General features: G+C 38.3%; 47 protein-coding genes and 1 tRNA gene (2 of these 48 running past the window's edge). 32 read left to right on the forward strand and 16 right to left on the reverse strand.

What is annotated here, in order from left to right:
• Nucleotides 1–482: the end of an aminotransferase class V-fold PLP-dependent enzyme gene (locus I215_RS05160; protein WP_008990905.1), read on the forward strand. It extends 613 nt beyond the left edge of the window; the window shows 482 of its 1,095 coding nt (coding positions 614–1,095); the start codon falls outside the window, past its left edge; it ends in the stop codon at nucleotides 480–482.
• A gap of 10 nt (nucleotides 483–492) precedes the next feature.
• Here I215_RS05160 and egtB read toward each other — a convergent pair whose 3' ends face one another.
• From egtB to I215_RS05190, 6 genes are all read right to left on the reverse strand, one after another.
• Entirely contained in the window at nucleotides 493–1,656 is a 1,164-nt protein-coding gene (gene egtB / locus I215_RS05165; protein ID WP_008990906.1) for an ergothioneine biosynthesis protein EgtB, read from the reverse strand.
• A 112-nt stretch (nucleotides 1,657–1,768) separates the two neighbouring features.
• Nucleotides 1,769–2,593 (reverse strand): thymidylate synthase, encoded by an 825-nt coding sequence (locus tag I215_RS05170; RefSeq protein WP_008990907.1) that lies wholly within the window; start codon nucleotides 2,591–2,593, stop codon nucleotides 1,769–1,771.
• Between the two features lie 118 nt (nucleotides 2,594–2,711).
• Nucleotides 2,712–4,373 carry a NupC/NupG family nucleoside CNT transporter gene (locus I215_RS05175; RefSeq protein ID WP_008990908.1) on the reverse strand — a complete coding sequence of 554 codons (1,662 nt, stop codon included), beginning with the start codon at nucleotides 4,371–4,373 and terminating at the stop codon, nucleotides 2,712–2,714.
• Between the two features lie 113 nt (nucleotides 4,374–4,486).
• Nucleotides 4,487–5,110, reverse strand: coding sequence for a bifunctional nuclease family protein (locus I215_RS05180; protein WP_008990909.1), 624 nt, complete (start codon nucleotides 5,108–5,110; stop codon nucleotides 4,487–4,489).
• Between the two features lie 88 nt (nucleotides 5,111–5,198).
• A complete protein-coding gene (locus I215_RS05185; RefSeq protein WP_008990910.1) occupies nucleotides 5,199–6,167 on the reverse strand; it encodes an electron transfer flavoprotein subunit alpha/FixB family protein in 969 nt (322 codons plus the stop codon).
• Between the two features lie 90 nt (nucleotides 6,168–6,257).
• Nucleotides 6,258–6,998 (reverse strand): electron transfer flavoprotein subunit beta/FixA family protein, encoded by a 741-nt coding sequence (locus I215_RS05190; protein ID WP_008990911.1) that lies wholly within the window; start codon nucleotides 6,996–6,998, stop codon nucleotides 6,258–6,260.
• 176 nt (nucleotides 6,999–7,174) lie between these two features.
• On the opposite strand from I215_RS05190, the gene I215_RS05195 reads away from it, so the two are divergent.
• From I215_RS05195 to I215_RS05210, 4 genes are all read left to right on the forward strand, one after another.
• Nucleotides 7,175–8,152, forward strand: a complete 978-nt coding sequence (locus tag I215_RS05195; RefSeq protein WP_008990912.1) for a pyruvate dehydrogenase complex E1 component subunit beta — start codon at nucleotides 7,175–7,177, stop codon at nucleotides 8,150–8,152.
• 62 nt (nucleotides 8,153–8,214) lie between these two features.
• Complete coding sequence (locus I215_RS05200; protein ID WP_008990913.1) at nucleotides 8,215–10,707, forward strand: DUF5686 and carboxypeptidase-like regulatory domain-containing protein; 2,493 nt, start codon at nucleotides 8,215–8,217, stop codon at nucleotides 10,705–10,707.
• Nucleotides 10,708–10,859: 152 nt separating this feature from the next.
• Nucleotides 10,860–11,387, forward strand: a complete 528-nt coding sequence (locus I215_RS05205; RefSeq protein WP_008990914.1) for an inorganic diphosphatase — start codon at nucleotides 10,860–10,862, stop codon at nucleotides 11,385–11,387.
• Nucleotides 11,388–11,496: 109 nt separating this feature from the next.
• Nucleotides 11,497–13,857: a sodium-translocating pyrophosphatase gene (locus I215_RS05210; protein WP_008990915.1), complete on the forward strand. Its 2,361-nt coding sequence runs from the start codon at nucleotides 11,497–11,499 to the stop codon at nucleotides 13,855–13,857.
• Nucleotides 13,858–14,148: 291 nt separating this feature from the next.
• On the opposite strand, the gene I215_RS05215 is transcribed toward I215_RS05210, so the two are convergent.
• On the reverse strand, nucleotides 14,149–15,681 hold the full coding sequence (locus I215_RS05215) for a SulP family inorganic anion transporter (RefSeq protein WP_008990916.1): 1,533 nt from the start codon (nucleotides 15,679–15,681) through the stop codon (nucleotides 14,149–14,151).
• A 332-nt stretch (nucleotides 15,682–16,013) separates the two neighbouring features.
• On the opposite strand from I215_RS05215, the gene I215_RS05220 reads away from it, so the two are divergent.
• A complete protein-coding gene (locus I215_RS05220) occupies nucleotides 16,014–16,808 on the forward strand; it encodes a hypothetical protein (protein WP_156800202.1) in 795 nt (264 codons plus the stop codon).
• A gap of 273 nt (nucleotides 16,809–17,081) precedes the next feature.
• Here I215_RS05220 and I215_RS05225 read toward each other — a convergent pair whose 3' ends face one another.
• Nucleotides 17,082–17,711: a response regulator gene (locus I215_RS05225; protein ID WP_008990918.1), complete on the reverse strand. Its 630-nt coding sequence runs from the start codon at nucleotides 17,709–17,711 to the stop codon at nucleotides 17,082–17,084.
• Between the two features lie 166 nt (nucleotides 17,712–17,877).
• A complete protein-coding gene (nadE, locus tag I215_RS05230) occupies nucleotides 17,878–18,666 on the reverse strand; it encodes an NAD(+) synthase (RefSeq protein WP_008990919.1) in 789 nt (262 codons plus the stop codon).
• Between the two features lie 173 nt (nucleotides 18,667–18,839).
• On the opposite strand from nadE, the gene gldB reads away from it, so the two are divergent.
• Nucleotides 18,840–19,796 carry a gliding motility lipoprotein GldB gene (gldB, locus tag I215_RS05235; protein WP_040459877.1) on the forward strand — a complete coding sequence of 319 codons (957 nt, stop codon included), beginning with the start codon at nucleotides 18,840–18,842 and terminating at the stop codon, nucleotides 19,794–19,796.
• A complete protein-coding gene (gene gldC / locus I215_RS05240) occupies nucleotides 19,796–20,137 on the forward strand; it encodes a gliding motility protein GldC (RefSeq protein ID WP_008990921.1) in 342 nt (113 codons plus the stop codon). Before gldB ends, gldC begins: the two co-directional genes overlap by 1 nt.
• A 15-nt stretch (nucleotides 20,138–20,152) precedes the next feature.
• Here gldC and yihA read toward each other — a convergent pair whose 3' ends face one another.
• Entirely contained in the window at nucleotides 20,153–20,758 is a 606-nt protein-coding gene (yihA, locus tag I215_RS05245; RefSeq protein WP_008990922.1) for a ribosome biogenesis GTP-binding protein YihA/YsxC, read from the reverse strand.
• Nucleotides 20,759–20,767: 9 nt separating this feature from the next.
• Nucleotides 20,768–21,532 (reverse strand): alpha/beta fold hydrolase, encoded by a 765-nt coding sequence (locus I215_RS05250; RefSeq protein WP_008990923.1) that lies wholly within the window; start codon nucleotides 21,530–21,532, stop codon nucleotides 20,768–20,770.
• 279 nt (nucleotides 21,533–21,811) lie between these two features.
• Between I215_RS05250 and mraZ the strand changes: the two genes are divergently transcribed.
• From mraZ to I215_RS05330, 16 genes are all read left to right on the forward strand, one after another.
• Nucleotides 21,812–22,294, forward strand: a complete 483-nt coding sequence (gene mraZ / locus I215_RS05255) for a division/cell wall cluster transcriptional repressor MraZ (RefSeq protein WP_040459878.1) — start codon at nucleotides 21,812–21,814, stop codon at nucleotides 22,292–22,294.
• A complete protein-coding gene (gene rsmH, locus I215_RS05260; RefSeq protein ID WP_008990925.1) occupies nucleotides 22,281–23,177 on the forward strand; it encodes a 16S rRNA (cytosine(1402)-N(4))-methyltransferase RsmH in 897 nt (298 codons plus the stop codon). Before mraZ ends, rsmH begins: the two co-directional genes overlap by 14 nt.
• 4 nt (nucleotides 23,178–23,181) lie before the next feature.
• Nucleotides 23,182–23,502: an FtsL-like putative cell division protein gene (locus tag I215_RS05265; RefSeq protein WP_008990926.1), complete on the forward strand. Its 321-nt coding sequence runs from the start codon at nucleotides 23,182–23,184 to the stop codon at nucleotides 23,500–23,502.
• Nucleotides 23,503–23,504: 2 nt separating this feature from the next.
• Nucleotides 23,505–25,502: a penicillin-binding protein gene (locus I215_RS05270; protein ID WP_008990927.1), complete on the forward strand. Its 1,998-nt coding sequence runs from the start codon at nucleotides 23,505–23,507 to the stop codon at nucleotides 25,500–25,502.
• Entirely contained in the window at nucleotides 25,499–26,980 is a 1,482-nt protein-coding gene (locus I215_RS05275; protein ID WP_008990928.1) for a UDP-N-acetylmuramoyl-L-alanyl-D-glutamate--2,6-diaminopimelate ligase, read from the forward strand. The genes I215_RS05270 and I215_RS05275 overlap by 4 nt, the downstream gene beginning before the upstream one ends.
• A gap of 29 nt (nucleotides 26,981–27,009) precedes the next feature.
• Nucleotides 27,010–28,239, forward strand: coding sequence for a phospho-N-acetylmuramoyl-pentapeptide-transferase (gene mraY, locus I215_RS05280; RefSeq protein WP_008990929.1), 1,230 nt, complete (start codon nucleotides 27,010–27,012; stop codon nucleotides 28,237–28,239).
• Nucleotides 28,240–29,571, forward strand: a complete 1,332-nt coding sequence (gene murD / locus I215_RS05285; RefSeq protein ID WP_008990930.1) for a UDP-N-acetylmuramoyl-L-alanine--D-glutamate ligase — start codon at nucleotides 28,240–28,242, stop codon at nucleotides 29,569–29,571. It abuts the gene before it with no gap.
• Between the two features lie 10 nt (nucleotides 29,572–29,581).
• A complete protein-coding gene (locus tag I215_RS05290) occupies nucleotides 29,582–30,784 on the forward strand; it encodes an FtsW/RodA/SpoVE family cell cycle protein (protein ID WP_008990931.1) in 1,203 nt (400 codons plus the stop codon).
• Complete coding sequence (murG, locus tag I215_RS05295; protein ID WP_008990932.1) at nucleotides 30,771–31,877, forward strand: undecaprenyldiphospho-muramoylpentapeptide beta-N-acetylglucosaminyltransferase; 1,107 nt, start codon at nucleotides 30,771–30,773, stop codon at nucleotides 31,875–31,877. Before I215_RS05290 ends, murG begins: the two co-directional genes overlap by 14 nt.
• A 5-nt stretch (nucleotides 31,878–31,882) precedes the next feature.
• Nucleotides 31,883–33,235, forward strand: a complete 1,353-nt coding sequence (gene murC / locus I215_RS05300) for a UDP-N-acetylmuramate--L-alanine ligase (protein ID WP_008990933.1) — start codon at nucleotides 31,883–31,885, stop codon at nucleotides 33,233–33,235.
• On the forward strand, nucleotides 33,219–33,938 hold the full coding sequence (locus I215_RS05305; RefSeq protein WP_008990934.1) for a cell division protein FtsQ/DivIB: 720 nt from the start codon (nucleotides 33,219–33,221) through the stop codon (nucleotides 33,936–33,938). Before murC ends, I215_RS05305 begins: the two co-directional genes overlap by 17 nt.
• Nucleotides 33,939–33,941: 3 nt before the next feature.
• Entirely contained in the window at nucleotides 33,942–35,306 is a 1,365-nt protein-coding gene (gene ftsA / locus I215_RS05310) for a cell division protein FtsA (RefSeq protein WP_008990935.1), read from the forward strand.
• Nucleotides 35,307–35,372: 66 nt separating this feature from the next.
• Nucleotides 35,373–37,307 (forward strand): cell division protein FtsZ, encoded by a 1,935-nt coding sequence (ftsZ, locus tag I215_RS05315; RefSeq protein ID WP_008990936.1) that lies wholly within the window; start codon nucleotides 35,373–35,375, stop codon nucleotides 37,305–37,307.
• A 101-nt stretch (nucleotides 37,308–37,408) separates the two neighbouring features.
• Nucleotides 37,409–37,858: a GatB/YqeY domain-containing protein gene (locus I215_RS05320; RefSeq protein ID WP_008990937.1), complete on the forward strand. Its 450-nt coding sequence runs from the start codon at nucleotides 37,409–37,411 to the stop codon at nucleotides 37,856–37,858.
• 24 nt (nucleotides 37,859–37,882) lie between these two features.
• Nucleotides 37,883–37,956, forward strand: a tRNA-Arg gene (locus I215_RS05325).
• Nucleotides 37,957–38,486: 530 nt separating this feature from the next.
• Nucleotides 38,487–38,885: a GlcG/HbpS family heme-binding protein gene (locus I215_RS05330; protein ID WP_008990939.1), complete on the forward strand. Its 399-nt coding sequence runs from the start codon at nucleotides 38,487–38,489 to the stop codon at nucleotides 38,883–38,885.
• Nucleotides 38,886–38,949: 64 nt separating this feature from the next.
• Here I215_RS05330 and I215_RS05335 read toward each other — a convergent pair whose 3' ends face one another.
• Complete coding sequence (locus I215_RS05335; protein WP_008990940.1) at nucleotides 38,950–39,837, reverse strand: AraC family transcriptional regulator; 888 nt, start codon at nucleotides 39,835–39,837, stop codon at nucleotides 38,950–38,952.
• A gap of 266 nt (nucleotides 39,838–40,103) precedes the next feature.
• On the opposite strand from I215_RS05335, the gene I215_RS16115 reads away from it, so the two are divergent.
• From I215_RS16115 to I215_RS05345, 3 genes are all read left to right on the forward strand, one after another.
• Complete coding sequence (locus tag I215_RS16115) at nucleotides 40,104–40,253, forward strand: hypothetical protein (RefSeq protein WP_008990941.1); 150 nt, start codon at nucleotides 40,104–40,106, stop codon at nucleotides 40,251–40,253.
• A 239-nt stretch (nucleotides 40,254–40,492) separates the two neighbouring features.
• A complete protein-coding gene (locus I215_RS05340) occupies nucleotides 40,493–40,954 on the forward strand; it encodes a cold-shock protein (RefSeq protein ID WP_008990942.1) in 462 nt (153 codons plus the stop codon).
• A 210-nt stretch (nucleotides 40,955–41,164) separates the two neighbouring features.
• Nucleotides 41,165–42,163 (forward strand): metal-dependent hydrolase, encoded by a 999-nt coding sequence (locus I215_RS05345; RefSeq protein WP_008990943.1) that lies wholly within the window; start codon nucleotides 41,165–41,167, stop codon nucleotides 42,161–42,163.
• An 84-nt stretch (nucleotides 42,164–42,247) separates the two neighbouring features.
• On the opposite strand, the gene I215_RS05350 is transcribed toward I215_RS05345, so the two are convergent.
• The gene (locus I215_RS05350; RefSeq protein ID WP_008990944.1) at nucleotides 42,248–43,048 is read right to left on the reverse strand and encodes a GIY-YIG nuclease family protein; all 801 of its coding nucleotides are present in this window, start codon (nucleotides 43,046–43,048) and stop codon (nucleotides 42,248–42,250) included.
• 634 nt (nucleotides 43,049–43,682) lie between these two features.
• Between I215_RS05350 and I215_RS05355 the strand changes: the two genes are divergently transcribed.
• From I215_RS05355 to I215_RS15670, 3 genes are read left to right on the forward strand one after another with little or no spacing between them, the layout of a single operon-like run.
• Nucleotides 43,683–44,219, forward strand: a complete 537-nt coding sequence (locus tag I215_RS05355; RefSeq protein ID WP_008990945.1) for a phage tail protein — start codon at nucleotides 43,683–43,685, stop codon at nucleotides 44,217–44,219.
• A gap of 10 nt (nucleotides 44,220–44,229) precedes the next feature.
• Nucleotides 44,230–48,726, forward strand: coding sequence for an MBG domain-containing protein (locus tag I215_RS05360; RefSeq protein ID WP_162131556.1), 4,497 nt, complete (start codon nucleotides 44,230–44,232; stop codon nucleotides 48,724–48,726).
• 29 nt (nucleotides 48,727–48,755) lie between these two features.
• Nucleotides 48,756–50,072: an OmpA family protein gene (locus I215_RS15670; RefSeq protein ID WP_162131557.1), complete on the forward strand. Its 1,317-nt coding sequence runs from the start codon at nucleotides 48,756–48,758 to the stop codon at nucleotides 50,070–50,072.
• 55 nt (nucleotides 50,073–50,127) lie between these two features.
• Here the strand turns inward: I215_RS15670 and I215_RS05370 are convergent, their stop codons facing one another.
• The 3 genes from I215_RS05370 to I215_RS05380 form a co-directional block, all read right to left on the reverse strand.
• Nucleotides 50,128–50,973 (reverse strand): phosphatase PAP2 family protein, encoded by an 846-nt coding sequence (locus I215_RS05370; RefSeq protein ID WP_008990948.1) that lies wholly within the window; start codon nucleotides 50,971–50,973, stop codon nucleotides 50,128–50,130.
• 162 nt (nucleotides 50,974–51,135) lie between these two features.
• The gene (locus I215_RS05375) at nucleotides 51,136–53,049 is read right to left on the reverse strand and encodes a sialate O-acetylesterase (RefSeq protein ID WP_051009167.1); all 1,914 of its coding nucleotides are present in this window, start codon (nucleotides 53,047–53,049) and stop codon (nucleotides 51,136–51,138) included.
• 63 nt (nucleotides 53,050–53,112) lie between these two features.
• The gene (locus I215_RS05380; protein ID WP_008990950.1) at nucleotides 53,113–54,234 is read right to left on the reverse strand and encodes a glycoside hydrolase family 43 protein; all 1,122 of its coding nucleotides are present in this window, start codon (nucleotides 54,232–54,234) and stop codon (nucleotides 53,113–53,115) included.
• A gap of 290 nt (nucleotides 54,235–54,524) precedes the next feature.
• Here I215_RS05380 and I215_RS05385 point away from each other — a divergent pair, with 290 nt between their 5' ends.
• Together I215_RS05385 and I215_RS05390 are read left to right on the forward strand one after the other, a co-directional pair.
• A complete protein-coding gene (locus I215_RS05385) occupies nucleotides 54,525–57,608 on the forward strand; it encodes a SusC/RagA family TonB-linked outer membrane protein (protein ID WP_008990951.1) in 3,084 nt (1,027 codons plus the stop codon).
• Between the two features lie 14 nt (nucleotides 57,609–57,622).
• A protein-coding gene (locus I215_RS05390) for a RagB/SusD family nutrient uptake outer membrane protein (protein WP_008990952.1) crosses the window boundary here: on the forward strand, nucleotides 57,623–57,671 show its 5' portion. The gene runs 1,904 nt beyond the window's last position; 49 of the gene's 1,953 nt are visible here — the first part of the coding sequence; its start codon is at nucleotides 57,623–57,625; its stop codon lies off the right edge, out of view.

Here is a 57,671-nt window from a genome sequence, read left to right on the forward strand (position 1 = left end):
TACTTTCAGGCTATGGCAATGCTTATTTATTGGTTAAAGAAGAATTTCAAGAGAAATTTTATAGCAATACCTTGGATTTAGAGCCTTTGGAGCAACCTTTTTTACAATCCAAAAGTCACTTACAACTTCATTTGGAGGCGGGTCATTTGGATACCTTAAATTTTGGAAGTTTAGGGTTTAGCCTAAGGCAATTTACTGCCATTGGGCAGGAGGTTATCCAAAATCATATTGCGCAGGTTTCTGCCTATGCAAAAGAGCAATTCCTTTCTTTAGGGCTTTTAGATGGTACCATTGTAAAACGAACCGCTAAACACTCGAATATATTTAACCTTCAAATTTCTGATAAGCAGGCGCAGTTACTTAGTGAGCGTAACATTGTGTTTTCCAAAAGAGGGACAGGCGTTCGATTAAGTTTCCATCTCTACAACACTAAAAAGGATGTGGATAAGGTGGTCAAAGTACTTCGCAGTAGTCAGAAATAAGGGTGCTTGTTTACCCTTTGGCTAGACGAATACCGCTAAACTGCCATCTTAAGGATGGGTGATAGAAGTTTCTATAGGTATAACGCGTGTGATTTTTAGAGGTCACAACAGAACCTCCACGGAGTACCTTTTTATTGACCATAAAGTTTTGGTTGTATTCCCAAATAAATTCGGTTCGTTTTTTGAACTTTGGATATGGTTGGTAGGCACTCTCGGTCCATTCCCAGCGTTTGCCCCAATCGAAATAGTCTTGGGCGACTTCCCATTCAAACTCCGTGGGTAGACGTAATTCCCGCCAATTGGCGTATGCGAATGCTTCATAATAGGATACGTGGGTTACAGGGGCTTCAAGATCCAATACACGAATTCCTTTAAGGGTGTATTGTTGCCACTGCCCATCGACAAAATGCCAATACATCGGCGATTTTATCTGATTTCTTTTTAGCCATTGCCAACCTTCTGCATGCCACAGATGATCATTCTCATAACCACCGTCTAGGATGAATTCTAAATATTCGCCATTGGTGATGAGTTTGTTGGATATTTTACAATTATTGAGATATACTTTATGTTTTCCGAGTTCATTGTCAAAGCAAAAGTCAGTAGTTGCATGACCTATTTCATAAAGTCCTTCTTTAACTTTGATCCACTTGCTTTTTTGTTTTTCGATAATGTTCTCTTCATAGGTTTCTGAGTATCGAGGACGCAGTGGGTTACTCCCTAAGAGGTATTTAATATCATTAAACAGCAATTCCTGATGCTGTTTTTCATGTTGTATCCCTAGGGTTAAAAGAAACGATATTTCTTGATCCGGATGGTCATCTAAAAACTCTGCCAAATAATTGGTGATATGATCGCGATATTCATAAACTTCTTCAACCGAAGGTCTGGAAAGATTGCCTCTGCTTGATCTTAGATAGCGGTCTTCAATATGCTGGTAAGCGCTGTTGAAGATGTGTTTGAATTCCGGATTAAATTCCTGATAGTTCTCGTCAAGCTTTTTAAGAATATAATCCTCAAAGAACCAGCTGGTGTGGCCCAAATGCCATTTAGGCGGGGACATATAATTGCGAAGTTGAATTACGTAATCCTCCTGGGTTAAAGGCGCGCAAATCTCTTCGGTCGTTTGCCTGGTTTGTATGAATTCACCAATGATTTGGTCGGAGATTAACATGTAATATACATTTACACTTATTTTATGTCCTAAAATTAGTGATTTTAAAACAATTCAAATAGGGTAAAGGCGTTAAAGTTGTTTTAAAGCCGAGTAGCGATCATACTGGTGCTTATACGGCTACACGTCCTTTGATATGTGGGTGTGGGTCGTAATTCTCAAGACTAAAATCATCAAATTTAAAATCGAATATGGATTTTATGTCTGGATTTAGCCGCATCATTGGCAAGGGCTTAGGTTCTCTAGAGAGTTGCAATTCTAATTGCTCTACGTGATTGTTGTAAATATGCGCATCACCAAAGGTGTGAATAAAGTCTCCTGCCTCATATCCACAAACTTGAGCCATCATCATGGTAAATAAGGCGTATGATGCGATGTTAAAAGGGACCCCTAAAAAGATGTCGGCACTTCTTTGATACAACTGACAGGACAATTTTCCCTGAGCAACATAAAATTGGAAAAAGGCGTGGCAGGGTGGAAGCGCTGCTTTTCCATTGGCTACATTCTCCTGGAAACTTAAACCGTTATCTGGAAGGACACTCGGGTTCCAAGCGCTAACAAGCATGCGCCGAGAATTTGGATTGTTTTTTAAAGTATGAATAACATCGGTTATTTGGTCGATTTCTTCACTATTCCAGTTACGCCATTGATGTCCATAAACAGGGCCTAAATCTCCCTTATCATCGGCCCATTCATTCCAGATTCGTACGCCATTTTCTTGTAGGTATTCGATATTGGTGTCTCCTTTTATAAACCACAACAATTCATAAATGATTGATTTTAGGTGTAACTTTTTAGTGGTTACCATCGGAAAGCCTTCACTGAGATCAAAACGCATTTGATGTCCGAAAACACTTTTTGTACCGGTGCCTGTCCGGTCCCCTTTCTCATGTCCATTTTCAAGTACGTGTTTAACCAAATCGTGATATTGCTTCATCTTCTGCTTGTTTAAAATTGTTGTAATGGTCCCTTCAAATCTAAGGTTTTTCACCTAATCTCAAAACACTAAGGTCTTTAAATCCATAAATATTCAAAGGTAACAAATTAAGGGTAAATTACCCTAGAATCATTCCTGCGATAGTGGCCGATAAAAGGGAAGCTAGTGATCCTCCTAATACAGCCTTTAGCCCTAATTCAGAAAGCGTTTTACGCTGCCCTGGAGCTAGTGATCCGATACCACCAATTTGAATACCTATAGAGGCGAAATTGGCAAAGCCACATAGCATATAGGTAGCCATAATTACGGATTTGTTATAAGTGAAATGAGTGCCACTTGCAATATCTTTTAATTCTGCTAACTGAATGTAACCCACAAATTCACTTGCAGCTAATTTTATTCCGAGCAATTGCCCCATGAGCATCATGTCCTCTTTTGCTACACCGATAAGCCACATAAGGGGTGCGAAAGCAATCCCTAAAATGGATTCTAGTGAGAAAGATTCATATGGCGTATTGTTGGCTAAAAGAGTGTTTAGGCTTGTGATATCCCCGATCCAACCCAGGCCATAATTGAGCATGGCAATAAAGGCGATAAAGACTAAAAGCATGGCAGCTACATTAGCAGCTAGTTTAAGTCCTTCAGTAGTACCATTAGCAATAGCGTCTAAAAGATTAGAGCCAATCTTATCGGCCGTAACCTCTAGGTTGGCATTGATTTTTTCTTGTTGAGGGTAGAGCATTTTTGAAATCACAATGGCTCCTGGTGCGGCCATGACTGAGGCGGCTAATAAGTGTTTAGCAAAAACCAATCGTAACTCTGGATCATCACCGCCTAGAAAACCAATATATGCGGCAAGAACACCACCTGCTACAGTGGACATTCCACCGACCATAACTAGAAGAATCTCTGATTTATTCATGCGCTCCAAATAAGCCTTGATCATCAAAGGTGCTTCGGTTTGACCTAGGAAAATATTTCCAGCAACCGAGAGACTCTCTGCCCCAGATATTCCTAATAATTTGGTCAGCACCCATGCCATTCCTTTGACGACAATCTGTATGACTCCAAGATAAAACAGTACAGAGGTCAGTGCAGAAAAGAAAATAATAGTTGGCAACACCTGAAATAAAAAGATGTAACCAAAACTTTCAGTATTCATAAGCCCGCCAAGTAAAAATTCACTTCCAGCAGCGGTAAAATCTAATACCAATATAAAAAGATTTCCAAACCACTCAAAGGTATTTTGAACAAAGGAGACCTCTAGCACTCCTATGGCTAATACTAACTGAGCGGCAAGACCTAATCCTACAGTTTTCCAATTGATTGCTGATCGGTTATGACTAAAGATAAAGGCGATAAATAGCAGTACTAGCATTCCTAATGCTCCACGCCATAAGCTTGTAAAGCTAAAACCTTGATTAGGAATAATGGTGCCTTGACCTTGGAGAGTTTGTGAAGTGGAACTCGTGGTAAAGCCAAAGGTTTCATCTTGATTTTGTAATATGAGGTTTTGATCTGTTAGTTCACTTACCGTAAAATATTCTACCCGCTCTGGGTGACCCTTATAAGTTAAGCGGAGTAGATCACCGCTGTGAGTGTAGCTTCCCTGAAGGGTTTCTTGGGCTGAGGTGATGTTGAAAGTTCCGTTATCAAAACTAATTTCGGTGATGGATGTGGGTGATTTGGGCTCGGTTATATTCCATTCTTTTTCGATACTTTGCCCCAAGGCTATCATTGAAAAAAGGATGCTGAATAATAAGGCTATACGTTTCTTCATCAGTTGTTAGGTATGTCTTTTTAAAAGTCAATGTAGCGGTGGGCTGGTCCTTTTAGAATTTTCTACATCTAGGGATGGTATGTTTGGATAATGTTAAACTATAATATGATTTGCTATTTGCTTTTTGGTTCTCTTCTTGAGATTTCATCTCGTATTTTAGCCGCCTTTTCGTAATCCTCATTGCGTACTGCTCCATCTAAAAGTTCGTGTAGTTCCTGTAGAGAGTGTGAGCGATAAGAACTGTCATCCGAAGACGGTTTGTCTTCTTTGCTGATCACCTCTTCTACAATTATACTATCCTTCTCTTTTTCATCCTTTGGAGAGAATTTTAAATAAATTCCAGCTTTGTCTAAAATGTTTTTATAGGTAAATATAGGAGCATCAAATCTTAAAGCGAGTGCGATAGCGTCACTGGTTCTTGCATCGATGATTTCCTCAATTTTATCCCTCTCACAAATAATACTAGAATAAAATACTCCATCGACTAATTTATGAATTATCACCTGCTTAACGACAATCTCGAATCGGTCGGCAAAATTTTTAAACAGGTCATGGGTAAGTGGTCTTGGTGGTTTGATTTCTTTTTCCAGTGCAATGGCAATAGACTGCGCTTCAAAGGCGCCAATGACAATAGGGAGTTTCCTTTCACCATCTACCTCATTGAGAATTAGGGCGTAAGCCCCATTCTGGGTTTGGCTATAGGAAATTCCTTTTATGTTCAATTTTACTAAACTCATACATCATCAAAATAATAAAGGCTGCCTAAATAATGGGGACGTATCCCTATAATTTAGACAGCCCTCTGCGGGCACAATTTAGCAAAAATTATGCGTTATTTGCTTTAAATTCTTTCAATTTTTCGATTAGTTCAGGCACTACCGTAAAGGCATCCCCGACTACGCCGTAATCTGCAGCTTTAAAAAATGGTGCTTCAGGGTCGTTGTTGATGACTAATTTAACCTTTGAAGCATTCACTCCTGCTAAGTGCTGAATAGCTCCAGAAATACCTACCGCTACATATAAATTGGATGCTACCGGCTTTCCAGTTTGCCCAACGTGTTCGCTGTGTGGTCTCCAGCCCATATCCGATACTGGTTTTGAACAGGCTGTGGCTGCTCCCAGCACCTCTGCAAGGTCCTCGATTAGGTGCCAGTTTTCAGGGCCTTTTAATCCGCGACCTCCAGAGACTACGATATCAGCATCTGCGATAGCGATTTTTCCAGTGGTTTTATCGACTGAACTTACTTTGATTTCAAAATCTTTTTCATCTAGTGTGGGCTCAAATGATTCTGCATTTGCGCTAGAGCTACTCTCCTTAAGGCCATACGCATTGTTTGCAAGACCTACAATCTTCACTTGGGTGCTGATTTCCGTAAAATTAAAAGCTTTGTTGGTAAAAGCAGTTCTTTTAACTCTAAATGGTTCAGTGCTATCTGGCAATGAAACTACATTAGAAGCATACCCTGCTTTTAGTCCTGCTGATAATAGAGGAGCAAGGTATTTAGAATTAGCACTTGAACTTACCACAATAACTTTACTTGAGTTTTTCTCAGCTGCTTGTTGCAATACATCGGCATAAGCCTTGGCGTTGAAGTTGTCGAGTTTGGAATTGTTTACTTGAAGGACCTTATCCGCTCCGTAATTAGCTAATGCGCTAGTATCATCCACATTCACAGCTACCGCGATTACCTGGGTGTTTAGCTGATCTGCAAGACCTTTGGCATAGGAGGTGACCTCCAAAGCACTCTTTTTGAATTTTCCGTTTTCTGATTCGGTATATACTAATATTGACATGTTTGTTTCTTTATCGTTTTATATAATAATGCTGGATTATTTTTTAATTAAAAAACAATTCACAACATAAATGATGTTCAAGGCGTATTGTTAAATAACTTTCGCCTCGTTGTGTAATAAATCGATTAAGGCATCAAGGTTATCAGCCTCAACTAATTTGACGGTTCCTTTAGCAGCAGGTTTTTCAAAAGAGACAGCTTTTGTCAAGGTCTCGCTCTGAACCGGTTCTTGCACTGTTAATGTTTTTTTTCTAGCCATCATGATTCCGCGTGCATTTGGAATTTTTAGATCTTTTTCCTCTACTATACCTTTTTGGCCACCAATCACTAATGGAAGTGTAGTTTGAAGGGATTCTTTACCTCCGTCTATTTCACGGGTCACCGTTGCGGTACTTCCATCGACTTCGAGTCCAATACAGCTGTTAATAAAATTAAATCCAGTGAGCTCAGCAAGTATTCCAGGAACCATTCCACCATTGTAATCAATGGATTCTTTACCAGCGATTACAAGGTCGTAATCCTTGGCAACCTCTGCAAGTTGAACTGCGGTATAGTAGCCGTCAGTAGGGGCTGCGTTGATGCGAATCGCATTGTCTGCTCCAATAGCAAGTGCCTTTCTAAGGGTAGGCTCAGTGCTGCTTTCTCCAACATTGACAACAGTTACTTCAGCCCCTTGTTTTTCCTTAAACCACATTGCACGGGTTAGACCAAATTCATCATTAGGGTTAATGATAAATTGTACCCCAGAGGTGTCAAACTTACTGTCGCCATCCGTAAAATTAATTTTAGAAGTGGTGTCAGGAACATGACTTATGCAAACTAATATTTTCATTTTTGAAGATGTTTTTTATGATGTAATTATATTGTGTAACGAAGATACTGATTAATTTCACAATATACTATGCATGCATAATATTTTTTTATCAAAATCTTATGGAGATAGTTGTGTTAGAATTACTATTTTTGCTAAGCTTTAAAAATAGATGTCAATACTATCAAATAATATAAATGAGAACAATTCAGTTTAGAGAGGCAGTTTGTGAGGCCATGAGCGAAGAGATGCGCAAAGATGAAACCGTTTATTTAATGGGTGAAGAAGTTGCGGAGTATAATGGCGCCTACAAGGCATCAAAAGGGATGCTTGATGAATTTGGCCCAGATAGGGTAATCGACACCCCTATATCTGAGCTTGGTTTTGCTGGGATCGCTGTTGGTTCAGCTATGAATGGTAACAAGCCTATTGTGGAGTTTATGACTTTTAACTTCGCCCTAGTAGGGATTGATCAAATCATCAACAATGCGGCTAAAATTCGTCAAATGTCTGGAGGTCAGTTCAACTGTCCAATTGTTTTTAGAGGTCCTACGGCTTCTGCTGGTCAATTAGCAGCAACACACTCTCAGGCTTTCGAAAGCTGGTATGCAAATACTCCTGGATTAAAGGTTATTGTACCTTCAAATCCATATGATGCTAAGGGCTTGTTGAAGTCAGCCATCCAGGATCCTGACCCTGTGATTTTTATGGAATCTGAACAAATGTATGGGGATAAGGGAGAAGTTCCTGAAGGAGAGTATACTATTCCAATCGGAGTTGCTGAAATTAAAAGAGAAGGTAAGGATGTAACCATCGTTTCTTTTGGGAAAATTATCAAAGAAGCCTACGCCGCTGCTGAAGAGTTAGAAAAGGAAGGAATTAGTTGTGAGATTATCGATCTAAGAACAGTTCGTCCGATGGATCATGATACCATATTAAAGTCTGTAAAGAAAACCAATAGGTTAGTGATCTTAGAGGAGGCTTGGCCTTTTGGAAATGTCGCTACAGAGATCACTTATCAGGTGCAATCACAGGCATTTGATTATTTAGATGCACCTATCGTTAAGATCAATACTGCGGATACACCTGCACCGTATTCTCCAGTGTTATTTAAAGAATGGTTGCCAAATCACAATGATGTGATCAAAGCAGTAAAAAAAGTATTATACAAATAATGATTTTATTACGTTAATTAACTTCACTGGCTTTATTTAAGTTCAGTGAAGTTTTTTTGTTTATGAGGAGTAAAATAGTATTAATAGCAATGTTGTTTTCTGTGGCTTTGGCCGCGCAAACTAAGGTCAGTGGAGTGGTTGTCGACGATCAAGGTGAAGCGATCCCTTACGCCAATGTGATGTTTCCAAATTCTACTGAGGGAACTATTACTAATGAAGACGGCCGTTTTTACTTAGAATCCGATAATACTTACCCGGTGTTGAGCATTTCGCTTCTAGGATATACTTCTCAGGAGGTAGAACTTCAAAAGAAAGTGAACTACGATTTAGAAGTAGTTCTAAGTGAAGGGGAGGTTCTGGACGAGGTAGTTGTCTATGTTGGAAAACAACCAAAAAAAGGTAATCCTGCCATTGCGATACTTCGTAAAATTTGGGAGAAGAAACGCCAAAACGGTATTCACCTCTTCGAGCAGTACAAGTATGATAAGTACGAAAAAATTGAATTTGACTTCAATACCATTGATAGCAGTTTTATCAATAAGAAGATATTTAAGGGTATGGAGTTTATTTTTGACCAAGTAGATACCTCCAGTATTACTGGAAAGACTTACCTGCCCATTTTTATCAACGAATCCTACTCAGAGGTTTACGGAGATAACAACTTAAACACAAATATTGAAAAATTACTCGGAAATAAAAATTCCGGTTTTAGTAACAACCAGAGTATTGTCATGTACGTGAAGGATCTCTATGCAGACTATAATATCTATGACAATTATATAAGGCTATTTAATAAAAGTTTTGTCAGTCCGCTTTCTCGTACCGGTGTGGATGTATATAATTATGTCTTATCAGATAGCGCCTATATTGGTGACAAATGGTGTTACAATATTATCTATTACCCAAGAAGGTCAAACGAATTGACTTTTAAAGGTAATTTCTGGGTGAATGACACCACCTTTGCCGTTAAAAAAATTAATATGCAAGCCTCCAAGAGCGCCAACTTAAACTGGGTTAAGGAGTTGTATATAGAACAGGAATTTGACGTGCTAAACGATACAGTATTCTTATTAAAACGAGATTATTTGTTAAGTGATTTTAGTCTTCGCCAAAAAGAAGAATCTAAGGGTGTTTACGGAAAACGAACCACTATTTATGATCATTATGAGTTTGATGATGAGAAGCCAAAAAGCTTTTACATCAAACGTGTTGATCCTTATAACGAATTAGTATACAATAGGGATAGTGTTTTTTGGGAACAGAATCGAATGGAGGCGCTAAACAATGATGAGAAGGGAGTGTATAAGATGTTGGATACTTTAAAAACTGTTCCAAAATTCAAGCGACTCTATGATCTTGCTACTATTTTGGTCTCAGGTTATGTGGAGTTGAGTGATTTTAATCTTGACTATGGGCCAATCTACTCTACCTTTGGTTTTAATGATGCTGAAGGGGTGAGACTCCGAGCCGGGGGAAGAACTTATTTTGGGCCAAATGATTCGTGGCGTCTAGAAGGATATACAGCATATGGTTTTAAGGATAAAAAATTCAAATACGGATTCTCCGCCAAATGGTTGTTAGATCGTAAAAACCGATTGATTGTTTCTGCAGGGACCCGTAGAGATATTGAACAATTAGGAGTTAGTTTAACTGCCACCAACGATGTTCTTGGACGAAGCTTTGCTTCCTCAGCCATTTTTACCTCTGGAAACAATTATACCTTAACGGATATTAATCTGACAACCTTTAGTTTGGGTTATGAGCCTCTTAAAAATCTAACCTTAAGAACCGAACTAACCTATAGAACACTGAAATCCGCTTTGCCAGATCAATTTAATTTAGATTATGTTGATATGGACGAGCCCACAGGAGTTGCAAGTCAAGTTAAACAATTTGATATTAAAGCTGAGATCGAATACACCCCAGGTAAAAAGACCATTGGCTATGGGGTAGATAGAGGAGTGGTAAGTAATGACTATGCGCGTATACATCTTTTATATACTGCAGGATTTGAAGGATTCTTGGAAAGTGACTTTGATTATCGAAGGCTTCAATTTTACTATCGTCAACCCTTTCATTTAGGAGGTTTGGGACGAAGTATTACCACCATTGAAGCAGGGAAGACATTTAGCGAAGTACCACTTAGTCTTCTGAGTCCAATTCCTGGGAACCAGACTTATTTTTCGATTTATAATACATTTCCGAATCTTAACTTCTACGAATTTGTTACCGACACTTATGTCTCTGGACAGCTTGAACACAACTTTAATGGTAAGATATTTTCAAGGATTCCTCTGCTCAAGAAATTGAATCTTAGAGAAATTGTTGGTATTCGTGGAGTTTGGGGAGATATATCGGATGAGAATATCGCACTTAATGCCCCTTCTGGAAATTTATTGATTGCACCTTCAGACCAGGTGTATTATGAATATTCTTTTGGAATTGGGAACATATTTAAACTCCTGCGAATCGACTTTAACTTTCGGGGGAATTATCTTGATCTACCTGAGGCTCGAAACTTTTCGGTTACAGGGAATTTGCAATTTTCTTTTTAAGTGTTTTTGCTGTCTTAAATTTGTGACAAATTATGCACTTTACATTGCTAATAAAGAAGCTTTTCACTACTTTTGCACCCCGATAAATAAGAGTTATAACGGCTTTTGTCATGACCTAATGAGGGTAGACAAGGCTTTAAATATATAAATAAATGAGCGCAGATCAGATTTCTTCATTCGATGTACTTATCGAAATCCCTAAGGGAAGTAGAAATAAATATGAGTATGATTTTAAACTAAAGAAAGTCAGATACGATCGTATGATTTTCTCTTCTATGATGTATCCAGCTGATTACGGATTTGTTCCAGAAACATTAGCCTTAGACGGAGATGCATTAGATGTGTTGGTTTTAGTTACCGAACCTACCTTCCCTGGATGTGTGATGGAGGTGAAGCCTATTGGTGTATTCCATATGGAAGATGAAAAGGGTCCAGATGAAAAGATCATTTGTGTGCCTGTTTCTGATCCAGTATGGAACCGTGTGGGTGACTTATCTGAACTCAATCCTCATTTAATTAAAGAAATTGAACACTTTTTCCAAGTTTACAAAGACTTAGAAAAGAAAAAAGTATCTATTGGAGGCTGGGGTGACCACCAAGAAGCGAAGGAAATTGTCGCTTTATGTGTTAACCGATTCCAAGATAGCGATGTGCCTCGTGATGAAGTTTGCATCGATTAAGGATTAAAAACGATCATAATATTTTAAACAGTAACTCAAAAGGTTGCTGTTTTTTATTTCTATTGGTTTTAGTACATTTAACAATAATTGTATTAACTAACATATATTTATGGAAACCAATATTATTTATCTGCCTATTATCATGGCCATTATCGGCCTTATATTTATGGTCGTTAAAGCTGGATGGGTTAAAAAACAACCAGCTGGAAGCGATAAAATGCAATCAATCTCAAAGAGTATAAAGGAAGGAGCGCTCGCTTTTCTTAATGCAGAGTATCGATTGCTGTTTATTTTTGTAATTATTGCCTCGGTAGCTTTATTTGGGATATCAGTACTTGTCCCTACAACTAGTTGGATGATTGTACCTGCCTTTATCTTTGGTGCTTTTTTTTCTGCTTTGGCTGGAAATATCGGGATGCGCATTGCCACAGAGGCCAATGCTAGAACCTCGGAAGCGGCCAAAACTAGTCTCCCTCAAGCTTTAAAAGTATCCTTTTCAGGAGGAACGGTAATGGGACTGGGTGTTGCAGGTCTTGCTGTACTAGGACTCAGTTTATGGTTCTTATTTTTCATTGGACAATTTGTTGGCTCAAGTGCAGATTTCTACAGCGATATGACCATTGTTCTAGAGGCTCTGGCCGGATTTTCTTTAGGAGCTGAATCTATAGCATTGTTTGCTAGAGTAGGTGGAGGGATCTACACCAAGGCAGCAGATGTGGGTGCGGATTTAGTAGGAAAAGTAGAAGCTGGAATTCCTGAAGATGACCCACGAAACCCCGCGACCATTGCTGATAATGTTGGTGATAATGTTGGAGACGTGGCAGGTATGGGAGCTGATTTATTTGGCTCTTATGTGGCTACAGTGCTCGCGGCCATGGTACTTGGGAATTATATCATCAGAGATATGAGTGTTGACACTCCATTTGTGGATGCCTTTAATAATATGGGACCTATTTTACTTCCTCTGGTGATTGCTGGAGTAGGTATATTGGCCTCCATTATAGGAACCTTTCTTGTGCGTATATCTAGTAATGATGCCCGAGAAGCGCAGGTTCAAAGAGCTTTGGATACAGGAAATTGGGTGGCTATTGGACTTACCTTACTCTCTAGTTATTTTTTGATTCAGTATATGCTTCCAGAGATGATGTATATGAATTTATTTGGTAGGAGTGAAGCTGTTGCTGTTCCCTCTATCAACGTGTTTTGGGCGGCTTGTATTGGACTCGCTGTTGGTGCATTAATTTCGTATGTAACTGCTTATTATACAAGTTTAGGTAAAAAACCAGTGATGGATATTGTACAGAACAGTTCTACGGGAGCTGCTACTAATATTATTGCTGGATTGGCTGTTGGTATGAAATCAACCTTTTGGTCGGTATTGTTATTTGCCGTGGCTATTTATGGATCTTATGAATTGGCTGGATTCTACGGTGTTGCGTTGGCTGCATCTGCAATGATGGCAACCACCGCTATGCAGTTAGCAATCGATGCCTTTGGGCCTATTGCAGATAATGCAGGAGGTGTGGCTGAGATGAGTGAATTGGAGCCTCAGGTTCGTGAGCGTACAGATATTTTGGATTCTGTGGGTAATACCACTGCTGCTGTAGGTAAAGGATTTGCGATAGCCTCTGCTGCATTAACTGCTTTGGCCTTGTTTGCAGCCTATGTGACCTTTACTGGTATCGATGGGATTAATATTTTTAAAGCCGATGTGTTAGCGACGCTTTTTGTGGGTGCTATGATCCCAGTAGTGTTCTCCGCCTTAGCTATGAAGTCTGTCGGTAAAGCAGCTATGGAAATGGTTCAGGAGGTGCGCAGACAGTTTAGAGAAATTCCAGGTATATTAGAAGGTACGGGAACCCCAGAGTATGGAAAATGCGTGGAAATATCCACCAAAGCAGCTTTAAAAGAAATGCTTCTACCTGGCTTGTTAACTATAATTACCCCCATAATCATCGGATTGCTTTTAGGGGCTGAACCACTCGGTGGCTATATGGCTGGAGTTTGTGTATCAGGAGTTATGTGGGCGATATTTCAGAACAATGCTGGTGGTGCATGGGATAATGCAAAAAAATCCTTTGAAGCTGGAGTGGAAATCGATGGGGAAATGACCTATAAAGGTTCTCCTGCACATAAGGCAGCCGTTACAGGTGATACCGTTGGGGATCCATTTAAGGATACCTCTGGGCCTTCTATGAATATTTTGATCAAACTCACCTGTTTAGTAGGACTGGTAATTGCTCCTATTCTTGGCGGACACCACAATGATTCTGCTGAGGTGGTGGATCATAATCAACAACAAAAAGTTATTAGTGTGACTCTTGCCTCAGAAAAAGATGGTCAAACCACAGCTACAATTAAAACCCTAGAAGTTCAAAGTGGTAAAGAAATCGCAAGTGAATCTATCATAGGTGGAACATCTGAAGAAATACAACAAACGATAGAGAAAGTAAAAGGGACTATCGAATAATTTCAGTCAAAGACCTTTTGGAGAAATCCCAAAAATAATTAAAGTCAATTGACTCCAAATAAAAAGCCTCTCGATATAAAAACGAGAGGCTTTTTCCCTAAACTAATACCTACTACTATGTAATGATTACTTTATATACGCTGCAATTTTAGATTTGGATTTCGAAAAAGTAATTATTTTCAATTTATTTTTTGTTTTATTTTAATATACTCTATAACTGTCTGATAGTAAATATCTTGTGGATCGATAAAAAATTAAACTTTTTTTTGATTTTAAATGATTCTCGCTCCTTTAACGTGGCATAACTTTATAAGTTGGGTCTTCAATGATATTGACATCAATGACTGATTCGGCATTTTTAATTAACCGTCGGCAATCTGAGCTTAAGTGACGCAAATGAATGGTCTTTCCTTCTTTTTTATATTTCTCTGTAAGTTTATTTAGCGCATCAATGGCTGACATATCCACGACCTTACTTTCTTTAAAATCTATTACGACTTCTTCTGGGTCATTAAGCACATCAAATTTATCCATAAACACTGTGGTGGATCCAAAAAATAGTGGCCCGAAAATCTCATAATGCTTTACGCCTTGATCATCGATGTGTTTTCTTGCTCTAATGCGTTTGGCGCTTTCCCAAGCAAAGACTAGCGCAGAAAGCACTACACCAATTAAAACAGCTAATGCTAGATTGTGTAATACAACAGTAATTACAGCCACTAACATTCCGATTAATATATCATGTCGAGGCATTTTGTTTATAATTCTAAAACTCGCCCATTCGAAGGTTCCTATGGCTACCATCATCATCACTCCTACAAGTGCAGCCATGGGGATTTGCTCTATGACTGGACCTCCAATTAGGATGATAAATAAAATAGTCAAAGCTCCTATAATAGCAGAAATCCTTGTTCTTGCGCCTGCTCCTACATTGACCAGTGTTTGCGCTACCATGGCACATCCACCCATACCTGAGAAAAAGCCATTGGTGATATTGGCTAAGCCTTGGGCAGTAGCTTCTCGGTTAGATGAGCCCTTGGTGTTGGTGATTTCATCTACCATATTAAGGGTAAGGAGTGTTTCTATTAAACCCACTCCAGCCATTACTAGGGCATAGGGGAAAATTACCTTTAGCGTTTCGAGGCTAAAGGGTACCTGTGGTATATTAAACGGAGGGAACGTACCTTGTACTGAAGCAATATCGATTACTCTTTTAGTGTCAATATTCAAAAAGTAAACTAGTGCGAAAACAACCAAAATCGCTACCAATGAAGCGGGTATTGTTTTTGTGAATTTTGGAAGTACCAGAACAATGGCGATGGTTAGCAAAGTCAGACCTATCATGATGAACAATTCGTTTCCTTGCATCCAATGTTCTATCCCGTTTTCTTTGAATTTAAACTGAGCCACCTGGGACATAAATATAATTACTGCTAAACCATTTAAAAATCCGTACATGACTGGTTGAGGGATGAGTCTTACAAATTTCCCCAATTTAAAAAGTCCTACAAGCATTTGAAATATTCCAGCTAAAATAACTGCAGCAAATAAATATTCAACCCCGTGAGAGGCTGCTAAGGCCATTAATACCACAACAGTGGCGCCAGCTCCACCAGATACCATAGCGGGTCTTCCTCCAAAGATCGCGGTTACAAGCCCCATTAAAAAGGCAGCATAAAGACCAGTTAGTGGTGAGAGCCCTGCTAAAATAGCGAAGGACAAAGATTCTGGGATCATGGTCATGGCAACCGTTAACCCAGCCAATAATTCGTTTTTAAAATTCACTTTTTGATTAAGGTCAAAAAAGTGTAGAACTTTTTGCATTTTTTGTTAAAATTTAAGGCGCAAAAGTAGCGTTTTATACTTAGAACTCCTTGAGTAAAGGATATAATTCCAAGTAATACATGGTCTTTTTGTTACGATAAAGCTTGGGATTTTAGGTTATTAATTGCTCCTGATGAGGTTGTGATTTGAGAAGCGTAATTTAAGTAAGTGCTTTCTTAGTGTAAAATGTAAGAATTATGATTATTTTTCGTTTCTGTAAAGATGTTGTGCCAAAGGATTTATTTAACCCTTGGTATATTAAAACCCAAAACGATACACTTCTAAAACTAAACAATTGGAATTAGTAGAATTAAATTAAATAACAAATGACCATGAAAATTATTAAAGCTATTCCCTTATGCATGTTATTGCTTTTTATTGCCGCCTGTTCTAGCAGCGATGATTCTCAGCCAATTGCTGAAACTTCGGATATAAAAGCCAATGTTTATCCTATTGGAGTTGGATTAGAGCGAAAAAGTGAAACCAAAATTTTCCTTAGTGAACTTCCTTATGAATCTTACCAGAGTTTTCAGCCGCTCACCTCAGTTGAAGTGCCAGAGGATATCACTGTAGTGGATCCAGTTACCATAGATGTGGCAGAATACAAGGGAAAAACACTTTACTTTGTCGCCTTGAGAAAATATCTGTTCTCGGATGATTATTACAGTGTTACTTCGACAACTTCAGGGCCGTTGTCAGATTACAGCGCAACTATACAGGAGGTGGATTCAGTGTATGAAGTGTCTCTAGTGTTAAGTGAGCCTTCCTCGACTGATTACTGGGATACTTCTAAGTTGACCTTAACTGTTGAGCGTGGTGGAGCAGTTGTTCCTAATATGGAAGTGTACTGGTTTGGAGAAAGTTCTCTGTGGACACAGGAGCTCAAAGAAAATATTGAAACTCGTTATATGGTCGATGGAAGTGTCGCCTACTCTTCAATGACTCAAACCAATGCTGATGGATCCCTGGTTATTAATGTTCCTGTAAATGAAGCAGGAGAAGTTCAACAGGGGGGAACAACTAGAAATTATAATAGTCACGTTTTTTTCGTTATTGACAACAATGTTGTTCAGCCTACAACTGTTGATATCACCGGACTTGAAGTAGAGCATACCTTAAGTTACTAAATCATATGGTTTCTTAAGATGCAGCGGGGTCTTATCCCTTTGTATTAGATGAAAAAAAATAGCCCTTTCTTGACGGAAAGGGCATTTTGAATATATATAGACGCTTGGAGCGGTATGTTTTAATTATATACGCCCCAGTCGTCTATTTTGGATGACTTGTTTGTGTTAAAAAAATACAAATTTTTAACAACGGTTTACCTTTCGAGCCTAGTTTAATCTAGAAGATTTTGCTTGCTCTTTTGGGATTAATGTTTAAAAAGCCACGGCTTAGTATTAATATAATTCAAGCGCTTTGGCTTGTTGAAGCATATCAACCATGTTGTCCACATTGAGCTTTTTCATAAGTCTAGCCTTATAGGTGCTGACTGTTTTTTCATTGAGCCCTAATTCTTCTGCTACTTGTTTATTCCTGCGTCCTCGAGCAAGAAGTTTTAGCACTTCGATCTCTCTAGAAGATAATTTTCTGAAAAATTTCCTAGGTTTATTAGAACTCTCATCAAAAGCAATTCGTTGTGCGAGTTCATTGGTAATGAACATGCCGCCTTGTGCTACTTTTAAAATAGCTGTAGTGATGGTGTCTAAACTAGCTGTTTTTGAAATATAACCAGATGCACCTGCTTTTATGGTGCTCAAAGCATACACCTCTTCAGGTTGAGAACTGAAAATTACAATTTTAATATCAGGAAAATCTCTTTTAATCCTTCGTAGAGCGGTTATACCATTAACCTCTGGTATATCCATTTCAAGAATAATGACATCAGGTTGTCTACCAACTAAAAATCCAAATAATTCTGAGGTGGTACTCACATTTCCAATAATCTCAATTACTTCACTATCTTGAAGTACATTTTTAAGGCCTATCCTAACTATAGGATGGTTATCAGCCACTAGAACTTTAATCATACATTTGACCGTTTTAAAGTTAAGTTTCGATAAGCCATGTTAAGAGGGTGTATAGAACATCTTCTTTACGGCTTGGGGGGTTTTGTCGCAATAGTAATGGCTAAAGGTAATGAATTTAAATTTTTCAACAAAAAACTACCGTAATTACATGGGAAAATAGATGGTTTTACCTTAATTCACTAGGTATTACGCATACTGGTATGGAAGTCATTTTATGTTGATTTACCCGGTTTAATTTGGTGTATATTTCAAAAACCTCGCGTTTTCGACCTGTGAACTCTGTAGAAATTTTTCCTTGTTCGCTCATGCTCATAGCCCATTCTAATTCTGGATAGCTAGCTCCAATTTGATCTTCATCATTTCGTTGATCCCCCCATAAACCATCTGTTGGTGCTGCATTTTGTATTTGTTGGTTTATTCCCATGCCTTTGGCCAAGGCATAGACTTCGGATTTAACTAAATCAGCTATTGGGCTTATGTCTACACCACCATCTCCATATTTGGTGTAGAATCCGACCCCAAAATCCTCAACTTTGTTTCCTGTTCCTGCCACCAAATAGTTCTTTAGTCCTGCAAAGTAATAAAGTGTTGTCATGCGTAGTCGTGCTCTGGTGTTAGCTAGAGCCATCATGCGGTCATTTTCATTATCAACCCTTGGTACGGCTTCTACTAATTGATCAAAAACAGGGGTAAGGTCTGTGGTTAAACTGGAAACATTGGAATAGTTTTCTTTAAGCCATGCAATGTGATTTTGGGCCAGGGTCACTTGATTTGGGTTCTGATGAATGGGCATTTCAACACATAGGAGCTTTAATCCAGTTTTTGCACATAGAGTAGAGGTGACCGCCGAGTCAATTCCTCCAGATATGCCTATAACAAATCCACCTATTTTGGCGTTTTCTGCATAGGTTTTTAGCCAATCGACAATATGGTTGATAACAGCTTCTGTTTGCATGGTCTTTTATGAGTCTATTATAAGTTAATATTTTAAATTTGCCACTTTGGTTATTTTAAATATGTGGGTTTACAGTATGTTCATATATTTAAAGTCTAAAGTACTAAATACAAAAGTAGATGTATCTTAAATTATTGAAAAACAAATTGCCTAAAGTTTTGAAAATACTGCCTATGTGTAAATTTTTTGGGCTATTTATTGCGATCCTTATAATGAGTTGCTCCTCGGATAGTAAATTGGAGGCGGAAATAGCTGAGGTCGATGTTAAAGTGCGCATTGATCGTTTTGATGAAAAGTTTGCTAATGGTTCTGCGCAAGATTTACCAGATTTAAAAAAGAATTATCCGTATTTGTTTCCAACCCAATTTTCTGATAGTGTTTGGATCGATAGAATGCAGGATAGCTTGCATCAGGTGATGGCTAAAGAAATTAATCAAAAGTTCAGCGATTTTAAGCATGATACCATTGCGATACATCAATTGTTTCAGCACGTTAAATATTATTTTCCTGAATTTACACCTGTAAAAATTATTACCGTTAACTCTGATGTGGATTACAGAAATCGGATCATTTACGCCGACACATTAATGTTAGTGGGTCTAGATAATTATCTAGGAGCGGATCATGAGTTTTATAAAGGGATACAGCAATTTATAAGAGCGAATTTTGAAAAAGAGCGGGTGGTTATTGATATGGCTAAAGCGATTTCTCGAAGCACCATTAAAGCTACCCCTTCTAGAGACTTCTTAAGTAAAATAGTGTATTATGGTAAGCTCTATTATGTGATGTCTAATTTTTTACCAAAGGTTGAGGATTCTCAGATTATCGGTTATTCTCAGGATCAGTGGCAGTGGTCTCTAACTAATGAGGAATATATCTGGAGGTATTTTATATCTAATGAACTGTTGTTTTCAACCGACTCTAAACTAGATGACCGGTTTATTGATCCAGCCCCGTTTTCCAAGTTCTATCTTGAGCTGGATAATGAATCTCCTGGAAGACTCGGGCAATTTATAGGATGGAGGATCGTTGATGCGTATATGAAAAATAATGAAGTATCTTTGCATGAGCTGCTAGGGGAATCAGCAGCATCATTATTTAAAAAATCACAATACAAACCAAAGAAGTAATGGCTGTAGTACACAAATCAGAAATAAATTTGAATGTTGAACTCGATGAGAATAAGGTGCCTGAAAAATTGAGTTGGACCGCCAAAGATGGTGGGGTTGAAAATGAAGCAGCTAAGGCTGTATTGCTTTCTGTGTGGAACAGTGAGCAGCAAGAGACTCTTAAGATTGATTTATGGACTAAGGATATGCCAATGGATGAAATGAAAAAGTTTATGCATCAAACTTTGGTTTCTCTTAGTGATACCTTCTACAAGGCTACTCAGGATGAAAAGATGACCGCAACGATGAAGGACTTTTGTGATTATTTTGCAGAAAAACTTGAATTGACAAAAGATAAATAATTATTAGTTGTCTTATTACTTTTGAATTTGTTTGTTGATCTGATCGATGTAATCTAATAACTCCTCTCTGCCAGTTCCATTAGAGGAGGAAGTAACGAAATAGTTAGGTGTTTCTTCCCATAGATCATCAAGCATTGCTTGAAGGTAGGCCTGAATATTTCGCTCGATGGCTTTTGGTTTTAATTTATCCGCTTTAGTAAAGACTATTGAAAAAGGTATTTGATTCTCTCCAAGCCACTGCATGAATTCCATGTCGATAGCCTGAGGACTGTGCCTGATATCGATCAGGATAAAGGCCGACACCAATTGTTTGCGCTGTGAGAAATAAGAGGTGATAAACTTTTGAAATTTACTTTTAGCGGTTTTAGATACCCTTGCATAACCGTATCCTGGCAAATCCACTAAAAACCAATTTCCATTGATTTTAAAATGATTAATCAGCTGTGTTTTTCCAGGTCGCCCAGAGGTCTTTGCAAGGCTCTTTCGCTCTGTAAGCATGTTGATAAGTGAAGATTTCCCCACATTTGACCGGCCAATAAAGGCGTATTCTGGCAAGGGCTCATTAGGGCACCTACTTACATCGGTATTACTTATAACAAATGTTGCTGATTTAATCTGCATGTCGCGGATTTAGAAATTTCGTTCCTTAAGCCATTGGTGTAAAATAGCATTAAATTCATTGGGGTGTTCCATCATCGGTGCATGACCACACTTTTTAATCCAGTAAAGGTCAGAATCCGGTAAAAGCTCATGAAATTCCTCGGCCACATTTGGAGGAGTTACATTATCGTTCTCACCCCAGATAATACAAGTAGGAGTATGCATATGTGGAAGGTCTTTCGACATATTGTGTCGGATAGCACTCTTAGCAATAGCAAGAGTTTTGATAAGTTTACTACGATCATTGACCGTTGCATAAACTTCATCTATTATTTCTTTAGTAGCTACCTTTGGATCGTAAAAAACTTCCTCGGCCTTTTTCTTCATAAACTCATAATCGCCACGTTTGGGGTATCCATCACCCATAGCGCTTTCATATAATCCCGAGCTTCCAGTGATTACTAGTGCTTTTACTTTAGTAGGGAATAGCTTCGTATGTAGTAGGCCAATATGTCCTCCAAGAGAATTTCCTAACAAAATGACTTCTTCAAGTCCTTTGTGTGTTATAAACTTTTCAAGATTGGTTGCAAAGCTCTTCACATTAGTCTTTAGCAACGGCATAGTGTATATTGGAAGTTCAGGGATTAATACTTTGTAACCTTTAGAGGAAAAATAAGCTGCTACACCATCAAAATTACTGAGTCCACCCATTAGTCCATGTAGTACAATCATAGGTGTGCCTTCTCCCACTTCTAAGTAAGTAAATTTACCTTCCTTCTTTAAATCGTGTACCATTAAGGGTTTGTTACATTTCTTCGGAAACAAATATAGCGAATTAGGATATATTTTATAACATTTCTCCGCTGATGCTGTGAATTAAATGTGAAAAACGACACATTACAAATCATATCTCCTTTTAAGTCAGTTATTAACAATTTACGAAGCTAGAGTTTTACAGAGGCTTTCACGGAAATTAAAGAATTTATCAACAAAGTGGTAAAAAGTGGTAAAAAGTGATTATTTGTGGTAAATATTTCTCTATATTTGAAAAGTAAACATTTAAAAGAGTTAGACTTGATTCAATTTTCGGAAGAATATGAGTGTAAGGCAGATAGCAAGGGACGCATTATGGTGCCTTCTTCTCTGCGCGCTAAATTGGCGCCCGTTTTGGGTGATGGTTTGGTGTTAAAACGCTCGATTTTTCAAAAATGCCTTGAGGTATATACCATGGCAGCATGGGAAAAAGAAATGAAGCAGGTCGCAAAATTAAACCGTTTCGTTAAAAAGAATAATGATTTTATAAGGCAGTTCACCGCTGGAGTTCGAGTTGTAGAAATCGATTCAAATGGGAGATTGAGCATGCCGAAGAATCTTATTGCTTTTGCAGGAATCGAAAAAGAAGTTGTGCTTTCAGAATCCATCGATCGTATTGAGATTTGGGATAAACAGCGCTATTACGATGTTTTAGATCAGGGAGCGGATTCGTTTTCTGATTTAGCGGAAGAGGTTATGGGAGGTTTTGAAATAGAACAAGAAGATGGAGATGGAATATCATAGATCAGTATTATTACAAGAGACAGTTGATGGTCTTAATATCAAAGAGGACGGAGTTTATGTGGATGTTACCTTCGGAGGTGGAGGTCACTCTAAAGAGATATTAAATCGTCTCGGAGCAAAAGGAAAATTGTACGGTTTTGATCAAGATGAGGATGCTAAGAATAATGCAATTGATGATGAGCGTTTTGTGTTGATTCCTCAAAACTTTAGACATATTAAACGTTTTTTGAAATTTTATGGTGTGCAAAGCGTCGACGGAATCCTTGGCGATTTCGGGGTTTCATCTCATCAGTTTGATGTTCCTGAACGTGGTTTTTCAACGCGTTTTGATGCGGATCTCGATATGAGAATGAGCAAACAAAACACCCTAAGTGCCTATGATGTGGTAAATACCTACGATCAAGGTGATCTTAAGCGTGTCTTTGGCCTTTATGGAGAGCTGAAAAATGCGGGAAGTATTGCGGCGGCTTTAGTTGAAAAACGGGCTGAGCAGCCAATAAAGACAACCGAAAATTTAAAGAATAGTTTACGAAAGTTTTTGCCAGCTTATAAAGAGAATAAAATATTAGCCCAACTCTACCAGGCTATTCGAATAGAGGTTAATCAGGAGGTAGAGGTGCTTAGAGAATTTTTATTACAGACACCAGAGTTAATTAAACAAAAAGGGCGATTGAGTTTGATAAGCTACCATTCATTAGAGGATCGTTTGGTGAAACGCTTTATAAGGAGTGGGAAGTTTGAAGGAGAAGTTGAAAAGGATTTTTATGGAAACCCACAAGTTCCTTTTAAAAAGGTTTCTGGTTTAATTGTGCCTTCAAAACAGGAGATTGAAATTAATAGTAGAGCGAGAAGCGCAAAATTGCGAATCGCAGAAAAACTATAAGGCCATGAGGGAAGGTATATTGGACATATTAAAGGGTAAGTTTTTGGTTAGTGATGACGCCTTCAAGAACTGGAGATTTATATTGTTTGCCTCTACTTTGGCAGTGATCATGATTTCTAGTGCGCACAATGCGGATAAGAAGGTTCATGAACTTGCAAAATTAAATAACAGAGTGTTAGAGCTAAGAAGTGAATTTGTGGATGTGCGTACACAGGTTCAACAAGTGAGATTGGAGTCGCATATTACATCAAAAGTGGAGTTTATGGGGTTAAAGCCATCATTGAATCCACCTAAAAAAATAAAAGTAGTAGGAGATAATAAGTAATTATGCCAATAACGGATAAATCCATATTGAGTCGATTGTATTTTGTAGCAGGCTGTATGTTTTTGCTTGCATTGGCTATTGGTGTAAAGCTTGTAGGTATTCAGTTCATTGACGGGGATAAGTACAGGGCGCTTTCTCAAAAACGTACAATTAAGAATTTTACCATAGAGCCCAAGCGCGGTAATCTGTATTCTGATGACGGGAGTCTATTGGCTACATCGGTGACCAAATACGACATTCGGTTCGATGCACTTACGCCCAGTAGAGCTGTATTTGAAGATCATATAAAACCGCTATCTGATTCTCTTTCTACAGTTTTAGGGAGACCTTCTTCTTATTACCAAAATTTGATGAAGGAGGCTAGAATTGAAAAAAACAGGTATTTGTTGATCGCTCGTGATTTAGGTTATACGAAATACATGCAAATCAAAGGGTTTCCGATGTTTAACCTTGGACCTTATAAAGGAGGTTTTATTGTGGAACAAGAAACTCAAAGGGAATATCCCTTAGGAGGTATTGCACATCGAAGTGTAGGATATGAGAGAGAGAACGGTCCTAGCGTTGGACTTGAGGGTGCTTTCGGGCAATTCTTAAGAGGAGAAGAAGGACATCGTTTAAAGCAAAAAATTGCACAAGGGCAGTGGAAGCCAATTACGGATTATAATGAAATTGAGCCTAAGGATGGTTATGATGTAGTGTCGACTATCAATGTTAATATCCAAGATATCGCACACCATGCCTTACTTACCCAGTTAGAAAAGTATAAGGCAATGCACGGAACGGTGGTTGTTATGGAAGTTAAGACTGGAGAAATTAAAGCTATTTCAAATTTAGGTAGGACTTCCGGAGGAAAATATTTCGAGCGTTTAAATTATGCAGTGGGTGAGTCTCATGAGCCTGGATCTACGTTCAAATTGTTTTCAATGATAGCGGCTTTGGAAGACCACGCAGTGGATACCAGTGATGTCATAGATACTGGAAAAGGAGTAATCTCCTTCTATGGTAAAAAGGTAAGAGATTCAAAATGGGGTGGCTATGGTGAACTAAGTGTATCGGATATTTTAGTTCGATCTTCCAATGTTGGAATCGTTAAAATTATTGATGATTTCTACGGTGATCAACCTGAGAAATTTGTCAATCGTCTATATAATATGGGGCTTAATGATAAGTTAGGTTTAGCCATAAAAGGAGAAGGCGTGCCTTATATACCCCATCCAAATGATAAAGAGCGTTGGAGTGGTATTGCGTTACAGTGGATGGCCTATGGTTATGGCGTGTCTATGACTCCATTACAAACCTTGGCTTTTTACAACGCAGTTGCTAATGATGGTGAATTGTTAAAGCCTAGACTTATAAAAGAAGTACGGGATTGGGATAAGGTCATTCACAAATTTGATAAGGAAGTTTTGAATCCTTCTATATGCTCCTCAGAGACACTGAAGAAAGTTCAAGCGATGCTGGAGAATGTAGTTAAATCGGATTATGGGACAGGGCATGGGTTGTATTCTGAGAATTTCTCAATGGCCGGAAAGACAGGTACCGCACAGAAGAATTATGCTGATAAGAGTAAGCTTAAATATATCTCAAGTTTTGCAGGATACTTTCCTGCAGATGAACCTAAATATTCTTGTATCGTGGTAATTCACGAGCCAGATAAAGGTGTAGGGTATTATGGAGCGGATGTTTCAGGTCCAGTATTTAAAGCCATTGCTCAGAAGATTTATATTAATTCACCGCTGATTGATACCATCGATGAATTAAATAAAGAAGATAGCGATTTGCTAGAGGATTATAAATCCTACTATGCAAAGGTTAAACAAAACAATTCCATCATTCCTAATGTAAAAGGGATGAGTGGGATGGATGCTGTTTCCATTTTAGAAAACCTAGGTCTTAGAGTAAAGATTCAAGGATCTAACGGAGGGACTGTTGAGAGTCAGTCTTTGGAAAGTGGTGCAAAAGTAGAGTCAGATAAAACTATCGTATTAAAGCTAACGTGATCGTATTAAAGGACATATTGTACAAAGTTAAGATCGATGCCGTATACGGCAATACCGATACGCATATCAATGCGGTGCACTTCGATTCTAGGAAGGTGTCCTTGGATGATGTGTTTGTTGCCGTTCCTGGTACTGCGGTGGATGGTCATGATTATATCACAAAGGCTATTGAGAGCGGTGCAATTGCGGTGATTTGTGAGCGTTTACCTGCTGAACTCATCAATGGGGTAACATATATTAGCGTTGAAAGTGCACACCATGCCTTGGCTATTATGGCTTCTAACTTTTATGATAATCCATCTAAGAATTTAAAGCTTATAGGGGTTACTGGTACCAATGGAAAAACAACCATCGCTAGCCTATTATATGAGCTCTTTAAAAAAGCAGGTTATAAAACTGGTCTTCTCTCTACTGTAAAAGTGATGGTAGGTCAAGATAGACACCCAGCCACACATACTACACCAGATCCAATGGCTATCAATGGATATTTAAAATCCATGAATTTGGCTGGGGTGGAATACTGTTTTATGGAAGTGAGTTCTCATGGGATTGATCAACAACGTACTGCCGGTCTTGAATTTGTAGCAGGTGTATTTAGTAATTTGACACATGATCACCTAGATTATCACAACAGTTTTGCAGCCTACCGAGATGTTAAGAAAAGATTTTTCGATGAGCTCTCTCCAAAGGCTTTTGCACTGATAAATGTGGATGATAAAAATGGGGCTTTTATGCTCCAAAATAGCAAGGCTAGAAAGGTGACTTATGCTTTAAAAACCTATGCTGATTACAAGGCACAAATTCTAGAAAATCAATTCCACGGGTTACTACTTAAAATTGATAACAATGAGGTTTGGTCTAAGTTAATTGGAAATTTCAATGCCTATAATTTATTGGCGGTTTACGCTGTGGCCATTGAGCTTGGATTGGAAAAAATAGAAGTGCTTCAGTATTTAAGTGAATTGGAGAGTGTAGGTGGAAGGTTTCAGTATTTTATTTCACAAAGTGAAATTACAGCAATTGTGGATTACGCACATACGCCAGATGCCTTAAAGAATGTCTTAGAAACAATCAATACCATTCGAACTGGTAATGAGAGCTTAATTACAGTGGTAGGTTGTGGTGGTGATCGCGATGCAACCAAACGACCTCTGATGGCCAATATAGCCGCTTCACTAAGCAGTAAAGCCATATTTACCTCGGATAACCCGAGAACAGAGGATCCGGAGAAAATATTGCAGGAGATGGAGGCTGGTGTAGAACCTCAATTTTACAATAAAACCTTAACCATTTTGGATAGAAGACAAGCCATACGAACTGCTTGTCAACTGGCGCAAAAGAATGACATTATATTAATCGCAGGGAAAGGACATGAGAACTATCAGGAAATAAATGGAGTTCGCAGAGAATTTGATGATATGAAAATTGTAACAGAACTACTAAATAATATGAATCAACATTCCCAAGGGAATGTATAATGAGATAATTAAAGGATAGACGATAACGTATGTTGTATTATTTGTTTGAATTTTTAGAAAATGAGTATGATTTCCCTGGAGCAGGGCTGTTTCAGTTCTTGACCTTTAGGGCTGCTGCTGCGGTGTTGTTGTCTTTATTGATCTCCACCATTTTCGGAAAGCGAATCATCAATTATCTAAGATCACAACAAATTGGAGAAAGTGTTAGGGAGTTAGGCTTGCAGGGGCAGACACAAAAAGCGGGAACGCCTACCATGGGTGGGATCATAATCATTTTATCAACCCTGATTCCAGTGCTATTATTTTCTAAGCTTGACAATATTTATATCATCATTCTCATAGTGACGACTCTTTGGATGGGTGTGATTGGCTTTGTGGATGATTATATCAAAATATTTAAAAGAGATAAGGAAGGTTTAAAAGGAAGATTTAAAATTCTTGGTCAGATTGGTATTGGAATTATCGTAGGAGCCACACTTTATTTTCATCCCCAGGTAACTGTTAAGGAGGAACTAAAGCTTACCAATGCCACTGAGGTGGTTTCCACAGGAACAAAGACTGAGTATGGAGAGGAAGAGAAATCAACTAAGACCACTATTCCTTTTGTGAAAAATAATGAATTTGATTACGCCATGCTTGTACAGTGGCTTGGAGATAACTATAAAAGTTATGCTTGGCTAATCTTTATTCCAGTGGTGATTTTTATCATTACTGCCGTGTCAAATGGAGCAAATTTGACAGATGGAATTGATGGCTTAGCCGCTGGGACATCGGCCATAATAGTTATCACCTTGGGTATTTTCGCTTGGGTCTCTGGTAATATCATATTTTCTGATTATTTGAACATTATGTATATCCCTAGGGTCGGTGAAATTACAGTCTTTATAGCAGCATTTGCTGGGGGGCTTGTAGGATTTTTATGGTATAATGCCTTTCCGGCTCAAGTGTTCATGGGTGATACAGGAAGCTTGACCATAGGAGGGATTATTGCGGTTATTGCGATCGCTATTCGTAAGGAATGGTTGATTCCTATTATGTGTGGAATTTTCCTAGCCGAGAACTTATCAGTGGTATTGCAGGTAAGTTACTTTAAGTACACTAAGAAAAAATTTGGAGAGGGACGTCGTGTGTTTTTAATGGCACCTCTTCATCATCACTACCAAAAGAAGGGTTATCACGAGAGTAAAATCGTAACTCGATTTTGGATTGTGGGCATATTGCTAGCCATTATAACTATTGTCACTCTAAAACTAAGATAGATGCTGTTGGTTGTACTAGGCGGTGGTGAGAGTGGAGTTGGTAGCGCCATATTGGCAAAAAAACACGGGTTTGATATTTTTCTTTCCGATAAAGGTAAGATTAAAGATCACTATAAAAACGTTCTTGTAGATTTTGGAATTAATTGGGAGGATGAAAAGCATACGGAGGCTGATATTTTAAAGGCTGATTTAGTTGTGAAAAGCCCTGGAATACCTGATAGCGCTCCCCTTATAGTAAAGCTTTTAGAGCTAGGGGTGCCGGTTATCTCTGAGATTGAGTTTGCATCGCGCTATACGGATGCTATGCTTATCGGGATTACTGGGAGTAATGGGAAAACCACCACAACGATGTTAACCAATCACTTGCTATCTGCTGGTGGATTGAAGGTAGGTATGGCAGGAAACATAGGTGACAGTTTTGCGCAGATGGTTGCTCAAAGGGACTTGGATTACTACGTGCTTGAAATTAGTAGTTTTCAGCTCGATGGAATTGAGGATTTTGCTCCGCATATCGCTATTGTAACCAATATAACCCCTGATCATTTGGATCGTTATGATTACAAATTTGAAAATTATATCGCTTCAAAGTTTAGGATTACAATGAATCAAACTGAAGAGGATTATCTGATTTACGATTATGACGATCCAGTGATTGCAGAGTGGTTGCAAAACAACAAAATACATGCCCGACTTCTTCCATTTTCCATAGAAAAGAAACTTGAACAAGGCGCATATTTAGAAGATAATAAAATAGTAATAACGATAGATAAACACCATTTTCAGATGTCAACAGATACTTTAGCACTTGAAGGAAAACACAATGTTAAGAATGCAATGGCGGCTTCAACAGTAGCCCAATTGCTGAAAATTAGAAAGGCTACTATTCGTGAAAGCCTAGAGAATTTTCAAGGTGCAGAGCACCGACTAGAAAAAGTACTAAAGATTCAAAATGTTCATTACATCAATGATTCTAAGGCTACCAATGTCAATGCCACCTATTATGCTCTTGATAGCATGAGTACTCCTACTGTATGGATTGTAGGAGGTCAAGACAAAGGGAATGATTATCTAACCCTTATGCCACTTGTAAGAGAAAAGGTTAAAGCGATCGTTTGTCTTGGGTGGGATAATGCTAAGATCATTGAAACTTTTGGAAGTGTTGTGGAGTTTATAGTGGAGACAACCTCCATGGAGGATGCTGTTAGAGTAAGTAAAGAAGTAGCACAACCAGGTGATTCAGTGTTATTATCACCAGCATGTGCTTCATTCGATCTGTTTTTGAATTATCAAGACAGAGGAGATCAGTTTAAAGAACAAGTAAGAAAATTATAATAGTATAAAGGTGCAGGAGATTTTTAAAAATATCAAAGGAGATAAAGCGATTTGGGCTGTAGTGGCACTTTTGGCCTTGTTTTCTTTTTTACCAGTGTACAGTGCTAGTACCAACCTCGTTTATGTGGTCGGTAGTGGAACTACATTTGGTTACCTGCTCAAACATGGTTTTTTATTGTTACTTGGTCTTGGGATTATCTATGCGATCCATCAAATTCCTTATAATTACTTTAAGGGACTTTCGATCATCGCCATGCCCATTACCATTTTGCTGTTAGTATACACTTTGGCTCAGGGGACCACCATTGGTGGAGCCAATGCGAGCCGCTGGATCCAAGTGCCATTTGTTGGTATAAGTTTTCAGCCCTCTACCTTGGCAAGCATTGTTTTGCTAACTCACGTGGCGAGGTATCTCTCCAAGATGAAAAATCAAACAATACGCTTTAAAGATAGCATCCTGCCGCTTTGGATTCCAGTATTTGTGTTTTTAGTACTGATACTTCCAGCGAATTTTTCCACCACAGCGATCCTGTTTTTTATGGTACTTGTGTTGTGCTTTTTAGGAGGCTATCCTTGGAAGTATTTAATGGCTGTAGTGGGGGCTGGGGTTGTGGTGCTCAGTATGTTTGTGCTTACTGCTAAAGCATTTCCAGGACTGTTTCCAAATAGGGTAGATACCTGGATTAATAGGGTTGAGAATTTTGCGGACGGTAAGGATACTGGAGAGGATTACCAGATTGAGCGGGCTAAAATAGCCATTGCTACTGGAGGGGTGGTTGGAGTTGGAGCAGGAAAGAGTATAATGAAGAATTTTTTACCTCAGAGTTCATCGGATTTTATATATGCAATTATTGTAGAGGAGTATGGTTTAGTAGGAGGTTTTGTAATCATAGCCATATATCTCTTATTGCTTTTTAGAATCATTATTGTTGCCCATAAAGCCAATTCGACTTTTGGAAAATTGCTGGTCATTGCCGTTGGGCTGCCCATTGTTTTTCAGGCTTTTATAAATATGGCCGTTGCGGTGGAATTGTTGCCTGTAACTGGTCAGACACTTCCCTTGATTAGTAGTGGAGGAACCTCGATTTGGATGACCTGTTTGGCCATTGGGATTATTTTGAGTGTAAGTTCAAAAAGACAAGAAGAATTAGAGTTAGAAGAACAAGATATAGATAACCAAAATCCATTAGATATTTTAAGTGAACAGTTATAGATTTATAATATCAGGAGGAGGAACTGGAGGACATATATATCCAGCGATTGCTATAGCCAAGGAGCTAGAAGCACGCTTTCCTGATGCCAAATTTCTATTTGTTGGCGCCAAGGATAAGATGGAAATGGAAAAGGTGCCTCAGGCAGGCTATGAGATTAAGGGCTTGTGGATCTCTGGATTACAGCGTAAACTTACCCTTAAGAACCTAATGTTTCCTTTTAAACTGATCCATAGTTTGATAAAGTCTAGATCTATAATAAAACGCTTTAAACCTGATATGGTGATCGGTACAGGTGGTTATGCAAGCGGTCCTTTATTAACCATGGCAGCCTCTAAGGGTATTCCAAGTGTGGTACAGGAACAGAATTCTTTTCCTGGGATCACCAATAAAGTTCTTGGTAAAAAGGTGCAGAAGATTTTTGTGGCTTATCAGGGACTGGAGCGTTATTTTCCTAAAGAAAAAATCGTAATCACGGGTAACCCTGTTCGACAGGATTTGTTAAATCTCTCTGAGTACCAGGGAGCGGATGAAGGATTTTTTAGCAATACTACTGATCGTAAAACCCTGTTTATCATGGGAGGAAGCCTGGGGGCTAGGAGGATTAATCAATTAGTAGAAAAGCAGCTAAACTTTTTCAAACAACACAACGTACAACTTATATGGCAATGTGGAAAGTTGTACTACCCAGAATACAAAAAATATCACAGTGAGTATGTGAAGGTGTATGATTTTATAAACGATATGAAATTGGCCTATGCGAGTGCTGATCTCATTATATCACGCTCAGGAGCTATTTCAGTGTCTGAATTGGCCTTGGTAGGAAAACCAGTGTTTTTTATCCCTTCTCCCAATGTGGCGGAGGATCATCAAACCAAAAATGCGATGGCTGTGGCGGATAAACAAGCTGCCATACTGATTCCTGAGAATAGATTAGATGCAGAATTTGAAGATTCCTTTTTAAAAGTGCTCAGAAGCGAGGATTTGCAGCGATCACTTGGAGAGAATTTTAAAACTTTAGCATTGCCCAATGCAACAAAGGATATTGTAGATCATTTAGAACAACTATTAAAAACTAAGAACGCAGCGATTTAATAACAATGAGTTTAAATCAAACACATAACGTCTATTTCATTGGTATTGGAGGCATCGGTATGTCTGCACTAGCGCGTTATTTTAAATTCATAGGTAAAAACGTAGCTGGTTATGATCGTGTCGCTAGTCAAATCACGGATTCTCTTTTAGAGGATGGTATAGAGGTCCGCTTTGAGGATAATGTGGAGCGTGTTGGGCCGGAGTTTAAGGATCCAAAGGCGACCTTGGTAGTGTATACCCCTGCGGTTAAAAATAATTCCCAGTTCGAGTTTTTTAGTAATAATGGTTTTACCATTGAAAAAAGAGCTGCTGTTCTAGGTCGCATTACCAAGGATTCTTACTGTTTTGCAGTAGCTGGAACTCATGGTAAAACAACCACAAGTACTATTTTGGCCCATTTACTTCATGAGATCAAAACGCCTATAACCGCGTTTTTAGGAGGGGTATCTGAGAATTTTAATAGTAATTTCCTCATTGAAGGGTCACAGTATACGGTTGTGGAAGCTGATGAGTTTGATCGATCGTTTTTACACCTTTCCCCAACGGTTGCTTGTGTGACTTCTATGGATGCCGATCATTTGGATATCTATGGTGATAAGGAAAGCTTAACCCAGGCATTTAATGATTTTGCCGCACGATTAAAAGAAGGAGGGCAGATGTTTGTACGCTTCGGCCTGCCGCTAAAGGGTGCTACATTTGGATTGGAAGAAGAGGCTGACTATTCAGCTCAAAATATAACGATAACTGACTCAACCTACCAATTTGATTTCAAAACACCTTATGAGACAATTTCAGGGGTGAAGTTCAACAAGCCTGGTGAGCACAATTTGTTGAACGCTCTGGCTGCAATGGCAATGGCGACTACTTTAGGCACCCCCCTAGGTCACATTGCCGAAGCCCTAGAAACTTTTAAGGGAATTAAACGCAGATTCACATATCACATTAATGAAAGTGATCTTGTTTACATCGATGACTATGCACATCACCCAACGGAAATTCAGGCTGTGCATCAAGCGGTGCGATCTGCTCACCCCAATAAGAAGGTTACCGTGGTTTTTCAACCACATTTATATAGTAGAACAAAGGATTTTGCCCAAGAATTCGCAGAGAGCTTAGCCGATTTTGATGAAATAATCTTACTGGACATTTACCCTGCCCGAGAGCTACCCATAGAGGGGGTGGACTCCGAGTGGCTCCTTAGCTTAATCAACCATGGTTGTAAGCAAAAGGTTGCCAAGGAGGATCTTTGTGATGTGCTACAAAGGAGTACATCTGAAGTTTACCTCACTTTAGGAGCAGGAGATATAGGACAAGAAGTTAATTCCGTAAAAGAAGTGTTAAGTGAAAAAGTATATTGATTTTATAAAAGTATCCCTTGCGGTCATCGGACTAGTATTTCTGTTTTCTTTCTCAAATATGAGAAATAATAACAGGGAATTGGCGATGAATTCAGCCGTGGAATTTTTAAATGACGATGCTCATTTTATTACCCGTAGCACGGTTAATAAATTGTTGATACAAAATAGGGACTCTGCTTCGGGGGTAACCAAAGATCAATTAGTTTTGAGTAAAGTAGAAGAATCGCTCAACGCTCATAGTATGGTCGAGCATGCCGACGTGTATGTGTCTATAAATGGGGAGGTTGGGGCCAAAGTACGCCAACGTACCCCAATAGCAAGGGTCATTGGCGAACAGGAGTATTATATAGATTCGTACGGTAAAAAAATGCCATTATCACCTGTGTATTCAGCAAGAGTGCCATTAATCACTGGAAATAATGTTGATAAATCATGGTCATCTTTGTACGAATTGACGAAATATATATATGAGGATGATTTTTTGAAAAAGACAATAACGGGGATTCATTTAAAAGATCAGCATTTTGAATTAGAGCTAAGAGAGGAGGATTTCACTCTTTTTATAGCTAGGGTTGATAACCTGGATTTAAAGTTCAACAACTTTAAGGCCTTCTATCAAAAGGGTAGAAATGACAAAACTCTAGGAAATTATAAAATGGTAAATCTCAGTTTTGATAATCAGGTAGTGTGTACCAAAAAGTAAGATATGGAAAATACTAAATACGCGGTAGGATTAGATATTGGAACCACAAAGATTGTGGCGATGATTGGTCGTGAAAACGAATACGGTAAGATTGAAATACTTGGTATTGGAAAATCCAAAAGTTTGGGTGTTCATAGAGGGGTGGTTAATAATATTACTCAAACTATCCAGTCTATTCAGCAAGCAGTACAGGAGGCAGAAGGTGTTTCAGGTTTAAAGATTAAAGACTGTGTTGTAGGCATAGCTGGTCAACATATTCGCTCTTTGCAGCACAGTGATTATATCACAAGACCAGATTCCGAGGAGGTAATCAATGAGGATGATCTTGATAAGCTTTGTAATCAGGTGTATAAGCTGGTAATGTTACCAGGCGAGGAGATAATTCATGTGTTGCCACAGGAATATAAAATTGATGGGCAGGCAGAGATCAAAGAACCGATGGGGATGTACGGTGGACGATTGGAAGCAAACTTCCATGTTGTTGTTGGGCAGATCTCATCCATTCGAAATATTGGCCGTTGTGTGAAAAGCTCTGGGCTTGATCTAGCAGGTATAACACTCGAGCCTTTATCTGCTGCCAATGCTGTTTTAAGTCAAGAAGAAAAAGAAGCAGGGGTTGCATTAATTGACATAGGAGGAGGAACCACTGATCTCGCGATATTTAAAGATGGCATTATTCGTCATACCGCAGTGATTCCATTTGGAGGAGGTGTAGTGACTGAAGATATTAAGGAAGGATGCTCCATAATTGAAAAGCAAGCAGAACTTCTAAAGATAAAATTTGGATCCGCATGGCCAGGAGAGAATAAGGAGAATGAAATTGTTTCAATTCCTGGATTAAGAGGAAGGGAACCGAAAGAAATCTCACTCAAAAACTTGTCTAAGATAATTCATGCTCGTGTAGTGGAGATTATAGAACAGGTGTATGTGGAGATTAAGAATTATGGTCATGAAGATCAAAAGAAAAAACTAATCGCTGGAATTGTATTAACTGGAGGTGGAAGTCAATTAAAACACCTAAAACAACTAGTAGAATACATCACAGGGATGGATACTCGAATAGGGTATCCTAATGAGCATTTAGCAGGAGACTCGGATACAGAAATTGCGAGCCCTGTGTATGCCACAGCCGTGGGACTAGTGATGAATGCGCTTCAGCAGCAAAAGCGAAATGCGACCTTTAAAGCTGAACCAACAGCACAGCCACAACTAGAAGATCAACATCCGAATGTTGACAAAACTTTAGGCAACCAAGAGAGTATCGAAACTAAACCAACCCCCAAGCCTACCGCGCCACCACGAGAACGTAAATCGTTCCTAGAAAAGTGGTCAGAGAAGTTAAAGGATTTTTTAGATAATGCCGAGTAAGTCATTGTCAAAAAAATTGTAAAAGAATTAAGTAGAAAATAGCAAAATAGGGTAAAACAAGTTATTATGAGTAGCAAAACAACAGACTTAGGGAATATCTCGTTCGATTTGCCGAAGAATCAGAGTAATGTAATTAAGGTTATTGGCGTTGGAGGCGGCGGAAGTAACGCAATTAATTACATGTTTCAACAAGGAATTAATGGTGTGGACTTCGTGGTTTGTAACACCGATTCACAGGCTTTACAAAATACTGGTGTGCCGAATAAGGTTCAGTTAGGGGTTTCCTTGACTGAGGGGCTAGGTGCTGGTGCCAACCCAGAGGTTGGTGAGAAGGCAGCCATTGAAAGCTTGGAGGAGTTACAATCTATGTTAGATTCCAATACCAAAATGGTTTTTATTACCGCTGGTATGGGTGGTGGTACTGGTACAGGAGCTGCACCAGTTATTGCTAAATTGGCCAAGGACATGGACATTCTTACCGTAGGTATTGTAACGATTCCTTTTCAATTTGAAGGGAAGATGCGTAATGAGCAAGCACAACGTGGGGTAGAGAAATTAAGAGCCCATGTGGATTCGCTCATTATGATTAATAATAATAAACTCAGAGAGGTTTATGGTAACCTAGGTTTTAAAGCTGGGTTCTCCAAAGCTGATGAAGTGTTGGCCACCGCAGCTAAAGGTATAGCGGAGGTTATTACACATCACTACACTCAAAATATTGACCTTAGAGATGCTAAAACCGTACTCTCTAACAGTGGAACAGCTATTATGGGGTCTTCTCAAGCTTCAGGAGCCAACAGAGCTTCAGATGCGATTATGAAAGCATTAGACTCTCCATTACTAAATGATAACAAAATATCCGGAGCACAAAACGTACTGCTACTTATCGTTTCCGGAGCCGATGAAATTACCCTAGATGAAATCGGTGAAATCAACGATCATATTCAAAATGAGGCAGGTCATAACGCTAACATCATTATGGGTGTTGGAGAGGATGATAGCCTAGGTGATGCTATTGCCGTTACAGTAATTGCAACTGGTTTTAATGCTGAGCAACAGCATGAGATTGTCAATACTGAGGCTAAGAAAATCATCCATACCCTAGAGGATGAGCAAAAAGCTGAACGTGATTTGTTTTCCAAAAACCCAATCAGTACCTTAAATAGTGTGCAGGAGCCAGAAACCCCTCCAACTCCAGATCCTGAACCTAAAGAAGAACCAGTTGTACGTCATACACTTGATCAAGACAATGAAATGGAACTGATTTCTACCTCTGAGATTATCAAAAATATGAATGTGATCTATGAAGAGGTTAGTTTAGAGAACGAAGAAGACTTTATCATTATTGATACGACTCCTAAGATCCGTGAGATAGAGGTTTCTGAGCCAGAAATAGTTAAACCTGTTACGCAACAGCAAACAACATTGGCCTTTGATATGCCTCTTGATGATCATCCGCAAGAGGAAGAGAAGAGCAAAACAGTGACCTTTGATATGGAGGATAACGTATCACAATACGATGTAAAGGATGCTGTTGAGGTAGTTCCAGTTACTGAGATTTCTGAGGATGGTACAAAACGATATAGTTTGGATGATTACATGGAGGTCGAGGATCGACTAAACAATGCGAAACCATCGGCTAAAAAACAGGAGCCTGTAATTGAAAAGGAACTTCAGTTTGAAAAGAAGGTCATCGAACAAAAGCCAACACAGGAGACTGAATCTGAAGATATTGATCCAATGAATAGTTCGATTGAAGATAGTCTTAGAAGTAGAGCTGATGAGCGTCGTAGAAAGTTAAAGGATTTTAATTATAAATTCAATAAAAACAGTCACTGGGTTGAAGAGATAGAAAAACAACCAGCCTACAAGCGAATGGGAATTGATTTAGATTCAAGAGGATCTGATGATCAATCTTCTCGTATGAGTGTAGGTTCGGATAGCAATGATGAAATTCAACTTCGAAGCAACAATTCATTTTTGCACGATAATGTAGATTAACACTTAAATGAGGTTTATAAATTACCCGATTCTTAGTTAAGAATTCGGGTAATTTATTTATCTTCGCACAGCATTTTTTTTACATTATATACCATCGCGTTATGAGTTTACAGGAAAAAGTAATGGCAGAGATGAAATCTGCAATGAAAGCAAAGGATTCAGTAGCTCTTGAATCATTGAGAGCTGTAAAATCAGAACTACTTCTGGCAAATACTAGTGCTAATTCCAAAGATGGATTAACAGAAGAAGAGGAGCTTAAGCTTTTGCAGAAACTTGTTAAGCAACGTAAGGATAGTGCTGCGATATATACAGAGCAAGGAAGAGAAGACCTTGCAGCTCCTGAGCTTGCTCAAGCGAAGATTATCTCAAAATTCCTTCCTGATCAATTAAGCGAAGAAGAGATCGAGTCTGTTGTTGAAAATGTCATATTGCAATTAGGAGCTAGTGGAATGAAAGATATGGGTAAAGTAATGGGTGCTGCAAACCAAGCCCTTACTGGACGTGCTGACGGAAAAACCATTTCTAAAATCGTAAAAGAGAAATTGAGCTAATAATGTTAGCTTAATAATACACAGGGCCCCTTAGCTCAACTGAATAGAGCACTGGATTTCGGCTCCAGCGGTTCGGGGTTTGAATCCCTGAGGGGTCACTACAAAAAAACGACACTTAGCTAATTACCAATAATTTGGCTTCGGGTCGTTTTTTGTTTTGTTTATCTCATTGTGGATTAATGGTGGATAGAAAGCTGTAATTTGGTTATGGATAGACTCTTCTTTATTGAACAATAGCAGGTTAAAAAAGAAAAAGGTGCGTATCAGTTTAATTTAAAATATAGCAGACGGCCTTCTTCGACGAATTTAATGCAATCAATTTATTACGCTACGCAATTGAAGATTTGAAATTTCATCGCCTATTAAGAAAAAAATCATTTCCAATAATCATGTCTGGAACTTATATTAAGGGAATGTCTCAAACGGGAACAGGAAAGACCTTTGCCTATATGCTCCTTATTCTCTTAATTTCTACAGCGGAATACTATACAGTGTAATAGGTATGGATTTTCATAAAGAAATAACATTATTTTCACTAAATAGATTAGAATATATCATAACTTGTTCATTAGTACGTAGAAGGAAGTACTTTCTAAGTACCAATTAATTTTAATTAAAAATTTACAAAATGGACATTACGTTAATTCAAGCTGAAAGTATTATAGAAAAAGCCAAAGCTAAGGCCGTAGAAATAGATACAAAAATGAACATTTCTGTTGTAGATTCTGGTGCAAACCAAGTAGCATTTGTTAGAATGGATGGCGCATGGCTCGGTAGCGCGGATATTGCATTAAAGAAAGCCAAGACGGCACGGTTTTTTGACATGCCAACGGGGGAAATAGGAAAATTATCACAGCCCGGAGGGTCTCTTTACAATATTGAACACTCCAATGGTGGACTTATTTCATTTCCAGGAGGTGTACCAATTAAAAACAGTGGAGGCGAAATTATAGGTGCTATTGGAGTAAGTGGAAGCACAGTAGAAAACGATCATGCAGTTGCTGTGGCAGGATCTCAAGCGATTTAAGTATTAATCAACTTTTAACTACCACCAAACTACAAAGAATTTTCCACGGTTCAGTTTGGGTAGTTTACTTTTTGTATTCACTTTTGTATTTCGAAGGCGATATTCCTAAGACTTTTTTAAACATTCTTGAAAAGTAATACGGGTCAGAGAACCTTACCGCAACAGCTATTTCTTTTATACTCATATTTGTAAAGTAAAGGTACTGACAAGATTTCTGCATTTTAAGGTGTATAAAGTAACTTATTGGAGAACTACCTGTTTCAAATTTAAAAACCTCAGAATACCGGGAGATTGATAACGATTGCTCGGACGCCAACTCAGAGATGGTTAGTGGTTGGTCAATATGTTTTTTCATGAAATTGATTGATTTTGAGACAGGATTATTTGTTTCAGTTATACTAGTAATTAAAGGTTGGTAGACTAGTGTAGTTATAAATTGAACCAAATAGGAGTTGGAAAGTTCAAGATAGGCATCGTCATAGCTGCGTTCTAACAATTGGATAATTTTTAAAAACAGATCACATTTTTGTTCGTTAAATGGGATTTTTATGGGGTCTAAATCAGTTTGTTTGGTGTATCTAAAATAAAGATGATCTGCGTTTTTACCGTTAAAGTGTACCAAGTAGATACTCCAAGGATTAGTGGTTGAGCTTTTGTAATGATGTGCAATATTTGACGGAATAATGAAAAATTCATTGGCTGAAAGTGTAATTGTTTTGTTATAAATTTTAATTGTTCCTTGGCCTTCCAAGCAATAAAGTAAAATGTATTCATCACAGCCTTTTTTGCGTTCTCTATCGTGATATACTGCATGTGGGTAATGACCAATTGCGGTCAAATGGAAGTCCTTGATGATTTCATTGGACAATATTTTTTGTCTGATATCTGGAGGCAGAACCAGCATTCGTTGTCCTAAAAACCCTTCTTTAATTTTTAATTGCTCAATTTCCAATAATAGTTGGCATCAAAAAAAATATTCAATCGCAAGTACGTAGTTAATTTGGAAAGTGATCTAAATCAACTAAATAATATTTATTTGCAAACAGATTATATTGGCGATAGAGGCATAGCCTTTAAAGACGGCCTTTTGGTAACAGATCATTTCTATCTGTTTATTTCAATCTAAAAGTGGTTCTTCGTCACTTTTGATGAAGTAAAATAGAAAAAAAATGGGAAATAGGTTTAAAAGAATTTTATCCACGGTTAAAAGAAAAGGAAATGGTATTAATATTTCATCCGCTTTATGAGGATCAAGAGGCACTGATAGATTTTGATCATCTTCCTGAATTTAAAGATGGTAAGTATCTTAAAATAAATGACATAGGTGTAGCTAATGAATACATGACTAAGGTGTTGTATGAGCAGTGAAATTATGATAATGGTTATATAATAAAATTGGGGGAGCACTGCAATGGCAGTAATTGAGCAATAAATAAGGTAATATTCTTCTCAAAAGAAGAGTGTAGAGTTAGATTTCTTAAAATTTACATTCATCCCTAGTAGGCTTGGAGAAATTTGCAAATTCAAGGAATGTTTTGTTTTATGTTGGATATTTGATCATATCGAGTACCTTGCAAACGAATTATAAAACACTCTTAAAGAAAAGAATGGCGAAGTCTCAACAAACATACAATAAAACAGAAAAAGAAAAAAAACGCTTAAAAAAGCGTGAAGACAAAAGAAAGAAGATGGCTGCTCGCCGGGCAGAATCTAAAGATTCTAATAAAAAAGGAATTGAGTTTGCCTATGTTGACCACAATGGTAATTTAACAGATACACCGCCAGACCCATCATTAAAAGTTGAAATTGATATTGAAGACATAGAAATTAATGTCTCTAGAACAATAGAAGGAGATCGCGAGGAATTTGACCCTGTTAGAAAAGGAACTGTTTCTTTTTTTGATACTTCAAAAGGATTTGGTTTTATAATTGATTCTGAAGATCAAGAAAAATACTTTACTCATGTGAGTGGTATTATCGATGAAATTCAGGAAAATGATAAAGTAACTTTCGAACTTGAAAAAGGAATCAAGGGTCTGAATGCTGTTAAAGTTACCTTACAAAAATAAATCGAGTGGTTGGTACCTGCTTATACATCATGACTAAGTAGAGCTGTCAAACTTATCCATAGACATTTCGTTTGCCAAAGTAAGTAGCTTCACATTATTTGATTACTTGATTAAAGTTAATTATGCTATTTCGGCAAGCTTCTAATGAAATAATAGTATCTGATTGTCGGTTAAAGAATGTAGTATACAAAACCTATATTTGCAGACTATATGGATTCACTTACTCAAATTGTATTAGGCGCGGCCGTCGGGGAGGCTGTCCTTGGGAAGAAAATAGGCAATAAAGCGATGCTCTACGGGGCTATAGCAGGCACGATACCGGATTTGGATGTGTTTGTAAACTCTTTTACAGATACCGTAAGTGCCATTGAAATCCATCGAGGCTTTACACACTCCATACTTTTCTCAATACTCTTTGCACCAATTTTTGGCTGGCTAGTTTCTCGCTTTGAACGCTATAAAAGTGTAAAAGACTGGTCGTGGCTGTTTTTTTGGTGTTTGCTAACGCATCCGCTGTTGGATTCTTTTACTACCTGGGGAACTCAGTTATTTTGGCCTTTAAACACTAGAGTGGCTCTTAAAACTATATTTGTTATAGATCCACTCTACACGGTACCTTTTATTGTATTTTTAATACTTGCAATGTTCCAAAAACGTACCTCAAAAAAGCGTCGATTTTATAATAATATGGGATTAATAGTTAGCACCTGTTACTTAGTAATTACATTGCTTTTAAAATGGTTTACATATACTAAATTTGAAGAAGCTTTAATTGAGCAAAACATTGCTTATACTGAAATTGATACCCGCCCATCACCCATGAATACCATTTTGTGGAGCGCCAATGTAGCGACTAAGGATGCGTTTTTAATTGGGAGCTATTCTTTGTTTGATTCCCAACCCATTATTTTTAATTCCTATCCAAAAAACCATGAATTGATTGCAGATTTTACAGATAACCTTAAAATGCAACGCATGATAAGCATCTCTAATCAGTGGTATTGTATAACTGAGAAAAACGACGAATTATATTTTAATGATTTACGCTTTGGTTTATTAAGTATGGAACCTGATGCTCAAGATTTCGTGTTTCAGTATAAATTTGAAATCAATGAGAATGGTGACCTGTTTTTTACAGAAACCGAAAAGGACAGAGGCGATGCTGAAAAATTGCTAAAGCAACTGTGGGAAAGAATTAAAGGGAATTGAGTTTGTTGTATATTAAGTGCAACGGGCCTATTTAACTTTATTTTTTGTGTCTTAGTAGTAGCACAAAATAATGTACTTCAACTTTTACTTGATGCTGAACTCTGAAGGTTTCCGAACCAAATATCGCATTAGAATTCTTCGAATATCACGGTTATCTTGTCTGTAGGAGATATAATCTAAGAGCTGCTCTTTAGGAGTGTCAATTGGACAATACCCAAATCCCTTATATACGCCGTTTTCTATGTAAACTATTCCCATTTCACTTTCTTGTCTTCCTGGTAGTTTACAAAGTTGGGTAGTTATCTTTGGATATTGATCGGAGATAAAACGGTCAACTCTTTGGTTGTATAATTCTACAGGTTCCTGACCTATACATGCACCATTGCAAGATTTGATTTGATATTGAAAACACGAAGTGGAGGATTTGTAGAGTCCGTTTATTTTTTGGCACAACTGGTAGTTTTCTGTGATCCTGTATAAAGCCTCTTTAGCTTCTAGAAGTGAGCAGAAAGTTGTAAGCTCCTCATTTCTTTGATTGATTTTTTGAATGCCTAAGCTCTTATATCCATTAACTTCGTTTATATACAAACCATATTGATATAGAGTTCGACGTTGTGCTCTATTGTATATAGGTTTGTGTTTTTTAATTAAATCGGATTCATAAAGAAGCGCAATAAGTTCACTTCCAGTGATCTCATAATTGATCTTTTTAGTAAAATGCTGTAGTTTAAAAGATTTTCTGTCTCTACCTCCAAAATGCTGTTTTACCCTTTTCTGAATATTTATGCTCTTTCCAATGTAAATAAGATGGTCCTCATTGTCATAAAAGAAGTATACTCCAGGGAGAGATGGAAGATTTGATATTTGTGAACTTATACTGATCAACTGCCTTTTTGGAGTGTGGATTAATTATAGCACAAAGTTAATCATTTTCTTTTTCTCGTATTGATACATAAGATCCGTTCTAGTCTTAAAGAAGTGAGGTTGTAGATGGAAATGTGGTAAGCTATCACAGACTAAATTATTAAATTCCCTGGCAACTGTTGGGCTAATGTTTGAGGTATTAGGGACTGAAATCACGAACGATAATATATTTCTTACAATTATCATTGATAAATCCTATATGTTGTCAGATTATTTTGTAGTTTTAATTCTTTAAATTTAATATTGTTTTAAAAGAAAATTTAACCAGAAATCAATCAAATCGAAACCATGAGAATTCGTGTGTATTACAGTGCTTTTCTATAGAAGCATTCAAAATGATCATCATTCAACCAATTAAGAATGTAGACTTTTTGAAACGATCCTTGATTCCCCTTCCTTATCCCCCCTTTTTATATTTTCTATGATGTGGTCCTCCACATTATAGAGTTATAGCCTAATGGTTTTTTCCTTTGGCTAATTTGTATTTAAATATTCTGTCTTCCCTAATGCGATAAGAATTTGGAGAGACTGCGTTTTTTTTGAGTATCGAATCAACATAAAACAACTATCATAATTAACCAAAAAAAAAGAATCTATGGAACCATTTTTATGTGAAATTAAATTATTTGCGGGAAACTACGCTCCTAGGGGATGGGCTTTTTGCAATGGACAAATCCTTCCAATTTCTCAGTACCAAGCTGTATTTACTATTTTAGGATATACCTACGGTGGCGATGGAAAAACGACTTTTGCACTACCAGATTTAAGAGGAAGGGTTCCAATTCATACTGGAGCAAGCACAGGACCTAGAGCGCGTGAAGTTCGATTGGGCGAATCCTCTGGAAGTAACGATAATACTCTTACTATAGGTAATTTACCAAAACATAATCATCCTGTTTTTGCGAATAATCAACAAGGAACTTCAGGGAATCCAACTGATAACTTTCCAGCAAATTCAGGAGCGTCAGATAAAGAGTATACTGACAATTCTAATACTTCTATGAATCACCACATGACTGGTTTAGTTGGTGGGGATCTGCCTGTAAATAACATGCAGCCTTATCTAGGACTCAATTTTATTATTGCACTTTATGGAGAATTTCCAAGCCATGATCAATCATACCAACCTTAACTTTTTCCTCATGAAAAATAAATTACTTCTATTTTTTATTATAACCTTGTTCTCTGGTTTTCATAGCCAAGGATTTGGGCAGGATATTACCATGATAGTATGTCAAAATGCCAATTTCAGCTCTTCTTATTCACTTACAGCGAGCGGTACGATCACTGATGATGGAATTTCGCGTACTACTTATATGAGCGATCCTAATGTAGGAGATTTTGGGGATATGATCATTATTAAGTGGAATACTACATTAGATCAGTGGGAAATTTTATTTAACAACTTCGATGGTGGAGATGGCCCTGCCAATGAGTTACAATATTATAGTTCAAATGCAACTTTTCCTAATCCGCCCAATATATCAATTGGCAATTGGATAACAGTAGGTGAATTTGCTTGTGATCCTATGGTTCAATTAACTGGGGATGTTGCAGGGATTAACAGTGATCCTACCGTCACAGGCTTACCCCTATCTATTACCGTGGATGAAGATTCTAATGAGGAGCCATTGGGTATATCTTCTACGCTTATAGATGATGTTGACGCAGGCGGTGGTGCATTGACTTTGAAATTCGATGCTACGGGCGGTATTTTTGATATTGCTGCCGGTACAGGAGTTACTCTATCTGGAAATCTTAGCAATCATTTAGAAATTACAGGGAATATAGGGGACGTAAACCATTATATAAGTGTGCTTTCGAATATTTACTTTAGACCTGACAGTAATCTATATGGCAACAATGCGGCTAGTGTAGATGTTTATATTAACGATAACGGAAATACAGGCACTGGTGGTGGAAATGATATTTTTGTGGGAACCATTATAGTTAATATTACTGCGGTTAATGATGCTCCCGATATATCCGTTCCTAGCTCCATTAGTGCAATTGCAAATACCGATACACCTTTGACAGGAATTAGCATAGAAGATGTTGACGCTGAGGATGGAGAATTATCTGTCTCTATTGGTATTGTTGCTGGGACATTATTAGCTTTGCCGAGTGGCGGGGTGAGTGTGAGTGGGAGTGGAACAAATCAACTCTCTCTTCAAGGCTCGCTTTCAGATTTAAATACATTTCTGGCAAGTTCTAATATCATCTTTAAGAACGAACCTGATAATATCGATGATCAAACGCTCACTGTCTCTGTTAATGATAACGGAAATACTGGAGGTGATCCTTTGATTTCAGAAGATACAGCAACTATAATTCTTGCCCAGCAACCTGCTGAAATTAGTAGTGTTTCGGTTCCTCCCAGTGGTTCATACGGTTTGGGAGAGGAGCTTGATTTTATTGTTAATTACAATAAGCCTGTAAATGTAAACACATCTTCAGGTACACCTGAACTTGTTTTGCAAGTAGGGGGCCAAGCTAAAAATGTCCCTTATATGTCGGGAAGTGGCTCGACAAGCCTTGTTTTTCGTTACACTGTTGTAGAGGGGGATGAGGATGACGATGGAGTGCTTGTGGAGACACTATTACTTAATGGCGGTACTATTACAAATGAAGGAGTAAATTCAAGTCTAGTACTACAAAATATTGATAATACTGAAAATGTAATGGTTGATGCGGTTGCTCCTTCTGGGTATGCAATTACGATTGATCAAGATCTCATCCATGTGGGGAATCAAACTGAGATAAGTTTTACCTATAGTAATGCTGAAGTTGCAACAACCTATACATATATAATTACAAGTCTTCAAGGTGGAGGGACAGTTAATGGAACGGGTCAAGTTCTTACCTCAACGGATCAGGTAACAGGATTAAATTTAAGTAATTTAAATGATGGTGTTGTTTCTATTTCTTTCATGCTTGAAGACGCAAACGGTAATATTGGTATACCAGTGGTGAGCACCATTTCAAAACAAACCAATCATGCCCCAGTGGCTTCTGATGATCATCATAGTTTGGGTGTTAATACTAATCATATTGCAAATGTTTTGGATAACGATAGCGATGGAGATGGTGACAATATAGATGCTTCCTTGGTTGATTCTCCTTCTAATGGAACTATTATATTTAATGTCGATGGTGAGTTTAACTACACCCCAAATACAGATTATGTTGGCTTAGATAGCATAAGTTATAAAATCTGTGATGACGGAATCCCAAGCTTGTGTGATACAGCTGTTGTTTACTTTGAAGTTTTGGATACGAATATCCCCACTGGATATTCAGTGGCTTGGGCAGAAGAATTCATCAATGAATCAGAGGCCAATGCAGCTGCTTTTAAAGTGTCAGATGCTACTGTTGGTGCCACACTGAATTACCAGGTGTCCAGTAATGGGGATGGCAACAGCCAAATTATTTCAGGCAGTCAAATAGTTACAAGTATAGAAGAAGATTTTATGGTAGATGTAAGTGGCTTACAAGATGGGACCTTAACAACTGAAATTTTCTTAACCTCTATATACGGCACCCCTGGAATAACTACAAGCGATTCCAATGCAATTTTAGATCAAACCGCACCTTCTGGACATACTGTAAGTATTGATCAAAATCCGATAGATAGAGTAAATCAATCAGCTGTTAGTTTTACCATGTCCTCATCTGAATTAGAAGCTCACTATGATTATACCCTCTCAAGTACGCAAGGTGGACAGGATGTTACGGGTTCAGGTGTAGTAACTTCTCAGACCCAAAGTGTTACAGATATTGATTTAACTAACTTAGCTCAGGGAGATATTACGCTCTCTTTAATTCTCACAGATCGTGCAGGTAATATAGGAGATCCTGTCAATACTACTTCAATAAAAATCACCAATGAAGCTCCTACGGTTTCTGATATAGAAGTTAACGGTTCTTTAATTATCACAGAACAATTATCGGCCAACTATGTATATGCTGACTCTGATGGGGACCCTGAAAGTGGTTCTACCTATTTGTGGTATCTCTCTGAGGATAGTTCTGGTGCAGGGAAGTCAGAAATCCCTAATGGGACAGCTTCGCAGTATACCCTTAAGCAGAGTGATCGAGGTAAATACATTAGTATTGCAGTTACTCCTAGCGATGGACGTGATGTTGGTACTACAGTTGAAAGTCCTTTAGTAGGGCCAGTGAAAATGGTACAAAACATTACTTTTCCTAGCATTTCTGAAAAGACCTATGGTGATGCCCCATTTATCCTAGGTGACGCTCAAACCGACCAAGGCCTAGCCGTGATTTACACAGCCGCAGATCCCAGTTTGATAGAGATCAATGGGAATCAGGCCACAATACTCAAAACTGGAACTACGACCATTACCGCAACCCAAGAGGGAGATGACCAAACAAGTGCAGCTGAGCCTATCGCACAAACGCTTATTGTTAATGCTGTGCTTCTAACAATAGAAGCTGATAATTTTTCTAAAATATATGGTGAATCTGATCCCGAATTATCGGTAAGTTATAGTGGATTCATAAATGGTGATGATGAGACTTCTCTTGATGGAAGCCTTGTTGTCAGGCGAGCAGAAGGAGAGTCAGTAGGTGATTATCCAATTTCTGTTTCGGGTTATACTTCTGATAAGTACACCATCAATTATGTGGATGGGAATTTCGATATTCAACCAAGATTGCTTAGTATCATTGTAGATCCAAATCAAAATAAAGTTTATGGGCAGGATGAGCCACAATTAAGCTATACTGTACAAGGGTTTTCAAATGGAGACGATCAAGGTATGATGCAAGGGGATTTATCTAGAGAACCTGGTGAAGATGCTGGTCTTTATGCTATAATCATAGGAACCTTAAATGCAGGAAACAACTATGAACTTCAAATAGAGCCTTCAGAATTTGAGATATTAAAGGCAGAACAAGCAATTGTTTGGAACCAAGAATTAACTTTTGGTTGCAACTCTGATTCCCAAGTAACATTATTAGCAGAATCTAATAGTGGACTTCCTATTACTTATATGGTGGAGGACTCTTCTATCGCTGAGGTAGAAGGTAATGTTTTAACCAAACTTCAATCAGGAGTTACTACAATTTCTGCTCAGCAGCTTGGGGATCAAAACCATCATGCTGCACCGGAAGTTCATAAAGAAGTTCAAATTAACCAACAAGGGTTGATTCGTCAGCATTGGGATGATGTACTAGTTTTTGATAATAGTAGTGAGAATTTTGTCAGTTATCAGTGGTATAAAAACGGTAATGCTATCCCAGGGGCAACCAAACAGTATTATTCAGAAGAGCAGACTTTAAATGGAGAATATTATGTAGTAGCCACTATGGAAAATGGTGCGCAAATCACCTCCTGCTTATTGGAAGTTTCTCAGCAAAGTGTTACCAACACTTTAAAGGTAGTTCCCAACCCTGCCCTTGGCAGCTCAGAGTTTAGCATAAAGGCTAGTTTTAATCAGGAAGCACTTAATGGAGCCACTATTAGTTTAATAGATCTTAATGGACGTGTTTTGCAGACCACAGCGGTAACAGGTGAGCAAACCACCATGATTGCTCCCTCACAAACAGGAATCTATATTGTAGTTATGAACCTCTCAGATGGAAAGAGAAAAACAGTTAATCTTTTAGTACAATAGCCATGGAAAGTATAAAAAAACAATATCAGATGAAAACAGCACTATTTGCAGTATTTTTTATAATTACAATGATTATTGGACAAGCTCAGGAGCTCTCAGTTTCTGTACATGGCGGAGTCTCTGGTTTATCCTATAAAAGCGATGTTGGGGAAGGTAAACAAGGATTAGGCGGCGGAATTGGACTGGAATATACACACTACTTTAGTGGTCATTGGGGTGTTTTAACAGGTGTGGAGGCCCGTTATAATAGCAATACCTTTGAGCTTGATGACAATGTGCAGTTTCTGTCCAATGAAATCGATGATAGGGGTTCAGCTTTTGAATATCGCGTGAGAACAAGTGGATATGAAGAAGATCAGAGATTTTACTCCTTCGGAATTCCAGTTATGTTACAGTATCGAGGCGCTATTTCTGATAAAACGGGTTTTTACATAGGGCTTGGAGCAAAAGTATTGCTGAGTCAAAAACTTAAGGCAGATGCTCAATCGAAAATCATGGATCTTAGGGGATATTATCCCGATTTAAATCTAGTGATCGATGATCTTCCATCTCATGGATTTGGAACCCTTAATGATTGGGAAGGGGATGCTGAGGTTTCTCTAAAAACCTCCATATTGCTAGGTTTAGAAGGTGGTTTAACCTTTAAGTTAAAAGAGAATCTGAAATTATATACAGGGATTTACGCCGATTATGGCCTCAGTGACATGCAAAAAGATAATACGGCTTCCAACATAGTAAGTTACAATCCTGAATCCATCCAAAGTGTTATCTCAAATGGCGTATTGTCCCATGAGATTATCGTGGAAAAAAGCAATTATCTCTCTGCTGGGGTGAAGTTAAAGCTAGGATTTATGCTTGCAAAAACTAAACAGGCCCCGACAAAGGAAATTATGGAACCAGAAGAAGTGGTTCAAACGAATCAACCAACCCAGATAGTAGAACAAGAGGTTGTAGTAGCGGAAGAAGTAGAACCTCAGGAACATGTGCTTTCCGATGAGCAAGTGGCCTATATTGAGCAACCTTTAGTCTTTGGTGAAATTGATAAAGCAGATGTTCCTTCATCGCTGCAAGCGCGATTGGATTCCATCGCGAAATTAGTGAATGATAATGCAGGTGTAAATATTAAAGTAACAGGGCATACTTGTGATCTTGGAAGTGAGTCCCTTAACCAGCAAGTTGGCATGAAAAGGGCAGAAGCGGTGGCCGAATATCTTAAAACTATTGGGGTGGCCAGCGACCAAATGGAACTGGAGTCCAAGGGTGAGTCTGATCCTGATTTCCCAAATACGACAGCTTTAAATAGAGGGAAAAATAGAAGAGTCACTATAGAGGTGTTAACTCAATAATTTAAAATTGGCAATGGCCTTAGAGCGGTAAAAAGTTCACGGGTCTTGTCTTTTTTTAAAAATTCACACTCACCCCTAACTGACCTGGAGAAAATTGGAGATTCCAGGTGTACTTCTTTTTATTTTGATTGTATTTTTGATCATATCGACTGTCGAGGTACTTATCGATAGCCTCGACTGTAGCAATACTGATGGCTACTCCAACAACCACATCAGTGAGCCAGTGCGCTCCTTCCCACAACCTTGAAACCCCGGGGACAAGGCCTACGGCATATAGCCCACCTTTAATCCATGGACTTTTGAATTGCTTGGCAATAGCGTAGGCATTTGAAAAGGCCAATATTGTATGTCCTGAAGGGAATGAGTGGTAGTCTTTATCGGATGAAAACGGATAAAAGCTATTGTAATTATCTCCGCTTCGAGGGCGGGCCCTACCAAAGGCATATTTACTGGCTTGTTGTAGTAATCCAGCTGCAGAGGCAGAGGCAATTAAAAGCACGCCAGTTCTTCTTAGCTTTTCGTTTTTAAGAGCTAATCCCGTGGCGTATACTCCAGCTGTTAGCATATAGTTGTTCTGTGGGCTTCCGTAGTACCATCCATAGTCACGTACCACTTGAGGAATGTCATCTGCTTGGTCTACGAAAAATTCTGAGGTCTGTTGGTCAAATAGGTATAAAATAGACGTTCCTGCTGCTACACCCCCAAACTGCATCCATTGTTTTTTCTCCCAGTGAAATGGGCGGCTGTAAGAGTATATAATTCCTCCAAAAATACTTCCTGTATCATATTTGAGCATTTGCCAACGTGTGGCATCCTTTGTGGGTATATTGCTGTACTGCGCTTGTACCCCAAATGATGTTCCAAGGAGCATGAAAACAACGGGTAATAGGAGATTTTTCATAGACTGTTGCGTTGAATATGCAAATTTAGCAATATTCCTACAATCCTATCTGTTAATTTTCGTCTGAACGACTTGAACTTAATTTGCTCAACTTAGCTTAACAAAACTGGTAGTGCAACCGATTGTGTAAAATAGCCTTTTTTCTCACTAAAACGACTGTTTTTAATCTGTTTTAAATGGACTCGCTGGAAGCCCTTCTTTATTGTAGAGATTTGCATGTTCTGGATTGTCAGCCCAAGCATATCGAACATATTTTGGATTGGTAATCTCAGGGCTCCAAACCTCAATCTTATCTCCTTTTATTTCAGCTTTGGCCCATACAAAATTCTTATCCGCCCCAGCTATGGCAAATTCTTTTAAAGCTCCGTTGGAAGTAAGGCCAGAACCTATGTGGTCAAAACTCAATACGATCTTTTGTTGATCAATTTCTTGAGATATAAATTGCGGGCCACTGTAGACGATGTCTTTGTCACCATAGGCCAGTCCTTTAGCGGCAAGAGCAAGACGATGTCCGACATCTTTTTTGTTCAAGGGGTGAATGTCGTTCCATTCACCTATATCGATTGTTACGGCCATCGCGGTGTTGTTTACCTCCAGGGTTTGAAGCTGCGCGTCTCTTAAAGCTGCCCAATTGCTCTGCGAAGGCTTTTCTTTGGCTTGCATAAAGTTTGGTAACTGAACGTATAGGAAAGGAAATTTCCCTTGATTCCAATCCTCTCTCCAGGTCTTAATTAAGGTGGTGAATAATTCTTGGTATTTTTCAGGCTTACCTGTGTCTGATTCTCCTTGATACCATAAGGCTCCTTTAATACTGTAATTCATTAAGGGGGCTATCATAGCGTTGTAAAGCCCTCCTGGTTCCCAGCGTACGAAAGTTTGTCCAGCTAAAGGGTCTGCTTTGGCGCCTTGTCGTATGCTCCATGAGCCTTTAAGATCTATTTCCTTGTTGTCAATTACGATCTTATAATCTTTTTGAGGTGTAAATCCTCCACGGCCTCTTTCGTTGATCACTTTAACAGCGATGGTATTGGCTCCTTCTTGTAGAAGATCTTTAGGAATCGTATACCTTCTAGGAGGATATTGATAGGTGGTATGGCCCACATAGCTACCATTGATAAATACCGAATCTGCGTCAACAATGGTTCCTAATAGTAGTTTTGCTTCCTTGTCTAAGGAAGTTTTAGAAACTTCAAATTCTTTTCTTAACCATACAATGCCATGCTGAAGTTCTGGGTAGGAAGTAGCCCAAAAGCCAGGCATTTGAATTTTATCCCAGTTCTCAGTGTTGAGGTCTTTACTTTCCCAATGATCTTTCTGTCCTTTGTCTTGACCGTTTACTGTTTTATACCAGTTTTGAATTCGTTTGTGGTCTGCTTGTTTAATCGAATCGATATAGTGGTCTTGTTGGAATATTTTATGTTGTTGGTAGGCCTCAGGGAACTTTCTAAGAGCCTTTTCACTCAGCCATGCATCGATGGGTGAACCTCCTAAGGCTGAGTTAATCAGTCCAATAGGAATGTCATAGGTGTTGTGGATTTCGTGTGCAAAGAAGTAGGATACGGCTGAAAATTTCAAGACCGTTTCTGGTGTTGTCTTAGTCCATTTACCACCATCAATACGCTTTAAAGGCTCCTTGAAGTTAAATGTTTTAGGGACTTCAAAATACCTGATGTTTTCGAAATTAGCGCTTTTGATCTCATTGGGATATAAAGGACTTGTTCTATCAAGGGATATTTCCATATTAGATTGTCCTGAACAGAGCCAAACATCCCCAATTAGTATGTCATCTAGTGTGATGGTGCTATCTGTACTGCGAATAACCATTTGGTATGGGCCGCCTGCCTCGATAGGAGGCAGGGTAGTAGCCCAATATCCTGTATTATCTGCTATTGCTTGATGTGTACTACTGTTGAACTGTATCTCTACGGTGTCTTGTTCAGTTGACCAACCCCAGATCTTCAGGGGAATGTCTCGTTGCAATACCATACCATCACTAATGAGTTTTGGTAATTGTAATTGACAATAAACATTGATGCTACATAGTAGTAGCAGACACTTAATCAGTAAAGGTTTCATCAAGAATATGGTTTTGCTAGGCCTTAGCCTAGCTGTTGGTTTATAGTTGGTTATTAGATATTACTATGGTTGTTCTACCATGGCATCGATGGTTTTAATGCTACCATCTGCATTATGCTCTAATGGAGCAACTTTCATGCTTCTTAGGTATGTTTTTCCACCTGAAAGAGAACTGTCATGGAAGAATAAATACCACTGACCATCGAATTCAACTATCGAATGGTGGTTTGTCCAACCCAATACTGGTTTTAGAATCACCCCTTGGTATGTGAAAGGTCCATAAGGAGAATCACCAATACCATAAGCAATATTATGCGTATCACCAGTGGAGTATGACAAATAGTATTTTCCATTGTATTTGTGAACCCAAGCAGCCTCAAAGAATCGACGATCGTTATCCCCTGTCAATAGTGGATTTCCTTCCTCATCCAAAATAAGGACATCTTTAGGTTTTTCAGCCAAAGACACCATGTCATCACTTAGTTTGGCAATTTTAGCCGTCAACGCAGGCTCGTCATCAGCTGGGTAAGTGTCGGTTCCAACATAGGTTCCATTATCCCAACGTTGAAGCTGTCCACCCCAAATACCTCCGAAGTACATATAGTAATCGTCTCCGTCTTTAAAAATTGCTGGATCAATACTATAGGTGTCCGCAATCGGTTGATCTAATGCTGTAAATGGACCATGTGGTGTTGGGCCTGTAGCTACTCCCATTCTAAAAACCTCAGAAGAATCCTTGGCTGGGAAATAAAGATAGTAGGTGCCATCTTTCTCAGCAGCGTCCGGAGCCCACATTTGTTTTTTAGCCCATTTCACATCTTCTAAGTCCAATACTTTCCCGTGGTCTTTTACCGGGGCGCCAAAGCTATCCATAGAATACACGTGGTAATCCTTCATGTTGAAATGGTTTCCCAAATCATCTTCAGGGACTCCTGAATCCCAGTCATGAGAAGGGTAGATGTATATTTTGTTCTCAAACACATGAGCAGATGGATCTGCTGTATAGTTGTCTGTAACAAGAGCTGGGTATTTCTCTTTTTGTTCACTGTCTACTGTGGCAATCTCTGTAGTGTTCTTAGAATCTTTTTTAGTGTTGGTGTTACAGCTAACACAGAAGACAGTAAATGCCAGAGCTGCAAAGTATAGGCTCGGGTGTTTTTTGTTTAATAATGTTAAATTGCTCATGAATTCGTTTTAATTTTTGGTTGTACTTTTATTGAATTATCTGCACGAATATATAAAAAAATAAAATCAATCGTTTTCTTAAATGATTTTTATTTTTATTTAACTGAATATTAAGTGGTTGTCTGTTTTGGGTTTTATGTAAACATCTTTTTATGTACTAAAATTATAAAAATTTTGCGCAACCGATTGCGTTAATCGAATATTTATGTATATTTATCCAATCAAATAAAATTTAGAATAAATCAACTAATAACGCATTAAACCAACTCATTCATTAAACATTCTACAAAATGACTAACCCATTTTTATTTAAAATTCATTATGAAAGGAGATTACTGTTTAGTTTTCTTCTGTTCATGTTCTTTGTCTTTGGTAATGTGCTTTATGCTCAAAACCAAAATGTTTCTGGTGTGGTTTCTGATCAAATGGGACCCTTGCCAGGTGTAACTGTAATTGTCTCTGGAACTAATATAGGGACTACTACAGATTTTGATGGAAAGTATTCACTTTCAAATGTGCCTTCAAATGGTGTTTTGGAGTTTAGCTATATTGGTTTTTCTGTTCAACATGTGAATGTTAACGGTCAGAATCAGATAAATGTTACCCTTGAGCAAGACACACAGCAACTTGATGAAGTTGTGGTAGTGGGGTATGGTACACAAAGGCGTGAAGCTGTTACTGGTTCTGTAGCTTCTATTAAATCAGAAGCCATTACGGAGGTGCCATCTCCAAATATTTCTCAAGCCCTACAAGGTAGAATCGCAGGGGTTGAAATGACTCAGACTTCCTCCAAGCCAGGGGCCTCAATGCAGATTCGAATTCGTGGAACACGTTCTTTGAATGCTAGCAATGATCCTTTAATAGTACTTAATGGTATACCATTTGCAGGTTCTATTGGGGATATCAATCCAAATGATATCGAAAGTATTGATATCTTAAAAGATGCTTCTTCTTCTGCTATTTACGGTTCTCGAGGTGCTAACGGGGTTATCCTTATTACCACCAAATCAGGTGTTGCAGGGCAAAAAGCTTCCTTTACTTATAATGGATACTCTGGTATCTCAACACTTTTCTCTGAATTCCCAATGATGAATGGTGAGGAATTCGTGAAACTTAGAGCAGCTGCAGGACAATATCAAAATACCCTTGATGAGTCTGATGATATTTATACAGACTGGCAAGACATGATCTTCCAAACAGGTTCCATTACCAGTCATGATGTTGGTGTTACTGGAGGAACTGAGAGTGGAAGTTACAATTTTGGTTTAGGTTATTACAAAAATGAAGGTGTTGTTCCTTTACAGGAGTATGAGCGTATTTCAATGAGAGCCAATTTTGATCAAAATATAGGATCTTTATTAAGAGTTGGGCTTACAACAAATACGAACTATGCTATTACCGATGGTAGTAGCGTGCCCGCAGTAGGAATGGCTCTTGCTCGTTCACCTATTGCAAATCCTTACAATCCAGATGGTAGTTTAAAAGAGACGATTTTAGAGCAAACCTCTGGTGCACAATGGGTGCCAACCAATGATCGTTTTTATTCCCTAGGGGATAAGTATATAAACCAAAACAGATCCTTCAGTTCTTATAACAGTTTGTTTGGGGAGTTAAAGATTCCATTTATTGATGGTTTAAAATACAGAATCAATGTAGGGCTTAATTACAGACAAAGTAATGATGGTAGTTATACAGGTGAAGGTGTTTTTAACGGAAATCCAAACAATCCATCTTCAGCATCTGTAGCCAATTCCCACACCACAAGTTGGACTGTAGAGAATGTATTGACCTACGATAAAACTTTTGCAGAGAAACACCATGTTAATGTAACGGCATTGTATTCTTCTCAAGAGGAACGTTACAACCGTTCACATATGTCTGCTCTAGATATTCCAGCAGATCATTTTCAGTTTTATAACTTAGGTCGCGCGGAAGGAGAAATTAATGTAGATCCAGGTCAACAATGGTATTCTGTATGGGGATTGATGTCTTATATGGGAAGAGTGATGTATTCATTTGATGATCGCTATATGCTCAGTGCTGCATTTCGTTCAGATGGTTCGTCTCGATTGGCTGATGGTCAAAAATGGCATTCATATCCAGCAATATCAGCTGGATGGAATATTGCAAATGAATCCTTCTTAGAGAATAGCTCAGTTATTAATCAGCTAAAGCTAAGAGCAGGATATGGACAAACAGCCAATCAAGCGATTGATCCATACAAAACATTGGGACTTCTTAATACCAGACCCTATAACTTTGGTGACCAATTCTCAACTGGATACTATGTGTCGGAATTACCTAATGAAAATTTAGGTTGGGAATATTCTGAAACTTATAACTTTGGAGTGGACTTCTCACTTTTCAATCATCGACTCTCTGGTACAGTAGAATATTATATTCAAGACACAAAAGATGTTCTACTAGGTGTAAACCTTCCTTCGACCTCTGGTGTTAATAGCTATACCGCTAACATAGGACAAACACAAAACAAAGGGGTTGAGGTTTCTTTAAACGGTTTAATAATTGACAATCCAGATGGATTTAGCTGGGAGGCTGGAATTAATGTGTACGCTAACAGAAATAAACTTGTTAAGCTTGCCTCTGGTCAGGAGCGTGATGAATCAAACTGGTGGTTTGTGGATCACCCAATTAACGTGATCTATGACTATGAAAAAGTTGGGCTTTGGCAAGAGAATGATCAGCATTTAGATATTTTAGAGCCAGGAGGTAATCCAGGGATGATCAAAGTAAAATACACAGGCGGATACAATGCTGATGGAACTCCAGAGCGTGCTATCGGGCCTGATGATAGACAAATCATGAGCTTAGAGCCAGATTTCCAAGGTGGATTTAATACACGATTCTCTTATAAGAATTTTGATCTTACAGCAGTGGGAGCCTTTAAAAGTGGAGGCGTTCTTATTAGTTCATTATACAGTTCTTCTGGGTACTTAAATACCTTAAATGGACGTGCTGGAAACAACGTAAGTGTAGATTACTGGACTCCAGAGAATACAGGAGCTAAATATCCAAAACCAGGGGGTGTTCAAAGTAGTGATAATCCAAAATACGGAAGTACATTAGGGTATTTTGATGCTTCATATCTTAAAATAAGAACCTTGTCTTTAGGGTACAATTTTGATCAAGAGTTCTTTTCTGATCTTGGACTTGAGAAGTTCAGACTTTACTTAACGGTTCAAAATCCATTAGTGATGTTCTCTCCATACCACAAAGAATCAGGAATGGATCCTGAGACCAACTCTTATGGGGATGAAAACGTAGCAGTAGGTGGACAAAGAAGGTTATTGATTATTGGAACCAACACCCCTGCGACAAGAAACTTCTTAGTAGGATTAAATCTAACATTTTAAAAAAAAATAGAAGCATGAAACGTATTTATAAAGCTAAATTTATAGGAATAGGGCTGCTGTTGT

The organism is Galbibacter marinus, assembly GCF_000300875.1.
GTDB classification, from domain to species: domain Bacteria; phylum Bacteroidota; class Bacteroidia; order Flavobacteriales; family Flavobacteriaceae; genus Galbibacter; species Galbibacter marinus.

What these genes read in the sequence shown, in the direction of transcription:
- rsmH (WP_008990925.1), top strand. Translation starts at nt 22,281, where the DNA reads ATGGAATATCATAGATCAGTATTATTACAAGAGACAGTTGATGGTCTT.
- I215_RS05340 (WP_008990942.1), top strand. Translation starts at nt 40,493, where the DNA reads ATGGCGAAGTCTCAACAAACATACAATAAAACAGAAAAAGAAAAAAAA.
- I215_RS05205 (WP_008990914.1), top strand. Translation starts at nt 10,860, where the DNA reads ATGAGCGCAGATCAGATTTCTTCATTCGATGTACTTATCGAAATCCCT.
- I215_RS05355 (WP_008990945.1), top strand. Translation starts at nt 43,683, where the DNA reads ATGGAACCATTTTTATGTGAAATTAAATTATTTGCGGGAAACTACGCT.
- murD (WP_008990930.1), top strand. Translation starts at nt 28,240, where the DNA reads ATGCTGTTGGTTGTACTAGGCGGTGGTGAGAGTGGAGTTGGTAGCGCC.
- I215_RS05385 (WP_008990951.1), top strand. Translation starts at nt 54,525, where the DNA reads ATGACTAACCCATTTTTATTTAAAATTCATTATGAAAGGAGATTACTG.
- I215_RS05170 (WP_008990907.1), bottom strand. Translation starts at nt 2,593, where the DNA reads ATGAAGCAATATCACGATTTGGTTAAACACGTACTTGAAAATGGACAT.
- I215_RS05270 (WP_008990927.1), top strand. Translation starts at nt 23,505, where the DNA reads ATGCCAATAACGGATAAATCCATATTGAGTCGATTGTATTTTGTAGCA.
- murC (WP_008990933.1), top strand. Translation starts at nt 31,883, where the DNA reads ATGAGTTTAAATCAAACACATAACGTCTATTTCATTGGTATTGGAGGC.
- mraY (WP_008990929.1), top strand. Translation starts at nt 27,010, where the DNA reads ATGTTGTATTATTTGTTTGAATTTTTAGAAAATGAGTATGATTTCCCT.
- I215_RS05375 (WP_051009167.1), bottom strand. Translation starts at nt 53,049, where the DNA reads ATGAAACCTTTACTGATTAAGTGTCTGCTACTACTATGTAGCATCAAT.
- ftsZ (WP_008990936.1), top strand. Translation starts at nt 35,373, where the DNA reads ATGAGTAGCAAAACAACAGACTTAGGGAATATCTCGTTCGATTTGCCG.
- gldB (WP_040459877.1), top strand. Translation starts at nt 18,840, where the DNA reads ATGTGTAAATTTTTTGGGCTATTTATTGCGATCCTTATAATGAGTTGC.
- I215_RS05210 (WP_008990915.1), top strand. Translation starts at nt 11,497, where the DNA reads ATGGAAACCAATATTATTTATCTGCCTATTATCATGGCCATTATCGGC.
- I215_RS05200 (WP_008990913.1), top strand. Translation starts at nt 8,215, where the DNA reads ATGAGGAGTAAAATAGTATTAATAGCAATGTTGTTTTCTGTGGCTTTG.
- I215_RS16115 (WP_008990941.1), top strand. Translation starts at nt 40,104, where the DNA reads ATGGTATTAATATTTCATCCGCTTTATGAGGATCAAGAGGCACTGATA.
- I215_RS15670 (WP_162131557.1), top strand. Translation starts at nt 48,756, where the DNA reads ATGAAAACAGCACTATTTGCAGTATTTTTTATAATTACAATGATTATT.
- I215_RS05360 (WP_162131556.1), top strand. Translation starts at nt 44,230, where the DNA reads ATGAAAAATAAATTACTTCTATTTTTTATTATAACCTTGTTCTCTGGT.
- I215_RS05320 (WP_008990937.1), top strand. Translation starts at nt 37,409, where the DNA reads ATGAGTTTACAGGAAAAAGTAATGGCAGAGATGAAATCTGCAATGAAA.
- I215_RS05195 (WP_008990912.1), top strand. Translation starts at nt 7,175, where the DNA reads ATGAGAACAATTCAGTTTAGAGAGGCAGTTTGTGAGGCCATGAGCGAA.
- I215_RS05185 (WP_008990910.1), bottom strand. Translation starts at nt 6,167, where the DNA reads ATGTCAATATTAGTATATACCGAATCAGAAAACGGAAAATTCAAAAAG.
- I215_RS05180 (WP_008990909.1), bottom strand. Translation starts at nt 5,110, where the DNA reads ATGAGTTTAGTAAAATTGAACATAAAAGGAATTTCCTATAGCCAAACC.
- I215_RS05225 (WP_008990918.1), bottom strand. Translation starts at nt 17,711, where the DNA reads ATGATTAAAGTTCTAGTGGCTGATAACCATCCTATAGTTAGGATAGGC.
- I215_RS05250 (WP_008990923.1), bottom strand. Translation starts at nt 21,532, where the DNA reads ATGGTACACGATTTAAAGAAGGAAGGTAAATTTACTTACTTAGAAGTG.
- I215_RS05265 (WP_008990926.1), top strand. Translation starts at nt 23,182, where the DNA reads ATGAGGGAAGGTATATTGGACATATTAAAGGGTAAGTTTTTGGTTAGT.
- I215_RS05175 (WP_008990908.1), bottom strand. Translation starts at nt 4,373, where the DNA reads ATGAAGAAACGTATAGCCTTATTATTCAGCATCCTTTTTTCAATGATA.
- I215_RS05190 (WP_008990911.1), bottom strand. Translation starts at nt 6,998, where the DNA reads ATGAAAATATTAGTTTGCATAAGTCATGTTCCTGACACCACTTCTAAA.
- yihA (WP_008990922.1), bottom strand. Translation starts at nt 20,758, where the DNA reads ATGCAGATTAAATCAGCAACATTTGTTATAAGTAATACCGATGTAAGT.
- I215_RS05220 (WP_156800202.1), top strand. Translation starts at nt 16,014, where the DNA reads ATGAAAATTATTAAAGCTATTCCCTTATGCATGTTATTGCTTTTTATT.
- I215_RS05380 (WP_008990950.1), bottom strand. Translation starts at nt 54,234, where the DNA reads ATGAGCAATTTAACATTATTAAACAAAAAACACCCGAGCCTATACTTT.
- egtB (WP_008990906.1), bottom strand. Translation starts at nt 1,656, where the DNA reads ATGTTAATCTCCGACCAAATCATTGGTGAATTCATACAAACCAGGCAA.
- I215_RS05370 (WP_008990948.1), bottom strand. Translation starts at nt 50,973, where the DNA reads ATGAAAAATCTCCTATTACCCGTTGTTTTCATGCTCCTTGGAACATCA.
- I215_RS05330 (WP_008990939.1), top strand. Translation starts at nt 38,487, where the DNA reads ATGGACATTACGTTAATTCAAGCTGAAAGTATTATAGAAAAAGCCAAA.
- gldC (WP_008990921.1), top strand. Translation starts at nt 19,796, where the DNA reads ATGGCTGTAGTACACAAATCAGAAATAAATTTGAATGTTGAACTCGAT.
- I215_RS05345 (WP_008990943.1), top strand. Translation starts at nt 41,165, where the DNA reads ATGGATTCACTTACTCAAATTGTATTAGGCGCGGCCGTCGGGGAGGCT.
- I215_RS05215 (WP_008990916.1), bottom strand. Translation starts at nt 15,681, where the DNA reads ATGCAAAAAGTTCTACACTTTTTTGACCTTAATCAAAAAGTGAATTTT.
- ftsA (WP_008990935.1), top strand. Translation starts at nt 33,942, where the DNA reads ATGGAAAATACTAAATACGCGGTAGGATTAGATATTGGAACCACAAAG.
- nadE (WP_008990919.1), bottom strand. Translation starts at nt 18,666, where the DNA reads ATGCAAACAGAAGCTGTTATCAACCATATTGTCGATTGGCTAAAAACC.